This is a genomic window from Pseudomonas sp. SDO524_S393 (assembly GCF_054071875.1).
Genome location: NZ_JBSVVZ010000034.1, coordinates 1 through 55,791, shown reverse-complemented (window position 1 = coordinate 55,791; position 55,791 = coordinate 1). Strand labels below are relative to the sequence as shown.

Sequence of the window (55,791 nt, the reverse complement as noted above, 5' to 3'; positions counted from 1 at the left end):
GTTCCTGGCTTGCGCGCTGGCCCTGCTGAGCGCCTGCGATTCTTCCGATAAACCGGCTGCGCCCACCGCTCCCCCAGCGGCAGCGGTAACGCCCCAGCCGGCGAAGGCGGCGGTGGATGTGGCGGCGCTGAAGCAGCGTTATGCCGGGCGTGAGCTGAATGTGGTGGATGTGTCCGAGGTGCAGCTCGACGGCGCCAGCACCTTGTCGGTGAGTTTTTCCATTCCGCTGGACCCCGACCAGAAGTTCGCCGACAAGCTGCACCTGGTGGACAGCAAATCCGGCAAGGTCGATGGCGCCTGGGAAATCTCCGATAACCTGATGGAACTGCGCCTGCGCCACCTGGAGCCGCAGCGCAAGCTGGTGCTGACGGTGGACGCCGGTGTGAAGGCGATCAACGACAACAAACTCGCCGCCGAATACAGCGCCCGCGTGGAAACCCGTGACCTGCAAGCCACCGTCGGCTTCGCCAGCCGTGGCACCCTGCTGCCGACCCGCCTGGCCGAAGGCCTGCCGGTGATCGCGCTGAACGTCGACAAGATCGACGTCGAATTCTTCCGCATCAAGCCCGAATCCCTGCCGTCGTTCCTCGCGCAGTGGGGGCGCAACACCAGCCTGCAAAGTTACGAGTCCCGGGAGCTGCTGCCCCTGGCCGACCTGGTCTATGGCGGTCGTTTCGACCTGAACCCGGCGCGCAACACCCGCGAAACCCTGCTGCTGCCGATTGCCGGCCTCAAGCAATTGCAGCAGCCGGGGGTTTACCTGGCGGTGATGCGCGCTTCCGGCACCTACAACTATTCCCAGCCGGCCACCCTGTTTACCCTGAGTGACATCGGCCTGTCGGTGCACCGTTACGCCAATCGCCTGGACGTGTTTACCCAGGCATTGGAAGGCGGCAAGGCGCTGGATGGCGTCGACCTCGAAGTGCTCGACGCCGAGGGCCGCGTGCTGGGTCAGGGCAAGACCGAAAAAGGCGGTCACGCCGAATTGCCGCTGCCGAAAAAAGCCCAGGTGTTGCTGGCCAGGCAGGGTGAGCAGACCAGCCTGCTGCGCCTCGACAGCGCGGCGCTGGACCTGGCCGAGTTCGACATCGGCGGGCAACCTTCGCACCCGTTGCAATTCTTTGTGTTCGGCCCACGTGACCTGTATCGCCCGGGTGAAACCGTGCTGCTCAACGCGCTGCTGCGGGACAAGGACGGCCATGCGGTCAAACCGCAACCGGTGAGCGTCGAAGTGCGCCGTCCGGATGAACAGGTGAGTCGCAAGTTCGTGTGGGACGCGGATGCCTCCGGCCTCTATCAATATCAACTGCAGCTGGCCGGCGAAGCCCCGACCGGGCGCTGGCAACTGGTGTTCGACCTGGGTGACGGCAAGCCGCAGCTGTACGAATTTCTCGTCGAAGACTTCCTGCCCGAGCGCCTGGCGCTGGAACTCAAGGGCAGTGACACGCCGTTGAGCCCGGCGGACAACCCGGTCATCCAGGTCAACGGTCGCTATCTCTACGGCGCGCCGGCGTCGGGCAATCGGGTCAGCGGGCAATTTTATGTGCGCCCGTTGCGCGAGGCGGTCAAGGCGCTGCCGGGTTATCAGTTCGGCTCCGTCACCGAAGAAGAACTGAGCCAGGATTTCGAACTGGATGAAAGCGTGCTCGACGCCAAGGGCCAGGAAGCCCTGACCCTGGAAAGCCGCTGGGCGGACGCCAAGTCGCCGCTGCAACTGATCGTGCAAGCCAGCCTGCAAGAGTCGGGCGGGCGTCCGATCACCCGGCGCCTGGTGCAGCCGATCTGGCCGGCCGAGCAACTGCCGGGCCTGCGCGGGCTGTTTGACGGCAAGGAAACCAACGGCGATGGTCCGGCGGAATTCGAAGTGCTGCTGGCCAACCCGGCCGGGCAGAAACTGGCCGCACCGAATCTCAAAGTGCGCCTGGTGCGCGAGCGCCGCGACTATTACTGGAACTACTCCGACAGCGATGGCTGGAGCTACCACTTCAACGAGAAATTCCTCAACCTCGATGAGCAGACCCTGAACATCAAGGCCGGTGACACCGCCAAGGTCAGCTTCCAGGTGGAGTGGGGCCCGTATCGCGTCGAAGTGGAAGACCCGCAGACCGGACTGGTCAGCAGCCTGCGTTTCTGGGCCGGCTACCAGGCCCAGGACAACACCGAAGGCGGCGCGGTGCGGCCTGACCAGGTCAAGCTGGCGCTGGATAAACCGGCGTATGGCGACGGTGACACCGCCAACGTCACGGTCACGCCGCCGGCGGCTGGCAAAGGTTACTTGCTGGTGGAGTCGGCCGAAGGCCCGTTGTGGTGGCAGGAAATCGACGTACCTGCCGAGGGCAAAAGTTTTGCGGTGAAACTGGATCCGAAATGGTCGCGCCATGACCTGTATGTCAGCGCCCTGGTGATTCGCCCTGGCGAGCGCAAAGCCAATATCACTCCCAAACGCGCGGTGGGCCTGTTGCACCTGCCGCTGGACCGCACCCAGCGCAAACTCGGCGTGACCCTGACCGCGCCGGAAAAAATGCGGCCCAAACAACCATTGACGGTCAAAGTCGCGGCCAGGAATGTCGACGGCAGCGTGCCCAAGCAAGTGCATGTGCTGGTGGCGGCGGTGGACGTAGGCATCCTCAATATCACCGAGTACCCGACGCCCGACCCGTACGCCAGCCTGTTCGGGCGTAAGGCCTACGGCGTGGACCAGTTCGACATCTACGGTCAGTTGATCGAAGCCGGTCAGGGACGCCTGGCCAGCCTGGCCTTCGGTGGTGACGCGGCGCTGGCCAAGGGTGGCAAACGCCCGGACACCAGCGTGACCATCGTCGCCCTGCAAAGCGCGCCGGTGACCTTGAACGATCAAGGCGAAGGTGAAGTCAGCGTCAATATTCCCGACTTCAATGGTGAACTGCGCCTGATGGCCCAGGCCTGGAGCGATGACCGTTACGGCATGGCCGAAGCCAAGACGGTGATCGCCGCACCGCTGATCGCCGAACTGTCGGCGCCGCGTTTCCTGGCGGGTGGCGACCAGACCACCCTGGCGCTGGACCTGTCCAACCTGTCGGGCCAGGCGCAGAAACTGGAGGTACAGCTCACCGTCGAGGGCCAGCTGGAACTGGTCAACGGGGCCGCCCAGAGCGTCGAGCTGAAACAAGGCCAGCGCACCACCTTGCGCATCCCGGTGAAAGCCTGGGGTGGCTTGGGGCAGGGCAAGGTCAAGGTGACGGTCAACGGGTTGAACCTGCCGGGTGAGAACCTGCCGCCGTTCAGCCGTGAATGGACCCTGGGCGTGCGTCCGGCGTACCCAGCGTTGCTCAAGCATTACCGCGCTGTGCTCAAGGACCAGCCGTGGAGCCTGCCGTCGGGCACCCTGGATCAATTCGAGGCTTCGGGGCGCCAGGCGCTGTTGAGCCTGTCGAGCCGGCCACCGCTGAACCTCGGTGCGCAGATCACTGCGCTCAAGGCGTACCCCTACGGCTGTCTGGAGCAGACCGCCAGCGGCCTGTACCCGTCGCTTTATGCCGATGATGCGTTGCTCAAGCGCCTGGGCGTCAAGGGCGAGTCGGACGCCGAGCGCAAGCGCAAGATCGAGCTGGGCATCGAGCGCCTGCTGGGCATGCAGCGCTACAACGGCAGCTTTGGTTTGTGGGGCGCCGATGGCGAGGAAGAGTACTGGCTGACAGCCTATGTCACCGACTTCCTGTTGCGCGCTCGCGACCAAGGCTACGCGGTCCCGGCCGAGGCCTTGAAAAAAGCCAGTGAACGCCTGCTGCGCTATGTGCAGGAACGCAACCTGATCGAGGTGGATTACAGCGACAACGCCGAACACACCCGTTTTGCCGTGCAGGCCTACGCCGGCATGGTGCTGGCGCGCAGTCAGCAGGCACCGTTGGGCGCGCTGCGCAGCATCTTCGAGCGGCGCAGCGACGCCCGTTCAGGGTTGCCATTGGTGCAGTTGGCCATCGCGTTGCAGAAGATGGGCGACCAGCCGCGCGCGGATCAAGCCTTGCTCGCCGGCCTCGCCGCGCAGCGCAGTGCCAAGGACTGGCTGGCTGACTACGGCAGCCCGTTGCGGGATCAGGCGATGATCCAGGCGTTGCTGGAAGAAAACGACCTGGCCAAGGGCAAGCGTGAAGAGCGTCTGTTCACCTTGTCGGACCAATTGGCGGCCAGCCCGTACCTGTCGACTCAGGAGCGCAACGCGTTGTTCCTCGCCGGGCGTCTGGGGTTTGCCAAGCCGGACTCGAACTGGCAGGTATCGCTCACCGGCAGTGGCGGTGTGCAGGAACTCAATAGCCAGCAATCGACGCTGGAACTGGACGGCCCGCGCCTCTCCAGTGACCTGAGCCTGAGCAATCAGGGCGATGCGCCGGTGTATCAGCAACTGACGATTTCGGGGTATCCACAGGTGCCGCCGGCACCGGGTGGCGATAACCTGAGCATTCGTCGCGAATACCTGGGCATGAATGGCCAGCCGCTGAACCTGCACAACCTCAACAGCGGCGACCTGGTGCTGGTGCACCTGGCGGTCAGCGCCAAACAGCGCGTGCCGGATGCCCTGGTGGTGGATCTACTGCCTGCGGGCCTGGAGCTGGAAAACCAGAACCTGGCGCAAAGCGCCGCCAGCCTGGAAAACGCCAGCAGCCAGGTGAAGGAATGGCGTGAGTCGATGCAGAACGCGTCCCTCAAGCATCAGGAGTTCCGCGATGATCGTTACGTGGCGGCACTGAACCTGGACGGCTCGGGCACCACGCACCTGCTGTACCTGGCGCGGGCCGTGACGCCGGGCACTTACCGCGTGCCGCCGCCGCAGGTGGAGTCGATGTACCGGCCGAACTGGCAGGCGGTGGGCGAGACGCCGGCGGACCTGGTGATCAAGGGCCGCTAAAATCTCAATCTGAAATGCAGACCAAATGTGGGAGCAAGCCCCCTCCCACAGGGGGACTGCGGTGTTTCTGGACTATCAGTGCACCACCCAACTCAGCAACCACAATCCCAGCATCAGCCAGATGATGCCCATGATGATCGACGCTCGCATGAAGGCGCGTACCGCCGAGTACAGCAGCATCAGTCCGATGATCAGGGTAACGATGCTGATGATGGACGTGTCCATGCCCAGGGTGCGGGACAGGCCTTCGATAAAGTTGCCGCCGGCATGGGTCAAGGCGCCGAACAACCCGCTCAGCCCGTCGACGATAAAGCGGATGATGGAGCCGAGCGCCTGGCCCAACCATTCGAAGAAGCTTTCTACCTGCATGTGTGTGTCCTGATGAGAAGGTGGGCGTATCTGTGCCTTTGGTTGTTATTGCCGCAGGCTAGTTCCCTACCAGCATAGAGTTAAACATGGGTTTCTTTATTTACGGATGTACTCGGTCAAATGTGGGAGCAAGCCTGCTCCTACACATAGTGCGCTGGGCCTTGGGCATTGTGGTGTTGATCATTGCCCTGCTGTGGCTGGCGGATCGCATCTGGCCCCTGCCCCTGCCCAAGGACGACCTGGCGCGGGTGGTGCTGGCCGAGGATGGCACGCCGTTGTGGCGGTTTGCCGATGCCAATGGCGTGTGGCGTTACCCGGTGCAGACCACCGAGGTGTCACCGTATTACCTTGACGCGTTGCTCACCTATGAAGACCGGTGGTTCTACCAGCACCCCGGCGTGAACCCGCTGGCGTTGGCGCGGGCGACCTGGCAGAACCTCACAGGCGCCCGCGTGGTGTCGGGCGGCAGCACCCTGTCGATGCAAGTGGCGCGCTTGCTCGACCCCCACTCGCGCACCTTTCACGGCAAGTTGCGCCAGTTGTGGCGCACGGCGCAGCTGGAATGGCACCTGTCCAAAGAAGAGATTCTCAGCCTCTACCTGAACCGTGCACCGTTCGGCGGAACGTTGCAGGGGGTGGCGGCGGCCAGTTGGGCGTACCTGGGCAAGTCTCCGGCCCAACTGACCCACGCCGAAGCCGCCTTGCTCGCCGTACTGCCCCAGGCCCCCAGCCGCCTGCGTCCGGACCGCCACCCCCAACGCGCGCAGGAAGCCCGCGATAAAGTGCTGCGGCGTCTCGCCGAGTTCCAGGTGTGGCCACAAGCGGCGGTCGATGAAGCCCTGGAAGAGCCACTGTTGCTTGCCCCACGGCTGGAGCCCAGCCTGGCGCCGCTGCTCGCCCGCCGCCTGAACCGCCCCGACAGCCCGCCCTTGATCCGCACCACGCTGGACGCCAACCTGCAACGCCGCCTCGAAGACTTGCTGCTGGGCTGGCGCGCGCGTCTGCCGGAACACACGTCCGCCGCGATCCTGGTGGTGGAAGAAGAAACCATGGCGGTGCGCGCCTACCTGGGCTCGGTGGATATCAACGACGCCAGGCGCTTCGGGCATGTGGACATGATCAGCGCGCTGCGCTCGCCGGGCTCCACCTTGAAACCGTTTCTGTACGGCATGGCCTTGGACGAGGGGCTGATCCATTCCGAATCCCTGCTCCAGGACGTGCCGCGACGCTACGGCGATTACCGGCCTGGCAATTTCTCCATGGGCTTTACCGGCGCGGTGCCGGCGAGTACAGCGTTGTCCAGCTCGCTCAACCTGCCGGCGGTGCAATTGCTGGAGGCCTACGGGCCGAAGCGGTTCGCGGCGCAGATGCGCATCGGCGGTGTGCCTTTGGCGTTGCCGGCGTTGGCCGAGCCGAACCTGGCGCTGATCCTCGGTGGGGCCGGGAGTCGGTTGGAAGACCTGGTGAGTGGCTACAGCGCCTTTGCCCGCGATGGCAAGAGCGCGACGCTTAGGTTGCAGCCGGACGACGCGCTCAGGGAGCGCCCCATGCTTTCACCGGGCGCAGCCTGGATTGTGCGGCGCATCCTCAGTGGCCAGGCGCGGCCCGACCGTGACCCGCGTGCCGAACTGGTGCAACGCCCGGTACTGGCCTGGAAGACCGGCACCAGCTACGGCTTTCGTGATGCCTGGGCGATCGGCGTGGGGCCGCGCTACCTGATCGGCGTGTGGATCGGTCGCCCGGACGGCACGCCGGTACCGGGCCAGTTCGGCCTGGCGTCGGCGGCGCCGTTGATGTTGCAGGTGCACGACGTATTGACCAATCGCGACAGCCAGCGCGGCATCAGCGCACCGGTCAAGCCGGTGCCGGCCAACGTCGGCGTGGCCGCTATCTGTTGGCCGCTGGGCCAGCCCATGAGCCGCAGCGACCCCAACTGCCGCCGCCAGCGCTTTGCCTGGACCCTGGACAATACCACTCCGCCGACCTTGCAGGCGTTGGATCAACCGCTGAGCGTGGGTTTGATGGAAAACCTGTGGGTTAACGCCAAGGGCTTGCGAGTGGATGCTCATTGCCCGGGTGCAGAGCCCCGCAACATTGCCCTGTGGCCAGCGCCGCTGGAGCCGTGGCTGCCACGGATCGAACGCCGCGAAGCACGCATCCCGGCCGCGGACCCGGATTGCCCGCCGCCAGCACTGGCCGCGTCGTCGCCCTTGTCGATTGTCGGCGTGCGCGAAGGCGATCAACTGCGCCTGCCTGCCACGAGCCAGCAGGCGTTGCACCTGAAGCTATCCGCCTTGGGCGGCAGTGGCCGGCGCTGGTGGTTCCTCAATGGCGCACCGTTGGGGGACAGTGCGAATCAGGACTTTATCAATGCCAGTTTTGAAAGGTTGGGGCGGTATCAGTTGAGTGTGTTGGATGAGGCTGGGCAGACGGCCAGGCTTGAGTTCAGCGTCGTTGATTGAATCGCCTTCGCGGGCAAGCCCGCTCCCACATTTGGATTTGTGAATACCTTCAAGTGTGGGAGCGGGCTTGCCCGCGAAAGCGTCCTCAAGAACACCCGGAGATTCACTTGCCTTCAAGCCCAATCCCCCCGAAGCTACTCATCTTCAGGAGTCCCGCATGAACCTCGAACACCTCACCGAACGGCTGCACCGCATCCGTGATACCAACGACTGGAAGCAGTTCCACAGCCCGAAAAACCTGGCCATGGCCGCCAGTGTGGAAATGGCCGAGCTGGTGGAAATCTTCCAGTGGCTGACCGAAGACCAGTCCCGCCAGTTGCCCGCCGATAAGCTGGCCCATGCCGGCCAGGAAGTCGGCGATATCGTGCTGTACCTGCTGTTGCTCTGCAGTGAGCTGGGCCTGGACATGAATGAAGTGGTGCGCGCCAAACTGGCCGACAGCGAGCGGCGGTTCATCCATGAGTGACCGCCACTTCGACCAACTGGCCACGCGTTTCGCCGAAAAGATCTACGGCGGCGCCAAGGGCGCGATTCGCCTGGCCGTGCTCCAGGCCGACCTGACCGAAGCGTTGCCGCAACGTCCGTTGCGTGTGCTGGATATCGGCGCGGGGCTGGGCCACATGTCGCTGTGGCTGGCCGAGCAAGGTCATCAGGTGACCCTGGCCGAGCCTGCCGAGCCGATGCTCGAGGGCGCGCGCCAGCGTTTCGCCGAGGCCGGGCAGACCGCCACGTTTATCCATGCGCCCTGGCAGGACCTGCTGGGCCAGCTCACCGAACCTTACGATCTGGTGCTGTGCCATGCCGTATTGGAGTGGCTGGCCGAACCCCATGCCATCCTGCCGGTGTTGCACCAATTGACGGCGCCGGGGGGCTGGCTGTCGCTGGCGTTCTACAACCGCGATGCGCTGATCTACCGCAACCTGCTCAAGGGCCATTTCCGCAAGATGCGCAAGAATGACATGGCCGGCGAGAAACAAAGCCTCACACCGCAACAACCTCTGGACCCGCGTGAGCTGGCGGCGCAACTAGAGGGGCTTTGGCAGGTCGAACGCCAAAGTGGCGTGCGGGTGTTCCACGACTACATGCCGGTGGAGTTCCAGGCCCGCGCCGATTTGCAGGATCTGTTGGAGATGGAGCTCGCTCACCGTCGTCACCCAAGCTTTGCCGGACTTGGGCGTTATTTGCACTGGATTTGCCGTCCGGTTTAAGCGGCGAATCTTGCGGAGGTCGAAATGCGTCGTCTCGGTTTGATCCTGTTGTGCCTGGGCCTGGGCGCCTGTTCCAGCCCCAACCCTTACGTGGCGGCCTCGGCCCCCATGCCGCCGGCGCCTGCGCAGGCGGCGAAGACCTTCGATGCCAGCGCCTACCCGGCGCCGGTACGTGACTACGGTGCCTATCGCAATTGGGCCTGGCGCAACGGCCAGCTCCCGGCGGGCACGGCCTGGGCTGATTCGGCGCAGATCGCCGAGGCGGTCAGTGGCGCGCTGGACCAGCGCGGCCTGCGCCCCCTGCATGACAACCGTGCGCCCGACCTGTTCGTCAGCGCCGACGTGCATCTGGAAAAACGCCTCAAGCAGGTCCAGGACGATTACGGCTATGGCTACGGCGGCTACAACCGCTATGGCAACGGTTACGGCATGTACAACTCGGTACCGATCGTGCGCACCTATGAGGTGCAGGTGGTGGTGGTCCGGGTCAATCTGTTCGATGCCCGCACCGGGCAGCCGGTGTGGAGTGCCAGCGCGGAAACTGGCAGCCAGGGAAGCCTCAGTGAACGGGGAGACGCTTTGCGCCAGGCGGTGCAAAAGGCAATGACGGCGTACCCTCCCAGCTAGTCGCTATGCTCATTTAAAGCGCAGGTCGCTCTTTGGAGATCAACCATGTTTCGTCGTATCGCTACGCTCGCTTTTGTCGTGCTGCTGGGCGGTTGCCAGACCAGCCAGGTCAACCATGATTTCGATGCCAGCCGGGACTTTGGCGCCTACCGCAACTGGGCCTGGAAAGACCCGGCCCTGCAATACCGCCCCGATGACCCGCGTATCAAGAGTGACCTCACCGAACAACGCATCCGCCAGGCCGTGGGTGAGCAACTCGACCAACGCGGCCTGCGCCCTGCACCGGGCGGTAGCAGAGCGGACCTGAACGTGCAGGCCTACCTGATCGTCGAAGACCGCCAGCAACAAGTCACCACCAACTACGGCGGCGCCTGGGGCGGTCCGTGGAACGGTTACTGGGGCGCGCCGGTGTACAACGAGACGCGCAACATCACCTATAAGGTAGCCACCATCCAGATCGACCTGCTGGACGGCAAGGACGGCAAACTCGTCTGGCGCGGCAGCGATGAGCAGATGATGGCCAGCTCGCCGAACCCGCAGGACCGTGACAAAGCCATCCGCACCACGGTCAACCGTATTCTTTCCAGCTACCCGCCGCATTAAGGCGATCCCGGCTTTCTGTGGGGGCAACTGTCTTGACAGCCGCTCGGCTGACCATGCTGCCGCCATCGCTGCGAAGACGGCGGCACTGCTAAAACAGATGCCGCCTGACCCACCGCTTTCGCAGCCTCGCCGGGGCTCGACAACTCCCACAGGAGATTGGCGTTGGCTGGAAAAGCGCTGTCAGCAGGGCCATTGCGCCGGGCGCGTTCTTGCCAGCAATAGAGCTTTCACACGGATTTGTGGCGACTGGCCAGCGCATTTCTCAAGGCTTGACTACACTCCAAGCTAACTACGGAGAGTTAGCGCTAAGGAGTGCTCGATGTCTCCCCCACTTCGTTCCCGGCAGCGTGGCGCGATCGGCCTGATGGCGGCGTTGACGCTGGGGCTGGCGCTGGTTTTCCTGTTGCTGGTAATCGACAGTGGCCGGCTCTACCTGGAAAAACGCAAATTACAGGGCATTGCCGACATGGCCGCGCTGGAAGCGGTGCAGCGCAATGGTGACTGCCTGGCGGCGAACAACAACACGGCGACGGCCTATGCCGGGGCCAGCGCGCTGCGCAACGGTTTCACCATCCCTCCGGGCAATGCGCTGGATGTGCGTTGCGGCGTGCTGACCACCGCCGCTTCCAATCTGCGGGTGTTTTCTGCCGACTCCACCAAGACCGACGCCATTCAGGTGATCGCCTCGCGCCCGGTGTTGACCAGCGCCGCCGGCGGCGTGTGGTCGCTGATCAGTGGCGGTGGGTTCAGCCTGACCACGCTGTTGACCGCCAAGGCCGTGGCCGCGCCGAAGATCCTGCCGCCCCAGGCGCAATTGACGATCAAGTCCACGGTGTTGGTGGTCGACTCGAGCAAGTCGGACGCGTTGAATCTGCTCTTCGGCAAGCTGTTGGGCGGTAAGCTGACCCTCGACGTGGCTGGCTGGCAAGGCCTGGTCGACACCAATATCAACCTGTTGAGCTACCTGAATCAGCTGGCGCTGAACGTGGGCGTGCAGGCAGGTAACTACAACGAGTTGCTGGCCAAGAACCTCAAGTTGGGCCAACTGCTCGATGCCGCGATCACAGTGCTGCAACGTGGCTCGGGGACCGCTACCGTGGCCGCGTCGGGGCTGGCGGACATTAAAGTGTTGGTGAATAACCTCGATGTGACCCTGGGCAGCCTGCTGCAATTGCAGACCGGGGCGGTGTCCGCCGGGCTCAACACCACGTTGAATGTGTTCCAGCTGGCCGAAGCCTTTGTGCAATTGGCCAACAAGCAGAACGGTGTGGTCGCTGAAGTGCCGGTGAATATCCCGGGTTTGATCAACGCGAGCCTCAAGCTCAAGGTGATCGAGCCGCCGCAGTTGTCGGCCATCGGCGATCCGACCTACGCCAAGAACAAAACCGATCCGGCCACGCGCATTTACGTGCGCACCGCGCAAGTGCGGCTGGGTTTGACGGTGGGGCTGCCGATCCTGGATTCGCCGCTGGTGGACGTGGCGCTGAATGGTTTGCTCGGTCCGCTTTCAGATGTGCTGAATAACCTGCTGAGTCTGAACCTGGGTGGCACGATCACCTCGTTGTTGTGTGTGCTGGGCGGCTATTGCGAGCGCACGGACCTGCGGCTTCTGTCCTCGACGTCCAACCCGCCCGCTGCCCGCCTGGACCTGATCGTGGAGCTGGGCACCGCCGAGAGCTATGTGACCGGTTTCACCTGCGCCAGCGATGCGACCAAAACCCTCACCACCCAATCCAACGCCTCGGTGGTGACTATCAAGATTGGCCAGAGCCCCACCCTGATCGACTCATTGGCGTCCAGCCCGCCGCTGGATCCGATCCCGCCGCTTCCGGTGGTCGACATTGGCGCCATCACCTGCTTCCGGCCATTGCTGGGCCTGGGCCCGACCACTTGCGACCAGAATACTCGCAAGCCGTTCTACGGCGGCGGCATCGGCCTGAGCGTCAAGAGCAGTGTGGGTTCGACCACCACGGCCCTGGGCGCGCATACCTACAATCAGCCGCCGGAAATCCAGCAGCCGCCGCTTTACTATTCGGCGTCCACCACCAACCTGGTGGGCTCGCTGAAGTCGACGTTGCAGGGGATTCAGTTCCAGGTCTACAAGCCCACGGGTTTCAATTTGCTGGGCGCGTTGCTGCAAACCAGCGGTACGCTGTTGAACGACCTGAATGCCTCGCTGGGAAAAATCATCGGCGATGTATTGAGCCCGGTGGTCGATCCCCTAGTGAACGGATTGCTGTCGACCCTGGGCATCAACCTGAATCAGTTCGAGGTCGGCGCCAACCTCAGTTGCAGGCCCCACGGGCAGGCGGCGTTGGCGCTTTAAGCGTCCACCACCGGCAATTCCACGCAGAATTTTGCCCCCTGTTCGCTGTTGGCGACGCTCAGGCGTCCGCCCATGTTTTCCACGATTCCGTAGCTCACCGACAAGCCCAGGCCGGTGCCCACGCCGATGGGCTTGGTGGTGAAGAACGGCTCGAAGATCCGCTCCAGCAGACGCGGATCGATGCCGCCGCCGTTGTCTTCGACCCAGATGCGTACGTATCGGCTGTCATGCTCGGTGGACACCGCGATCCACGGGCGGAACCCAGGTTCCTTTTCACGTTTGCTCAGCAACGCATCGCGGGCATTGACCATCAGGTTGATCAGCACTTGTTCGAGTTGGTCGACATAGCCTTTGACCTGCACCGAAAAGTCCGCCGGCGTGAGACGCACCTCCACGCCCTTGCCGCGCAGCCCTTCACTGAGCAACGACAGGGTGCCCTCTACGGCCTGGGCCGGATCGAAGGGTTGTTGTTCGATCTCCGAGCGGCGGCCAAACACGCGCATGTGGTCGATCACTTTCGCCGCGCGTTGCACCTGGGCGTCAATGCGCTGGAGTTTTTCGGTGAGGTAGTCGACCTGCGCATCGCCGTTGCTCAGGCGCTTGAGCACATTGACGATGGCCATGCGCATCACGTTCAGCGGCTGGTTGATCTCATGGGCCAGGCCCGTGGCCATTTCGCCGAGGGTGGCCATCTTGGCGCTCTGGGTCAGTTGCTGCTGGGAACGGCGCACTTCGGTGTTGTCACGCCCCACCGCCTGCACTTCCAGCAGGGTGCCGTGTTCGTCGAATACGCCACGGTCCGACCACACCCACCAGGCGTGCTCGCGACCGGGCAGTTGCAGGCTGATTTCGGCGGTGCTGACCGGGAATTCCGGAGTCAGCTGGTGGATACGCTGCACGAACGCCTGGTGCTGTTCGGTCGACAGCCACTCCGCCAAATTCAGACCCGGCAGTTGTTCGGGCGAGCACTCCAGGTAATTGGCCAGCGGCGTGTTGCCGAATGTCAGTGTGAGGTCGGGGCGATAACGGCAGATCATGGCCGGCGAATCTTCCACCAGGATGCGGTAGCGTTCTTCGCTGCGCTTGATCTGCTCGGCGGCCAGGGTCGCTTCGGTGACATCCAGCCACAGACCGACCGCCTCCACCGGCAGGCCGAGGTCGTCGCGCAGTAGCTTGGCTTCGTCGAGCAGCCAGTGGTCGCGTCCCTGTTTGTCGCGCACGCGGTAGCGGCTGCGCACGCTGCCTTCGCGCAGCAATTGGCGGGTGCGCTCGAAGTAGAGGTCGCGGTCGTCGGGGTGGATCCAGTCGATGAGCGAGGCCGGGGTGCATTCGGCCAGCGTCCGACCCAGCAACGGCGTGAGGCTGTCGCTGAAAAACAGCGGTTGCAGCGTGCCTTCCACATAGCGTTGCACATAGATAATCGCCGGCGAGCTGGCGATCAGGTTGTCCAGCCGGGCATGGGCAGCGGCGGCCTGTTGCTGCTGGTTCTTGATGTCACTGATGTCGAGCATGAAGCCGATCAGGCGTCGGCTGCTCCCAGCGCCCAGCGCCTGGCCTTGAATGCGGTACCAGATCGGGTCCTGCGCCGCGTCCATGCGGTGCAGGCGCACGCTGGTCGACAGGGGTTTGCTCAAGGTCTGCAAGTCTTGCAGGCGGCTGGCGAGCTCCTCGCGATCGGCCGGATGGAATAGTGTCAGCCACGCCGTGAGGGGCATGCGCGGGGTGCTGTCCTCGGGCGTCAGGTGATGCAGCAACTGCGGGGCCAATTGGATGTCTTCGCTGTTGACAGGCAATTCCCACCAACCGGTGCCCAGCAGCTCTTGCAGCGCTTCGAGGCGATCGAGCTGTTGTTGATGGCGTTGTTCGCGCAGGCGGCTGAGCAGCGGCGCGGCGAGGGCGGCGGCCAGGTGCAGCCAGTCCCGTTCGCTGGACGGCTCGTCATCACGATAGAAACCGCACAGCAGCCAGGCGGCGACGCCATGACCGTCGCGGTAGGGCACGAGCAAACCTTCGGCATTGCCGAAAATGCCCAGCAGGCGTGGATGCTCGCTGTGACCTTGGCCTTGCGTCAGTTTCAGCACCGTCGTGCCGCCCAGGCTGTCCAGTGCGGTGCCCAGGGATTGCCCGTCATGCCATAACCGGGGCGCATCGTGGGCGCGGTACTGGCCCTGGATCACCCAGCCCTGGTCCTGATCGTCGAGTACGGCGATGGCGACGCAGGGTATCCGCCAGCGCTGTGCGATGCTGTGCAGGTTGTCGTGCAAGACCTCGGGCAGGCGCGCCAGGCTGCACACCCTCAGGTGTTCGCTGATGCGGGCGCTGAGCAGTTGGTTGTGTTCACGGCTCTCGGCGTGTTGTCGGTGGGCGACCAGGTCGCCGATATCCAGCAGTTGCAGCAACCAGCCATCGCCCTGGGGCTGGACCCAGCCACGGGTTTGCAGGAGGCGCCCGGCAAACCCGGTGAAGTCCAGGTCCAGGATTTGGCCCTGCCAATCGCTGGGTGTGCCTTCGATCACGACGGCACTGTGGGCGCACACGTACTCGAACAGCGGCACCGGCTGCTGCGAGGGCTGGGTCTTTGCCAGGCGATGACGCAGCGCTCCGTGGATTTGCAGCACCCGGCCGAGGTTATCCAGTTCGACGCATAGACCTGGATGCATGGGCATCAGCGTGGATGCATGGGGGCCAGCCGGTCGGCCGAGCAGGCGGTCGAAGAATTTTTCCCCCGAAGTCAAAATTGCAGGCTCGCTTGGGCGGTGAGTGTGGTGGGCAGGTTGGGCACGGTGCCGAAGCCGGGCAGGACGAGAAACGGCAGCACGTTCTTGAGGTTGTCGGAGGGATAGTTGATTTGCACGGTCAGCATGCCGGTGCCGGAGTAGGTCGCGGTGACATAGGCGGGCACGAATTTGAACCCGGGCGGCAGCCACTGCAACTGGGCCTGGGCTGCCGCAACGGCGCGAGCCTTGAGGGCGTCGGCGTAGCCGGGTGTCGCAGGGTCCAGCGCCACACCGCGCCTGACGCCTTCAGCGGTGGCCTGGTTGAACGATTGCAACAGCAGCAACGGCAGGCTGTAGCTGACCAACCCATAAAAAACCGCAAAAAAGATCATGAAGACCATCGCGAATTCCAGCGCGGCGGCACCTTTCTGCTTTCCGGGGAGGCCCTTTTTCATGACTGCGTCTACCCTGACAACCACTACTTGATATCAGCATAGAATCATTCGGCGAAAAGGGATGTTTTTTACGTGATTCATAGCCTTGTGCTGTTTGTGTGGTTGGCGCTGTGCGCCGTACAGGATGTGCGCCAGCGCCAGATCGCCAACCGTTTGACCCTGGGTGGTTTGCTGCTGGCCTTGGTTTACCTGTGCTGGAGCGGTACCACCTGGCTGGGGGCGACAGCCGCCGAAGGGGGGTGGGCATTCGCACTGTCGCTGCTGTTCACCTTGCCCGGTTATGCCCTGGGCCGTTTGGGAGCGGGGGATGTGAAATTGTTGGCGGCGCTGGCGCTGGCCACCGACAGCCATTATTTATTGGGCACCTTTGTCGGGGCAGGGCTGGCCAGTGTGGGCTGGCTGTTGCTGGCTCCCAGGGTGTGGCCCCTGATGAATCAAGGGGTTAAAGAGGTGTTGCAGCATTTCGAGCCCGTAGCGTCAAAGAAGCAGCCTTTTGCCCCCTTCCTGCTGGTCGGTTTCGGCCTGTCCTGGTGTTGGATCCCATTTGTCATCAGCTAGCCTAATGCTATGTACATAGTAGGAAAGTGCGTCTACGTTTATAGAGCGGTTGTAGGGAAAATGAGCGGTTGGAATGGATCGGTCGGTCTTTGGCTTGCCCAGGCATGGAGTCGCGCGTGAACAAGCTTACCTCTGAAGTGAAAGTGCTCGTCGTCGACGATCAGCCTCTGATCGTCGAAGAGCTGTGTGAATTTCTCGAAAGCAGCGGGTATCGCTGCATCCCTTGCCACTCCAGCGTGAAGGCGGTCGAGCGTTTTCGCGAAGACGCCGATATTGGCCTGGTGCTGTGCGATCTGCACATGCCGGAAATGGACGGCATCGAACTGGTCCAGACACTCCAGCGCCTGGCCGGCAAGCAACGCGCGTTCGAGGCGATCATGCTGACCGGCCGCGCGGACAAGCAGGACGTGATCAAGGCGCTGCGCGCGGGTATCGCGGACTACTACCAGAAACCGATCAATCTCGATGAGCTGCTCGAAGGCCTGAAGCGCCAGGAAGCGGCATTGCGCGAGCGCCGCAAAGACCTTGAACTGGGGCACCTGAACCAGAAGCTGCAATATCTCTCGGCGTCGATTGACGATCTTTACCACGACCTCGACAAAGTACGCAGCAGCCCTCAAGCGCCTGAAGCGTCCGGCGATGCGGAGGGCGACGCTGCCGACATCGAGATGCCGGTGATCTTCAAGCAGCTGTCACCGCGCCAATTGGACGTGGCCAGGCTGGTGGGCAAGGGCCAGACCAACTATCAGATTGCCTGCGAACTGGGTATCACCGAAAACACCGTGAAGCTGTACGTGTCCCAGGTGCTGCGCCTGACCCATATGCACAACCGCACCCAGTTGGCGCTGGCGCTGTCGCCCAGTAATGCCGCGATACGCCAGCGGGTGACGGCCCACTAATTGCTGCTACCGCCGCCTGTCGTATTACCGCCCTGTTTCTGATCGTAGTATTCAGGGATCGGGTATTTGTAGCTCTCGATCAACCGTTGCAGGGCCCCCTCGCGTTCAGCGGGGGTGGCCTTTTGCGGTTTGGAGGACGCCATTTGCCCGCTGACCTGTAGTTGCAACCAGTCCTCGGTGTGTTTTTGTTGCGGTGAAGAGGGCCCCGGTTCGATGGCCGTGGCGGTCAGTGGCAGCGTTGCCAACAGCAGATGAACGAGCGGTTTGAGTTTCATCTGAATGCTCTCTAAAGACTTACTGAACGGGCGCCTGAACGGTCTCGCCCACGGCGGCCACCTGGCGTTTCGCGGGGGTGGTGGTCTTGAGTTGCTGCGCCCGGGCCTGGGCCTGGGTGACCTGCTCCGGTTTCAAGCCCACGGTACTGACCACCTGCGCGGCCTGCCCCCAGTTGCCCTGATAGATCAGCAGGGTCACCAGGTTGAGCGCCGCCAGCGTGTTGCTCTGATTGAGCTCCATGGCGGTGAGGAACTCGAAACGCGCCTCTTCGAGACGCAATTGATTGAGGTAGACAACGCCCAGGTCGTTGCGGATCTTTTCGTCGGTGGGTGCCAGCCTGGCTGCCCGCTGCAAGTGCTCCACGGCCTGGCTGTTGTTGCCCTTGGCGACGGCCAGTTGCCCCAGGCCATGTTCGCCTTCCGCCGACAGGCAGGTGCCCAGCAACGAGCGATACAACGGCTCGGCCTCACTGCGCCCGAGCAGGCGGTAGACCTTGGCCTTGCGCAGACGTACCTGGGGCAGGTTGTCCGACAGGCTCTGCAGGTTGGCCAGGCTGGCGTGCAGCTTGCCGTCATTGGCCATGTCGTCCGCCAGGTTCAGCGACAGTTCCTGGTCGGACGCGGGCTTGGAGCAACTGCCGGGGGCGGTGAGCCCGGCCCAGGGCGTCTGGCCCATGTTTGTGCAGCCACTGAGTAGCAACAGGCCGCAGGCGGCGATCAGTCCTTTCATCGTTGCTCCTTTCAAGGCCCCATGGCCTTCGAGATGGCGATAAAGCCAGGGCCGGCCAATACGATCAGTAATGCCGGGAACAGAAAAACCATCATCACCACGGACATTTTGGCCGACATCTTGGAAATGTATTCCTGCATGCGGGTCAGGCGCCGATCGTCCAGCAGTTGCTTGAGCGCCTGCAATGACTTCATCGCGCCGCCGCCCTGATGCAGCAGTTGTTGCAGGATCGAACAGGTGTCGCTGAACTCGTCGACACTGAGCATCTGGCTGGCCTTGCTCAGTTCCTCTCCCAGCTCCAGGCCGGAGTCGACACGTGCGAGCACGATCTGGAGCTCCGAGGTCAGCACCGGCAGCAGTTTCTGCGCTTCCTGAGCCATGACCCGCAGGGTCTGTTCAACGGCCATGCCCGACTCGAAGAGGATGCGCAGCAGCGGAATGAAGGTCGATACCTCCACGGCGATCTGTTCCTGGCGCCGCTTGGCGAGGGACGCCAGCACCCGCTTGGGCAACAGGTAGCCGACGGCCAGGCCGAGGAGAGGCGCGAACCAGGCCGAGTCGGTTCCGGCGAAAAACATGCTTTGTGCCAGCAGCGTCAGGGCCAGCAACAGCAGCGGCGCACCGACCTGGCAAGCCGCGAACAGCGAGCGCTGGCTGGCTTTTCTCCAGCCGATGCGGTTGAGCAGGGTTTGGGTTTCGTTGTCGAGGCTGATGGTGCGTTGGCCGATCCGGGTATTGCCCAGCTGGCGCAGCCAATGGCCGATCCTGTCTTCACGCGAAGTTTCGCCCTGGAGCCGCAAAGTGACCAAGCGCTGCTGGCGCCGCTGGGCCAGAATGTTGCTCAACAGCAGCGCCAAGGCGGCGAGGAACAGCACGGCGCTGATCAGCAAGGCCATGTCAGACGCTCCTCAGCATGCGCCACAGCGCCAGGCAGCCGAAGACCTGCATGGCGAACGCGCCGATCAACATCAATTGGCCGCCGCTGTCGGCCCACATGCCCACCAGGTAAGTGGGGTTGGTCAGTAGAAAATAGCCGGCCACACTGACCGGCAACAACGCCAGGACCACCGCCGTCACACGGGTCTCGCCGGTCATGGCGCGTAATTGGCGCGCGCCCTGGTCGCGCTCGCGGATCATTTTGATCAGGTTCTCCAGCAGTTCGCTGGCATTGCCGCCGTAGCGGTGGTTGACCTTCAGCCCCAGGGCAAACAGGCGCAGCTCATCCTGCTCATAAAACTCGGCGTAGTCATGGGCGGCTTCCGGCAGGCTGACCCCCAGCAACACATTGCGCTTGATACGCCCCATGGATTTTTTCAGCGGATCGTCGCTGGCATCGATACCGCCGAGGACCGCATCGGCCAGCGTGCGCCCGGACTTCAGGCTGCGTACCGCGTGGTCGAGCAACTGCGGCAGTTGTTCGATCATGCGGTGCAGGCGGCGTTGGTAGCGCCAGGCGATGTAGCCGCGCAGCACCAGCGGCGGGGTCACGATCATCACCAGCAGGCCCAGCCAGTCGCCCGCCAGAAAGCCCAGCAGCGCGCCCAGGCTCCAGAACGTCAGCCACAGCCCCAGGCGCTCCGTGGGCCGGCCCAGGCCGGCACGGATAAACATGCGCTCGAGCTTGCTCACCACGGCCTTGTCGTTCATGGCCTGGGGTTGGCCCTGGCCCAGACGCTCCATCACACGGTCGGTCTGCACCTGGCGCAAGCCGTTGCGCATCAGGCGCACGGCCAGCACCAGCAGGACCAAGGCGATCAGCGCGAGCAGGATCGGAGCGATCATCACGACCTCCTACAGCGGCAGGTGGCTTTCGCGGCGCAGTTTTTCGCCGGCGGGGTTGATGGCTTCGCGCAGGAAACCGAAACCGGTGCGCTTGTCGTGGCGGAACAGGGTGTTGGTGACATACACGTCATCGCGCACGCCCACCACCTCCACCACTTCACTCACACAGCGACGACCGTCGGGCAGGCGCGTGAGTTGAATCACCACGTCCAGCGCCGCGCAGATCATCTGGCGCAGGGTTTTTTCCGCGACCACGCGGCCAGTCAGCCCCACCAGTGTCTCCAGACGCAACAACGCGTCCTGGGCGTTGTTGGCGTGCACGGTACTCATTGAACCGTCGTGGCCGGTGTTCATGGCGGTGAGCACATCCAGCACTTCCACGCCACGGATCTCGCCGAGGATGATGCGGTCCGGGCGCATCCGCAGGGCGTTGCGGATCAGGTCGCTGGCCTTGACCTCGCCATGGCCTTCGGCATTGGGCGGACGGGTTTCCAGGCGCACCACGTGCGGGTGGCCGAGTTGCAGTTCGGCCACGTCCTCGATGGTCACCAACCGTTCATGGGGGTTGATCAACTGGCTGAGAATGTTCAGCAGCGTGGTTTTACCGGTGCCGGTACCGCCGCTGATCAGCACGTTGCAGCGCTTGCCGACGGCCTCCTGGAAGAACTCGAAAATCGCCTGGTCGATGGTCTGCATGGCCACCAGGTCGCTGCTTTTGAGCATGTCCTTGCGAAACTTCCGAATCGACAGGCACGGACCATCCAGGGCAATCGGCGGGATGATTGCGTTGACCCGGCTGCCGTCGGGCAAGCGCGCATCGACCATCGGTGATGATTCGTCGAGGCGCCGCCCCAGGGGCGCGAGGATGCGTTGCATCACGCGCTCCACATGGTGATCGTCGATGAACCGCAGGTCGCTCTGGTGCAGCAAGCCGTCGCGCTCGATGAACACCCGGTGCGGACCGTTGACCAGGATCTCGGTGACCGAGGTATCACGCAGCAGGACTTCGAGCGGGCCGAAACCGGTCAGTTCGTCGACGATCTCTTCGGCCAGGCGCTCCATCTCGTAGCGGGAGATCGCCAGGTGCATGCGCGTGATGTATTCGGCGACCTTATCGATCACAAATTGCGCGAGGGATTGGCGCGTGCCCTCCAGCAGGTTTTTCCCGGACTCTTCGATGGCGTCGATGATGTAGCGGTGCAGCACCAGTTTCAGGCCGTCATGGTCGGTATTGCCGACTGCGCCGCGACTGGGCACGCCGAAGAGTTTTTCGGTGCTCATTTGGTGCCCCAGAGGCGGGTGAGCCAGTTGGCCGGCGGCGCTTCAAGGCCTTCGGAGCGTTTTGCCAGGCGCTCGCCGAGGGTGCGCAAACCTTGAGTCAGTGGCTCGCGGGGTGCCAGGGTGAACAGGGACTGGCCCTGGTTCTTGGCGTTCAGGCGGATCTCCGCGCTCAGGGGCAGCACCGCAATCACTTCCAGGCCAAAGGTTCTGCCCAGGGCCTCGGCCTCGGGTGCGGCACCTTTGATGTAGCGGTCGACCAGCAGCCGCCCGTGCTCCAGTTTCATGCCTTTTTCGCGCCAGCGGTTGAGCACCGCGAGGTTGCGTCGGCAGTCCAGCACGCTTTGGTCGGTGCACCACAACAGCTTGTCGCAATGGCTGACGAAGGTGCGCAGCGCTTCACTGTCCGGTTGGCCGGTGAGGTTGACGACGATGTGCTGGAAGTGTTGGCGCAGCGCACTGAGGAGCATGTACAGCTCGGCGGCGCTGGTCTGTTCCAGGGGCTCGTCGCTGTCGGTGTAGGCGAGGATGCGCAGGCCGTCTTCGGCCGAAGTGAATGCGCTGTTGATCAGCGTGGCGTCGAGGCGGCGCAAATGACGCAAGGCGTCACCGAAGTGAAACGAGCTTTCCAGGCCCAGCAGCGCCAGGCTGTCACCCCGGGGCAGGCCCAGGTCGAGTACCAGGGTCTGTTGCCCGCTCTTCTGCACCACATGGGCCATATGGCTGGCCAGCAGGGCGCCGTCGGTGCCGCACTGGGTGCCGTACAACACGGTGAGGCCGCCCAGGTGCGTCGTCTGATGGGGCATCGCCGGCAGGCGCTTGCTCAGGCGGCGCACCAGGCCGGCCACTTCGCTGGAGCGCGAGCCGTAGGCGACGAAATCCCTGGCTCCGGCGCGCATGGCGTTGAGTACCAGTTGGTTGTCCATGCCATCGCCCAGGGCAACGATGGCGAGCATGGGTTTGGCTTCCAGGGCACCTTCGATCAAGGCGCACTGGTTGGTGACGTTTTCACGGTCCAGGCCGATGAACACCAGGTTGGCGAAGGTCACATCGACCAGCGCCAGCAGCTCGTCAAGGCTGCCACCGCCGGCGCTGACCACCTGGCCCAGGGGCGCCAGGGCACCCTGGAGCCATTCCAGGTCCGTGCTGTTGCGGGTAATTGCCAGGAAGGTCTGGCTCAGGCTCTCGCTCATTGGGACAACCCCGTGCGGCGGTCGAAATTGCCGTTCTCCAGGAAGAACAGGCGGTACCAGTTCGGGTCGTAGCTGCGCAGTTTTTCGCCGGGCAAGGACGGCAACTGCGCATCGGCAGCCAGCGGCTGGACCAGGTGCGGGGTGACGATCATCAGCAGCTCTTTTTCCTCGCGGCTGATATTGGAGTCCCGGAAAAACGCGCCCAGCACCGGAATGTCACCCAGGCCGGGAAACTTGTTGATGGTGGAGCGGTTGTTGCTGCTGATCAGGCCGCTGACCACGAAGCTTTCGCCATCGGCCAGGGACACGCTGGTGTCGGTGCGGCGCACGGTGAGGGCCGGCACCTGGATGCCCTGGATCTGCACACCGTTGCTGTAATCCAGCTCGCTGACTTCCGGTGCGACCTTGAGGGTGATGCGGTTGCGATCGACCACGGTCGGGGTCAGGGTCAAGCGAATGCCGAACTCCTTGTATTCGATGGAGATGGTGTCGCTGCCGGCGCTGGGCACGGGGATCGGCACTTCGCCGCCGGCCAGGAAGGTCGCGCTCTGGCCGCTAAGTGCCACCAGGCTGGGGCGCGCGAGGGTGTAGGCGAAGCCGCTGCTTTCCAGGGCGTTGATCATGGCCGACACCCGACCACCGCCAAAGCCGATATTGAAATTGGACTGGCTGACCGGCAGCGCCAGGGTATTGGGGCTGGGCACCGAAAGATTGGGGCTGCCGATCAGGAAATTCTTGCCGATCCCCAGAATCGACGTGCTCGCCTCCTTGAGTTTGGTGCGGCTGACTTCCACGAAGCGGATATCCGTCTGCACCTGGCTGGGCAGCAACGGGTCGTCCGAAGGGGGCTGTGACAGGTTGGTCAACGCCGACGTGGCCTTGCCCTTGACGAACACCATGCTCTGGCGCGGTGTGCTGGAGCAGGCGGTCCAGATCATCAGGCTGGTGGCGCCGGGCGCGATGCCGGTCAGCAGGAAGGACTGGTTGCTGTTGACCTGGACGTCGGCGATTTTCGGGTCGCCCACCGCCAGCCGGGTAATGGCCACCGGCGATTGCATGGCGTGTTGCAGCCCTTCGCCCACTTCGAGCGCGGCGGGCAATTGGCCCAGGCTGGCACAGTTGCCGGACGCGGCGTGCACGACGCCGGCGGGCAGGGTCAGGGTAACGAGGGCCCAGAACACTCGTGAAGAAAACCGCGTGGAACGACTGCTCATTCAAGGCATCCTTAGCGCTATCAGGGCGTTTGTTGAGTAACCTGGTTGCCGCGTATCACCTCGACACCCGAACGACGAGGCGCACCGCCGCCGTGGGCTGCCGGGCTGAAATTGCTGATGGGAGGGGCCGTGAGGGCCAGCTGGTTGAACTGGTAGAGGTCGCGCTTGGCGGTCTCCAGATTGGCCGGTGCGTCGCTGCCGCCCGCCCAGTACTGGCTCAGCCGTTGTTCGTCGGCACTGCGCACGGCCAGGCGCAACGCGCCGGATTGGGCGGCGAGCATCAGGCGGCTCATCAATTGTTCGGGAACCGCGAGCAACACGGTGCGCGCGCTGGCGCGGCTCTGTTGTTGCCGGGCCTTTTCTTCCGGGGTGGTCGCGACCGGGGAGCCGGGCTTGCCGTCGTTGGTCAGCCCCAACTGGTCACCGACGCCGAGCAGGCGCAGCGCAGGGATCACGGTTTGCGCCGAGGGCTGCGGGTTGCCGTTTTCCTGGCGCAGGTAAAGCAGCACATCCACGTAGTCGCCCGGGTTCAACTGCCCGCCGGCGCCGGTGACTTCATCGACGGCGACGGCCAGCGCGCGCTCGTCGGGGCGGATCATCCGGGAGACATTGCCGCCGGCCGAGAAGCTTTCTTCAGTCAGCCAAGTGCCCGCTTCAAGGGCACGCCAAGGCGTGCGGCCAATCGCTTGCTCCAGAGTGGTGAGGCTGCCGGCGGGAGCGGTGCGCAGCTTTTCCAGGGTCAGGTCGGCGGCGGTAAGCGCAACGAAGGGCGGCACGTCGTGGGCCAGTACCACCACGGATTTGCGGGTTGGGTCTTCAGCGGGAGCCACGGGGACCGTGACCACAGGTGCGGCGACGGTGGGAGCGACCGGTTCCGGACGGCTCAATACAAGGCCCCAATACCCGGCAATCAACGCACCCACCAATAGCAACCCGGCGAGAATCATGCTGATGCGACTGCTCATAAAGGCTCTCCCTTTCCTACCGCTGAACCTGCCGGCTGGTCCATCCAGTCACTTCGCAAACCGTTCATGCTAAAGATCTAACTATTTCGCTATTTGAAGGTAGTTCAGCTAGGACAAAATGCCATTACTGCGGAGAAAAATTCTGTATCGAGTTTAAAACACAGGTCTTTTGACGCCATGAATTTGGCTACTACTTTGTGATTAGTCGCTTATTACAGTTGTTGGGAGTGCATTTGCCGACAATGCTCTAATGGCAAAGCGAAATCATGCTGCAACACCGCTACATCGGCGCTCTCAGCGCAAAGGAGAAGTCAAATGTTCCTTGATGCCATTCGCAGGGTATTTATCAAAATCCAGATTCTGTCTTACGGAAGAGAGGGCGCGTCCGGTATCGAATATGCAATTGTCGCGGCAATGTGCGCGGCGGTTATCGGGTTGTTCATGACACCGATCAGTACCAAGGTAAAAGCGATCTTCCAATCCATTCAAACGGGCATCGGTACGTAAGGAAGTTGCAAGGCGCTTTCTAACTTTATTGGAGCCCGCTATGTTCGCCACAGAACGCATTCGCAAAGTGTGGGTGAAAGTGCAGATTGCATTCAGCGCCAGGGAAGGCGCCTCAGGGATCGAGTACGCCATCGTGGCGGCGATGTGTGCGGCGGTGATCGGGATCTTCATGTCGCCGATCAGCCAGCGCGTCAAGGCGCTGTTCGACGTGATTCAGGCGAGCATCAGCTCCACTTGATCAATGCCGCGACACGACTAACCTGAATACATTCTTAGTGTCGGGATCTTTTCCATGAGCGCCTCTTTGTCCACTCGGCAACAAATCCTGTTAGTGGATGATGAAGAGGACGCGCTGATCGAGCTCGCCGAATCCCTCGAAAACGAGGGGTTCGTGTGCTTTACCGCCACCTCCGTCACCTTCGCCCTGCAGGAGCTGACTCTGCACCCGGACATTGCCCTGGTCATCACCGACCTGCGCATGCCCGAGGAAAGTGGCATCTCCCTGATCAAGCGCCTGCGCGAACACACCTCGCGCCATCACCTGCCGGTGATCGTCATGTCGGGCCATGCCGAGATGGACGACGTGAGCGACATGCTGCGCTTGCAGGTGCTCGACCTGTTTCGCAAACCCATCTACCTGGCGCGATTGATCGACACGTTGAACAACCTGTTTCCTCTCCCCAAATCCCGTTCTTGACTGCCGAGGGTTGGCGGGGCTGCGAAAGCGGTGGGGCAGGTGGCATCTGTGTAGGCAGTACCGCAGTTTTCGCAGCGATGCGGCGACCCGACAAGCCAGCTCCCACAGTGGATCTCTATCGTTGGTGAGAAAGTGCCCGGCGCGATGACCCTGCTGACAGAGGATTTCCCAGCCACCGACAATCCCCTGTGGGAGTTGTCGAGCCCCGGCGAGGCTACGAAGGCGGTGGGTCAGGCGGCCTCTTTGTTGGCAGTGCCGCCGTCTTCGCAGGGGATCTCTTTGGTTGGCAAGAAAGTGCCCGGCACAATCACAGCTGGTAACTGAAGCTCAACGTATACCGAGGCCGCCGATCGTAGCTGTCGAGGGCGACGTCCGACATCGGTTTGGCCGCTTCCAGCGCGATGTTGTAGTACTTGGCGTCGCCAAACCGCAGGCCCACCGCCGCCGAGGACAGGTCACTGCTCTTGATCGGCAAGTCGTTGAACCAAGTCCTGGAGCGGTCGAACACGATGTAGGGTTGCAGGATGCGCACCCATTCGCCGTCACGGTTGTAGCTGTAGTTGATCTCGTAGGCCGCGCCCCAGCCCTTGTCGCCGGAACCCTGATCGTCGGGGTAGCCGCGCCCGAAATTCTGCCCGCCGAAGGTGGCGCGCTCGCTGTCGGGCAGGGTCGCGTCGCTCCAGTAGAACGCCCCGGACAGCACGCCCTGGAAATTACCGAAAAGTTTGTTGCTCTGCACGCCGGACAGGCGCAGGCGGAAGAAGTCGAGGTCGGGCTTGAGCCCTTCGAAGTCAGTGCGCGCCTTGGCGCCCAGGCCGTTGATGCCTTGGTACAGCCCGGCGCTGAGGATGCGCAGCTGGTCGGTGTCGGCCTTGCGCCAGTCAGCCTCGAAGGCCAGGGCACGCAGGTTGGTTTCCAGTTCCAGGCGCTGGGGGAAACCCACCAGTTTGTAGGCTGTGGTCTGGTCGACCGCATAGAAGCGGGTGCCCAGGGTCAGGGACTCGGTAGGCGAGGCGATCACCGGATGGCTCACGCCAATCGAGTAGCGGTCGATTTTCTGGTGTGGCTTGAGTTCGAAGCCGCTGCCCAGTTGCACGTTGGTACGCGGGTCGGCGCGGTAGCGTTCGCCTGACAGCACCAACTGGGTGCCTTCGGCATTGACGAACTGGCTGTAGGCCGCGCGGTAGTAGTGTTCCTTATCGTGGCCCGGTGGAACCAGCCCGGTGAAACTCAGCAATTCCCCCATGGCGGTCTGTGAGTTGCTGGTGCCGGTGAGCAGGGCTTGCAGCCCGTTACGACTGGCCTGGTTCAGGCTCATGCTGGTGGTGAAGGGCTTGCGGCTGGCGGTGATCTGCATGCGAGTGCCGCCGTCGGTGGTGCTCGGCGGAGGCACCTGAGCCTGCAGGGTTACGCCAGGAATCCCACCCATCAGGGTGGTGTAGCGTTCGAAAGTCTTGCGCGTGAGCGGGCGTTCGGCCTTGAGCTTTTCGGCGAGCTTGTCGACGTAGGCCGAGACCGGGCCGATATCGCCCTGCAATTGGTAGTCGCGGATATAGCCCTCCACCAGCACCACCTGCACCAGCCCGTTTTCAAAACTCTGTTGCGGCAGAAAGGCGTAGGACAGCAGATAACCGTCTTGCTGATAGCGGCGAGTGATGCTGCGCGTGGCTTCGATCAACTGCGCCAGGTTGGTCTCATGGCCAATCAGCGGTTCGAACACCTGGGCCACGTCCTCGAGCGGGTAGACCGTGCCGCCATCGATCTGCAGCTTGCGGATGGTCACCTTGGTGTCCATCAGCAAGGGCTCCCCGGCGGTAGGCGCGGGTGTGGGTACCTGGGTTTGCGGGGTGACGGGACGGTAGGCGTCGGCGGGCAGGTTGGGCACGGGCAGGTTGCGGATGGTGTCGTTGCTGTTGAGAAAGCTGGGCAGGGTATCGGCGTGGGCGTAAGTACTGAGGGTAAGCAACAACAACGGCGTCAAAGCGCGCATAGGACACTCCATGGTCAAATTCGCAGCAGCATTTTGCAGATTCCGCCCGGCTCTCGCGGCGCGGTTCGGAGACTCGCTGGGGCACTCGGTGGCCCATAAAAAAGACGAGAGACTTATTGGGGTCTCTCGTCTCAACCAAGCGTAGGCGCTGTAGGTGAGGCCGTCTAATCGGCCAGGTGCAATTCTATTTTTTGCCGGTCAGGCCGTTGAGCAGCCCGCCCAGTCCACCACTTGCATTGGCGCCCGCTCCGGCACCGGCCGAACCATTGGCGCCCAGGCTCAAACCGCCACCGAGCAGGCCGCCAGTGCTGCCGGTACCGCCGGTGACCAGCCCGCCGATGGACGCCACGGTGCCACCGACCGCGCTGACGGTGCCGCCCAGGGCATTGGTGACCGGGTTGGCGTTGGCACCGCTGATGGCGCCACCCAGGTTGCTCACGGCGCCGCCTACGTTAGTCACCAGGCCGTTGACCGGTGCGCCGAGGCCTGTGGCGTTGCCGACGTTTTGGGTCAGGCTGGTGACGCCGCTGGTCACAGGATTCAGCGCGTTGCCCAGGGTGCTGGTGATTGCGCCCACCGGTGCGCCGGCGGCGGTGTTCGGGGTGCCGCTGCCGCCGAGCAGGGTGCCCAGCGACGCCACGGTGCCGCCGACCTTGCCACCGGCGACGCCAGTGGCGCTGACGACGCCGTTGGTGCTGCCGGCATCCAGGCCGTTGCTGGCCCCGGCAATCACGCCTCCGATAAGCTCCGGCAGGCCCAGGTTAGGGGTGCCGCCGTTGCCGCCGTTACCACCATTGCCGTTGCCATTGCCGCCGTTGTTGTCTGCGTTCGGGTCGACATAGCCGCTGGCTTTGCCGACTGCAGTGCCCACGCCATTGAGCACGTCACCCACGGCACCGGTCACCGGGTTGCCGTTGCCGCCCGCATCCGCGACTTTGTCGCCCAGGCCGTCGACGGTATCACCGACTTTTTTCAGCAGGCCGCCCACAGGTGTATCGAGGCCGGTGGCGGTGCCGACTTTACCGGTGGTGTTTTCCACCAGCGACACCACAGGCACCAGGACTTTGGAACCGACGGTGTTGGTTACCGAACCCAGCGGGCCGGTGGTGCTGGCGGTGCTCAAGGTATCTCCGAGCATGGTCACGGCGTTGCCGACTTTGTCGACCACTCCGCCCACCACCGGTGCAGTGCCGGCGACTACAGGGACTTTGCCCAGCAGCGTCGCCACATTGCCGCCGGTGACGCTGACGCCATCGCCCAGGTCCGCGACGCCGTTGCCTACGCCCGCCACGGTTTTGCCGAGGGCATTGCTGTCGGTGCCCAGGGAGCCCAGGCCATCCGACAGGCCATTGCCGATGCTGCCGACCGCGTTGCCGGCCGCGTCCACCAGGCCGCCCACAGTGGGGCCGGCAATCGGCAGGCTGCCGAGGGTGGTGCCCAGGCTTTTCACTGTGCCGCCGAGATTGCTGACGATGCCGCCTGCAGTGTCGACCACTTGTGCGGTCACCAGAGGCGTAGTACTGCCGCCGGGGTCGGTGCCCGGATCAGTGCCGCCACCGCCTGTGCCCGAAGAAGAAGCCGAACCACCGCTGTGATGCCCGCCACCACCGCTGCTGCAACCGCCCAGCGTCATTGCTATTGCCAGGGCCAGCGCGGTACTTGCTTTCCAAAACACGACTTGAGTTTTCATGATTGAGTTCCTTGCACCTGTACAACCTTGGGTTGTTTTCAAACGTTCGTTATTTCTTGGATAGCGATACGTTTGTCCGTGTATTCATCACAGACCCGGGTGCGCGTTCTCACAATGCTCAACTTGGTATTAACGATTTATATACGGACGCCCGACACGGACTTAGTGGCTAATGCCAAAGGTATAAGGAGAGGATGTATCAAGATATATAGTTTATGAAAATCAGTGGCTTGAATAAAAAAGCGGACGTCTGGAGGTCCGCTATAACTTAGGGTGTATATATACAATTAATCTTGGTTTTTCAGGCGATTGGCTGCCACTTGCCTAGCATATGGTCAATGTCGCCGGTGCCGCTCAAGCGTAATTCGCCGCTGGAACCGGCGGCACTGGTGAATAACACAACTTCACCCGGCAGGCGCACGGGCTTCTTGAACTCGACCGCTATTTCAATATTGGCGGCGGGCAGGTGTTCGCCCAGCGCGGCGAGGGTGTGTGCCTTGTTCCACAGGCCATGGGCAATGGCTTGGGGGAAACCGAACAGCCTGGCGGTGAGGGCGCTCAGGTGGATCGGGTTGTAGTCGCCGGAGACCCGGGCATAACGCCGGCCGATATCGGCGGGTGCTTTCCAGCGCGCCAGTTCGCTGAGCGGGGCGGGGGCCGGCTGCGCATCGTCGGCCGCTTCGCCGGGCAGTTTCACGCCCCGGCACAGCATGCGGCTTTCGGCTTCCCATAAAACACCGAGTGCATCCTGCGCTGTGGTCACCAACTCGAAGGTGGCGCCCTTGGGATGTGGTTTGAGGTGCTGCGTATGCACGCTGAGGGACAGCTCGCTGACACCGCCCAGCGGGCGATGAATGCGGATGCGATTGCTCAGGTGCACCAACCCCAGCAATGGGAAGGGAAAACGTTTGTCGGTGAGCAACCGCAGTTGCAGGCCGAACGCGAGGATATGGGGATAAGTCGCCGGCAGGATCGGGCTGTCGGCAAAGCCGCACACCTTGCGATAGGCCGCCACGGCCTTGGGGTCGATGTTTGCCCGGCAACGCAAGCCCAGGTCAGGCAGGGTGTCGCCGGTGATCTTGCGCTTGAGTGCCGCGCGCATGTACAGCGGCAGCAGCGAGGGCGTCGTATCCAATGTTTGCCACTGCATCGTCAGGCCCCCAACAGACTTTGGCCGCACACCCGCAGCGCCTGGCCGCTGACCGCGCCACTGCCCGGCTGGCCGAGCCAGGCCACCGCCTCGGCCACATCTTGCGGTACGCCGCCCTGGCCCAGCGAACTCATGCGTCGCCCGGCTTCACGCAAGGCGAACGGAATGTGCGCGGTCATCTGGGTTTCGATAAAACCGGGCGCCACCGCGTTGATGCTGATACCGCGTTCTTTCAACTGCGGCGCCCAGGCCTGGGCGAGGCCGATCAACCCGGCCTTGCTCGCGGCGTAGTTGGTCTGCCCGCGATTGCCAGCGATGCCGCTGATGGAGGCCAGCAGCACCACGCGCGCGTGGTCGTGCAGGGTGCCGCTGTCGAGCAGCGCCCGGGTCAGCACCTGAGGGGCGTTGAGGTTGACCGCCAGCACGGCGTCCCAGTATTCGGGGGTCATGTTGGCCAGGGTCTTGTCGCGGGTAATCCCGGCGTTGTGCACCAGGATGTCGAGCCCGTCGGGCAGGTGTTCGATCAACTGGCCGGCGGCGTCTTCAGCACAGATATCCAGGGCGATGGTGCGGGCGCCCAGGCGCGCGGCGAGGGCGTCGAGGTCAGTCTTGGCCTGGGGCACGTCGAGCAAAATTACCTCGGCGCCGTCACGGGCCAGGGTTTCGGCGATGGCGGCACCAATGCCTCGGGCGGCGCCGGTGACCAGCGCCTTGCGCCCGGCCAGCGGGCGGGTCCAATCCTCGACGGGTGTGGCGCAGGCTTCGAGGCGAAGCACTTGGCCAGAGATATAGGCGCTTTTGGGCGACAGGAAAAACCGCAGCGCCCCTTCCAACTGGTCTTCGGCGCCTTCGCCGACATACAGCAGTTGGAGCACGCCGCCGTTGCGCAGTTCTTTGGCCAGCGAGCGGCTGAAGCCTTCCAGGGCTCGCTGGGCGCTGGCGGCGAAGGGATCGTCGAGGCTTTCCGGCGCGCGGCCAAGGATCACCAGGTGCGCGCTGTTGGCGAGGTTTTTCAGCAGGGGCTGGAAGAACTCGCGCAGTTGCTTGAGCTGATCGGTGTGCTGCAACCCGCTGGCGTCGAACACCACCGCCTTGAGTTTGGGGCCGTGGCCGGGGATCCAGGTCGAGGTCTCGGTGCCGTAGGTGTAAGTGGCATCGGTGAGCTTGTGGGCAAATGCCTGCACGTGGGGTATCAGCCCGCCGCCGCCGAGCAGCAGCGCGCCTTCCACCGGGCGCAGGCGACCGGCTTGCCAGCGTTCCAGGCGTACCGGCGACGGCAGGCCAAGGGCGGCGACCAGGCGATGGCCGAGGCTTGAGTTGGCGAAGTCGATATAACGGTCAGACATGGAACGCTCTCCGAAAGCTGGGGTTCAAAAGGGTTGACCACCCCGGGGCGGCAGTCGTTCGATCAGTCTAGGCTGGATGATTCCACCTACAACCATCAGGGAGCTTTCCATGACTCAATTACGCCGTGTCGCGATCATTGGCGGCAATCGCATCCCCTTCGCGCGCTCCAATGGCCCGTATGCCACGGCGAGTAACCAGGCGATGCTCACCGCGGCGCTGGAGGGCCTGATCGAGCGCTATGACCTGCACGGTCTGCGCCTGGGCGAGGTGGCCGCCGGCGCGGTGCTCAAGCATTCGCGCGACTTCAACCTCACCCGTGAATGCGTGCTGGGCTCGCGTCTGTCGCCGCAAACCCCGGCGTACGATATTCAACAAGCCTGCGGCACGGGCCTTGAGGCTGCGTTGCTGGTGGCCAACAAGATCGCGCTGGGCCAGATCGAATGTGGGATTGCCGGCGGGGTGGACACGACGTCCGACGCGCCCATCGGCGTCAATGAGGGGTTGCGCAAGCTGCTGTTGCAGGCCAATCGCAGCAAGTCCATGGCGGATAAACTAAAAGTCTTGTTACAACTTCGCCCTCGTCATCTCAAACCCGAGCTGCCGCGCAACGGTGAGCCGCGTACCGGATTGTCCATGGGCGAGCATTGCGAGTTGATGGCGCAGACCTGGCAGATTCCCCGCGCGGAGCAGGACCAGTTGGCCCTGGACAGTCATCGGAACCTGGCCGCTGCCTACGCGGAGGGTTGGCACAACGATTTGCTCACGCCGTTCCTGGGCCTGACCCGCGACAACAACCTGCGCGCCGACCTGACCCTGGAAAAACTCGCGAGCCTCAAGCCGGTGTTCGAGCGCAGCGAAAAGGGCACGCTCACCGCCGGCAACTCGACGCCGCTCACCGATGGCGCCTCCCTGGTGTTGCTGGGCAGTGAAGCATGGGCAAAAGAGCGCGGCTTGCCGATCCTGGCCTACCTGCGTGACGGCGAGGCGGCGGCGGTGGATTTCGTCAATGGCGCCGAAGGCCTGCTGATGGCGCCGGTGTATGCGGTGCCGCGCTTGCTGGCGCGCAATGGCCTGACGCTGCAGGATTTCGATTACTACGAAATCCACGAAGCGTTCGCTGCCCAAGTGTTGTGCACACTCAAGGCCTGGGAGGATGCGGATTACTGCAAGACGCGCCTGGGGCTTGACGCACCGTTGGGCGCCATCGACCGCAGCCGGCTGAACGTCAAAGGCAGCTCCCTGGCGGCCGGGCATCCGTTTGCGGCCACCGGTGGGCGTATCGTCGCCAACCTGGCCAAGTTGCTGGATGCGGCCGGCAAGGGCCGTGGGCTGATTTCCATCTGTGCGGCGGGCGGGCAGGGTGTCACCGCCATCATCGAGCGCTGATTGCCGCGCAAACTGGCACAGTGGATGCATTCTTGAGAAGTCAAAGGTCGGTAGCCTCTCCCACCGGCGAGTGGATTGCCGTATAAGGAATGCCAGACGCGTATTTGGTAATAAAGGACCCACAATAAAAGCTGATGAAGACTCCTAAACGCATTGAACCCCTGATCGAGGACGGTCTGGTCGACGAAGTGCTGCGCCCACTCATGAGTGGTAAAGAAGCAGCTGTTTATGTGGTGCGCTGCGGCAACGAATTACGTTGCGCCAAGGTTTACAAGGAGGCGAACAAACGAAGTTTTCGTCAGGCGTCCGAATACCAGGAGGGCCGCAAGGTCCGCAACAGTCGTCAGGCCCGGGCCATGGCCAAGGGCTCCAAGTACGGCAAGAAAGAAGCCGAAGATGCCTGGCAGAACGCCGAAGTGGCGGCGTTGTTCCGTCTGGCCGGTGCAGGCGTTCGCGTGCCTCAGCCGTTCGACTTCCTCGAAGGCGTACTGTTGATGGAACTGGTGGCCGATGAGTACGGCGACGCCGCGCCACGCCTGAATGACGTGGTGCTGGAGCCCGAGCAGGCACGTGAGTACCACGCCTTTCTGATTTCCCAGATCGTGCTGATGCTGTGTACCGGCCTGGTGCACGGTGACCTGTCGGAGTTCAACGTGCTGCTCGCACCGACGGGCCCGGTGATCATCGACCTGCCCCAGGCCGTGGACGCGGCGGGTAACAACCATGCGTTCACCATGCTGGAGCGGGACGTGGGCAACATGGCGGCCTATTTCGGGCGCTTTGCCCCGGAATTGAAGAGGACCCGCTACGCCAAGGAAATGTGGGCCCTGTACGAAGCCGGCACCTTGCACCCGGGCAGCGTGTTGACCGGCGAGTTCGACGAGCCTGAAGAACTGGCGGATGTTCACGGCGTGATGCGTGAGATCGAAGCGGCACGGCTGGATGAAGCCCGCCGCCAGGCGATTCGGGCTGCTGACGAGGCCCCTCCGGGCAAAGGCTCCGACGAGCCACCGCCACCGCCGTGGATGCAGTGATCTCAAGGCAAATGAAGATCTGAAAATGTGGGAGCGTCGAACCGCCGCTCCCACATCTGGTTTTGTGTTTATCCAGTCAGGCGCAACAGTTACCTGAAGCCAACTCCTTGAGAATCGGGCAATCCGGTCGATGATCGCCGTGGCAATGCTCTGCCAGGTCCTGCAACGTATCGCGCAGTTGCCCAAGCTCCAGGATCTTCTGGTTCAGTGCTTCGATGTGCTGGCGTGCCAGGGCTTTCACATCGGCGCTGGCCCGCTGGCGGTCTTGCCACAGGGTCAGCAGTTTGCCGACTTCCTCCAATGAAAACCCCAGGTCCCGCGAGCGTTTGATGAACGCCAGGGTGTGCAGGTCGTCACTGCCGTACACGCGGTAGCCGCTGTCGGTACGGTGGGCGGCCTTGAGCAGGCCGATGGACTCGTAGTAACGGATCATCTTTGCGCTCAGCCCACTCTGGCGGGCGGCTTGGCCGATGTTCATGGGCGTTGATCCTCCGGGTTCTCGGGTTTCCAGGTTTTGAGCAGTAACGCATTGCTCACCACGCTGACGCTGGACAAGGCCATGGCCGCGCCCGCCAGTACAGGGTTGAGCAGGCCGAACGCGGCCAGGGGAATACCGATCAGGTTATACACAAAGGCCCAGAACAGGTTCTGGCGAATTTTTGCGTAGGTCTTGTGGCTGATCTCCAGGGCGGCGGGTACCAGGCGCGGATCGCCGCGCATCAAGGTAATGCCCGCCGCGTGCATGGCCACGTCGGTGCCACCGCCCATGGCGATGCCGATATCGGCGGCGGCGAGTGCCGGGGCGTCGTTGATGCCATCGCCGACCATGGCCACCACGCCGGTCTTTTTCAGCTCGGCAACCGTGGCGGCCTTGTCGGCGGGCAGCACTTCGGCATGCACACTGTCGATGCCCAGGGCGTGCGCCACCACGCGGGCGCTGCCGCGGTTGTCACCGGTCAGCAGGTGACTGTCGATGTGCCGGGCCTTGAGTTGCTGCACCGCCTGCAAGGCGCCGGGCTTGAGGGTGTCGCCAAAGGCGAACAACCCCAGCACACGCGGTTGGGCGCCTTGTTCGATCAGCCAGGACAAGGTGCGGCCTTCGGCCTCCCAGGCGTGGGCGTCAGCGGCCAGCTCGCCCGCGTTCAAGCCGTTTTCCTCCAGCAGGCGACGGTTGCCCAGGGCCAGTGCGCGGCCCTCGAGGGTGCCGGCGATGCCGCGCCCGGTGAGGGACTGGCTGGCGCTGACATCACCCACGCTCAGCCCTCGCTCTTGGCAGGCCTCCAGCACCGCCTTGGCCAGCGGGTGTTCGCTGCCGCGTTGCAGGGCGCCGGCCTGTTGCAGCAGCAGTGCCTCGTTGCCGTCCACGGCGGCCAGATGTGCGATCTTTGGCGCGCCGGAGGTGAGGGTGCCGGTCTTGTCGAACACCACGGTGCTCACGGCATGGGCTCGTTCCAGGGCTTCGGCGTCTTTAATCAAAATGCCATAGCGCGCGGCAACGCCTGTGCCAGCCATGATCGCGGTCGGCGTGGCCAGGCCCAGGGCGCAGGGACAGGCGATCACCAGCACCGCGACCGCATTGATGATCGCCGTCTCGAGCGGTGCGCCGTACAGCCACCAGCCCACCAGCGTCATCAAGGCCAGCACCAGCACGGCCGGCACGAAGACCTGGCTGACTTGGTCCACCAGTTTCTGGATAGGGGCCTTGGCCGCCTGGGCGTCTTCCACCAGGCGAATGATGCGCGCCAGTACGCTTTCGGCGCCGAGCGCCTGGGTACGCACCAGCAAACGGCCCTCACCGTTGATGGCGCCGCCGGTCACGGTGTCGCCGGGTTGCTTGGGTACCGGCAGGCTTTCGCCGCTGATCAAGGCTTCGTCGGCGTGGCTCTGGCCGTCGATCACTTCACCGTCCACTGGGAAGCGTTCACCGGGTTTGACCAGCACCTGATCACCCAGCCGCAATGCGTTGATGGCGACGTCTTCCTCGCGCCCTTCCACCACGCGTATCGCGCGCTCCGGACGCAGGGCTTCGAGGGCCCGGATGGCGCTGGCGGTCTGGCGTTTGGCGCGGCTTTCCAGGTACTTGCCGAGCATGACCAGGGTGATCACCACCGCCGAGGCTTCGAAGTACAGGTGTGGCATGCTGCCGGCGGAGGCTGTGAGCCATTCGTACAGGCTCAGGCCATAACCGGCACTGGTGCCGATGGCTACCAGCAGGTCCATATTGCCGGCACCGGCCCGCACGGCTTTCCACGCGGCGATATAGAAACGCGCGCCAAGGATGAATTGCACGGGGGTGGCCAAGGCGAATTGCAGCCACGCGGGCAACATCCAGTGCAGGCCGAAAGGTTCCACCAGCATCGGCAGCACCAGCGGCAGGGCCAGCAGGATAGCCAGCAGGAGTGCCCAACGTTCACGGTGAAGGCGTTGCGCCTGATCGGCCAGGGTCGTGGTTTCGGGCTGCGGCAGGGTGGCGGTGTAGCCGGCCTTGTCCACGGCGGCGATCAGGATGCCGGGGTCCATCGGGCCCTGCACTTCGACGTGGGCGCGTTCGTTGGCCAGGTTGACGCTGACACTCTGTACCCCCGGCACCTTGCCCAGCGCGCGCTCGACGCGGCCGGCACAGCTGGCGCAGGTCATGCCGCTGATAGGCAGGTCAAAGGTGGTGGATCCGTTCATTGGGGCAGTCCTCCAGGAGAAGTTGCGCCTAGGATCAACCTTGACCTGTGGGGAAGGTCAAGCCCTCAGTCTTCCACGCGGCACTCCCACGCAGGGCGTGGGAACGATCTCCATCTTCAGAGGGGATCAGTATTCGAGGGCGGCAGCTTTCAGGTACATGCCATCCGGCCCCTGGGCGATGCGCAGCTTGCGCACGTCACCGGCCTTGAGGGTGATGGTCTGCGCCGGTGGCGCGAGCATGCCCGGCTGGCAGCCCGGGGTCTGGCCCGGCAGCAGCTTCAGGCGCAGGGACAGGTTGCCCGCCGGCAGGTTGAACGAGGTGGCCTGTTCCTGGAACAGACGGCCCGCCAGTTGATCATTGAGGTACAGGCCGATCTCGCAATTGGTCGGCACCTCCAGACGTTCCCGGGAAATGATCAGCACCGCATAGTCTTCGGCCGCGCTGGCCGGTGGCACGGCGGCAAACAAGCCCATCAGGCCGACAAGGGCAAAAAACGACCCGCGCATGGCGAACGCTCCGTGGTGGATGGCTAAGAGGATTGAAGCTTGGCCGACGTCGCGCCCGAATACCAGCCCGGCAGATGTTTTCAGAACTTGACCTTGCCATGGTGACAAGGTCGACACTGCGCTCAACCTTCATCAAAGGAGCCATGTCATGCAAGTGTTCAACGTGGAAGGAATGACCTGCGGCCATTGTGTTCGGGCGGTGACCCAGGCGGTACAGGGCGCGGACCAGGCGGCGGAGGTGAAAGTGGACCTCGCCGCGAAACAGGTCAGTGTGCAAAGCCAGCTGAGCCGGGAGGTGATTGCCGGTTTGATCCGTGAAGAAGGCTACGAGGTCGTCTGATTTTTGATAGTTAGCCAGCTATCTTAATGTTCAAGGCACTCAAGCCCGGCTAGACTGTCGGGCTGCCGACTTTCTTGGGTGCCTGATGAACCTGCGCATAATCCTGATCCTGGGCGCCTTGAGCGCCTTCGCGCCGCTGGCGATCGACTTTTACCTGCCGGGCTTTCCGGCGATGGCCACGGCGTTCGCCACTGACGAAAAACATATCCAACTGACCCTGGCGGTGTATTTCGCCGGGCTGGCCATCGGCCAACTGGTCTATGGCCCGCTGGCCGACCGCTTCGGTCGCCGCGTGCCCCTGCTCAGCGGTGTCACGCTGTTTACCCTGGCATCGTTTGCCTGCGCTTACGCTCCGTCATTGGAATGGCTGGTGGGCGCACGTTTCGTGCAGGCCCTGGGCGGTTGCGCGGGTATGGTGATTTCCCGCGCGGTGGTCAGTGACAAATGCGATGCCGTGGGTTCGGCCAAGGTGTACTCGCAACTGATGCTGGTGACGGGCCTGGCGCCGATCCTCGCCCCCCTGGCGGGTGGCGTGATGGTCGGGGTGTGGGGCTGGCAGTCGATTTTCCTGGCGTTGTCGGTGTTCAGCGTCATGGCGGCCATTGCCGTGGCACTGGGGTTGCCGGAAACCTTGCCGGCCAACCAGCCGCGTCAGCCGTTGTCCGGGTCGTTGCGCCGCTACATCGGGCTGCTGTCGGACCGGGTCTACCTCGGCTATGCCCTCACCGGTGGCATTTCGATTGCCGGGATGTTCGCCTACATCGCCGGTTCGCCGTTCGTCTTCATCAAGCTGTACGGAGTAGCCCCCGAGCACTACGGCTGGCTGTTCGGCTCGAATGCCGCCGGCTTCATTCTGGTGGCCCAGCTCAATGCGCGGTTGTTGTCCAGGCGTGGCCCGGCGTTTCTGTTGTCGCGCACGGTGTGGGTCTATGTGCTGGCGGCGCTGACGTTGCTGGGGATCACGGCGTTGCGTCCCGCTGCGTTGTGGCCGTTGCTGGTGCCGCTGTTTATCTGCATCGCCAGCCTGGGGTGCATCCTGCCCAATACCTCGGCCTGCGCCATGAGCGGGCAGGGCGCGCGGGCCGGCAGTGCCTCGGCGCTGCTGGGCTGTATTCAGTTCGGCGTGGCGGCGGGGGCTGCGTCATTGGTCGGGGTGCTGCACGATGGCACCGCGATGCCGATGGCCATGGTCATCAGTTTGTGCGGGGTGTTGGCGGTGACGATTGCGGTGTCGACCCAGCGCCTGCAACGGGCGAGGGCCGCGCAGGCGCAGGTCTGAAGGGCGTATCAGCCAGCAGCGGCGCGCTGCTGGCCAAGGGGAAAGTGGTGGGGGGCCTGGATGCGGGCTTGCAGGGTGTCGGCGAAGGCGCGGGCCTCGGCCTCACTGCGGAAGGTGAAGGCGTTCTGGTCGAGACGGACCTGCCATTTGTTGCCGGGGGTTTTTGCTAACGCTTTTATCAGGATCTTCATTGCTGACTTCCTCACGTAAAAGAATCGTGGCAAAGGCCGCCAATATAAACCCGAATACGCTCACAAATATGACAAAGATCAACTCTCGGACTAGCGGTGCCGTCCATCACTGCGATGAATAACGGACGGCACCCAGCCCAGGTTTTCAGAATCCTTCCAGCACGATCTTGCCCTTGGCCTTGCCGCTTTCCAGCAGCGCGTGGGCCCGGCGCAGGTTGGCCGCGTTGATCACGCCGAAGTGCTCGCCCACCGTGGTTTTCAGGGTGCCGGCGTCGATCAGTTGCGCCACGCGGTTGAGCAAGTTGTGCTGCTCGATCATGTCCGGGGTTTCGAACATCGACCGGGTGTACATGAACTCCCAGTGCAGCGACAGGCTCTTGCGCTTGAGCTTGCCGACATCCAATGCCTTGGGGTCATCGATCAGCGCCAGCTTGCCCTGGGGTTGCAGGGCCTCGACCAACTGGTCCAGGTGATGATCGGTCTGGGTCAGGCTGGCGACGTGGGTCACTTGGGCCTGGCCCGCAGCTTTCAGGGCCTCGCTCAACGGTTGGCTGTGATCGATCACCAGGTCGGCGCCCAGTGCTTTCGCCCACTCCTGGGTTTCAGGGCGCGAGGCGGTGCCGATGACTTTCAAGGCAGTGAGTTGGCGCGCCAGTTGGGTCAGGATCGAACCCACGCCACCGGCGGCACCGACGATCAGCAGGCTCTGGCCTTCATCCTTTTTGCCCTCACGCACTTGCAGGCGCTCGAACAGCAGCTCCCAGGCGGTGATGGCGGTCAACGGCAGCGCGGCGGCTTCGGCAAAGCCCAGGCTCTTGGGCATATGGCCGACGATGCGTTCGTCCACGGTGTGCAGTTCGCTGTTGCCGCCCGGGCGGACCAGGGAACCGGCGTAGAACACCTTGTCGCCGGCCTTGAACAGCGTCACTTCGCTGCCGACCGCCTTGACCACACCCGCCACGTCCCAGCCCAGCACCTTGGCGGCGCCGTTTTCCGGGGCGACGTTCTGGCGGACTTTGGTGTCGACCGGATTGACCGAGATGGCTTTGACTTCCACCAGCAGGTCGCGCGGACCGGCGACGGGTTCAGGCAATTCGATGTCTTGCAGGGCGTTTGGATCGTTGATCGGCAAGGATGCGTAGTAGGCAATGGCTTTCATGGTGGCTCCGGAAAAGGGGGGATGATCAGGCAAGAAATTTCAGGCGCTTGAGGTCGAAGTGTTCGATCACGTCGGCGGCCTTGGCGCGGAAGCTCTGGATGTGGGCGCTCTGGTCGTGGTCGGCCAGCGCTGCGTCATCGCTCCAGCGTTCGAGCATGTAGAAGGTCTCGGGGTGTTGCAGGTCCTGGTGCAGGTCGTATTGCTCGCAACCGGCTTCCAGGCGGGTGGGTTCCAGCAGGCCGCGCAGCAAGGTTTCCAGGGTGGCCTGTTGGCCAGGTTTGGCGATCAGTGTGGCGATGACGTTAAAGGCAGTGGACATATTCAACTCCAGACACGTGATGAACGGGATGGACAGATGATTGGCTATTTCCCGTGAAGATAAAAGCGGCTAAAACAGCAGTCTGTTTCAATAAAATTTTGATAGTTGGACGATATGCATGCTGCGTTTTGATGATTTGCAGTTGTTTGTGCGCGCAGCCGACCTGGGCAGTCTTTCGGCAGCGGCGCGGGTGATGGACCTGTCGCCGGCGGTGGCCAGCGCAGCCCTCAAGCGCATCGAGCAACAGCTGGGTACGCGTTTGCTGGCGCGCTCCACCCGCAGCCTGCGCCTGACCGCCGAAGGCGAGGGCTTCCTGGAATATGCCCGTGCTGCGCTGGGTTCGCTGGAAGAGGGACGGCGGTTGCTGGCCAGTGGGCAGGACCATGTCAGCGGCGTGTTGCAACTGTCGGCGCCGTCGGATTTCGGCCGCAACCAATTACTGCCGTGGCTGGACGAGTTTCAGCATGAATACCCGCAACTCACTGTGCGCCTGTTGCTGGGCGACCGCATTGCCGATCTGTTTCGTCAGCCGGTGGACATTGCGCTGCGTTACGGCGAGCCCGAGGACTCCAGCCTGATCGCACTGCCCATCGCCCCGGACAATGTGCGAGTGTTGTGCGCGGCGCCCAGCTATCTCGCGCGGCATGGCGAACCCCGGCACCTGGAACAACTGGCCCAGCACAATTGCCTGCTTTATATGCTCGGCAGTCGGGTGCACGACCATTGGACCTTTCACGATGGCAAGCGCGAAGTGAGCCTGACCGTCTCCGGCGATCGTTTCAGCGACGATGCCGATGTGGTGCGTCGCTGGGCGGTAGCGGGTGTGGGCATTGCCTACAAGTCCTGGCTGGATGTAAGTACCGACGTGCTGGCCGGGCGCTTGCGCTTGATCCTGCCGGAGCTACGCGGCGAGCGAACGCCGCTGAACCTGCTGTGTGCCCACCGTGCGCAGTTGAGTAAACCGATCAACCTGCTGCGGGAAATGCTCGTGTCCCGTTGTGCGACATTAACGGCGCAGTGGCCGGAGCGATTGAGTACTGCGCAATAACCTCCGCTACATCCAGAAATTTCACTCAGATCCCGTCCCTGTTTACGCTGTCAGACGCCGCGGAACTGGCGGCGTGCGCCCCTATACTTTGGCGCCAACCGCAGCAGACAAACGATTCAACAGGGAGTGAATACATGGAAGAAGCACCTTGCATCAGCCAGATCGCCAGCTTGCTCGCCGAACCCAAGCGCACCGCCATGCTCTGGGCCTTGATGGACGGCTCGATCAAATCCTCACACGAGCTGGCGAAGCTCGCCGGGTTGTCACCGACGAGCGCCAATGCCCACCTGGCGCGCCTGACCGGCAGCGGCCTGCTGAAGGTTGAAGCCCGGCGGGGCCAGCGTTTGTTCCGGGTGGCAGCGGAGGATGTCAGTGCCGCCGTCGATGCCTTGGCCTGTACCACCATGGCCAGTGCTCGGCGATGTTCACCCCATGCTGCGCCGCAGGCGCTGGTCGCCCCCCTGTCGTTGCGACAGGCGCGGTTGTGCAACGGGCACCTGGGGGGCGAACTGGCGGCCGGCCTGTATCAACGCATGATGGCGGCGGGCTGGATCGAGCGCTCCGAGCAGCGCCTCGGTATCACCGCCAAGGGGGCGCACTCCCTGGCGGAGCTTGGCCTGTTTATCCACGCGCTGGCTTCGCCGCAGGTGTGTGAGTGTTTCGACTGGAGCCAGCAGCAACCGCATCTGGGCGGTGCACTGGGCGCCGGCTTGCTGCAGTTGTTCATGCAGTCGAACTGGATCAGCGGGGTCAACGATTCCCGGGCATTGCGGGTCAACGACACCGGGCTGGCGGAAATTGCCCGTCTGGCGGCGCCTGAGCCGCCCAGTCTCCCGGTGCGTCGTTCAGAGTTGCAGTCAGGTCGCATCCAGCAATAGCTCGGCCCAATGATGCCGCACACTCGCCGAGGGGATTTCCACACAGGGGGTGCGGCATGGGTAGTCATAGCTATAGTGCAGCGGAACGATTGGAACGGTTGCCCATCAGCGGTTATCACCGCGTCATTTTCATCATCATTGCCCTGGCGTTTTTCTTCGACTCCATGGACCTGGCGATGATGACGTTCCTGCTTGGCTCGATCAAAACCGAATTCGGCCTGAGCACGGCCCAGGCCGGGTTACTGGCCAGTTCGAGCTTTTTCGGCATGGTGGTCGGGGCGTCGCTGTCCGGGATGCTGGCCGACCGCTTTGGCCGCAAGCCGGTGTTCCAGTGGAGCATTGTGCTGTGGGGGCTCGCCAGTTACCTGTGCTCCACGGCGCAGACGGTGGAGACGCTGACGCTGTTCCGCATTTTGCTGGGCATCGGCATGGGCATGGAGTTTCCCATCGCGCAGTCGATGTTGTCGGAGCTGATTCCCGCACAACGGCGCGGGCGCTATATCGCATTGATGGATGGCTTCTGGCCGCTGGGGTTTGTAGCGGCGGGCGTGTTGTCGTATTTCCTGCTGCCGGTGATTGGTTGGCGGGACATCTTCCTGGTGCTGGCGATACCGGCAGTGTTTGTGTTGGCGATCCGCTTTTTCATTCCGGAGTCGCCGCGCTGGCTCGAACAGGCCGGGCGGCATGACGCGGCGGACAAGGTGTTGCGCGGCATCGAACAGAAAGTGCGCGACTCGCTAGGGCAGACCGACTTGCCGACGCCGATTCGCCTGCCACGAATCGACAGTGTTCCGGGCACGTTTTTCTCGGCATTCCAGCAGTTGTGGTCGGCGCAGTACCGCCAGCGCACGTTGATGATCTGGAGTGTGTGGTTCTTCGCCCTGCTGGGTTTCTACGGGCTGACGTCCTGGCTGAGCGCACTGTTGCAGCAATCGGGGTTTGCCGTGACCCAGTCGGTGTATTACACGGTGATCATTTCCCTGGGCGGCATTCCCGGTTTTCTGATGGCGGCCTGGTTGGTTGAGCGCTGGGGGCGCAAGCCGGTGTGCGTGGTGACATTGCTCGGGGGCGGGGTGATGGCGTTTCTGTACGGGCAGAGCGCGGTGTTTGGCGGCAACGTGGGCCTGCTGATCACCTCAGGCCTGTTGATGCAGTTTTTTCTGTTTGGCATGTGGGCGGTGCTTTACACCTATACGCCGGAGTTGTACCCCACCTCGGCCCGGGCCACGGGCTCCGGGTTTGCCTCGGCAATTGGCCGGGTCGGTTCGTTGCTGGGTCCGCTGGTGACCGGGTTGGTGTTTCCGGTGACCGGGCAGGGCGGCGTGTTTGCGCTGGGCGCGCTGTGTTTCGCAGTGGCGGCGCTGGTGGTGTGGGTGTTCGGGATGGAGACGAAGGGCAAGACCCTGGAAGAATTGACCCAGGCTTGAAGGCAATGGCGTCAGTGTGGGAGCGGGCTTGCTCGCGAAAGCGGTGAGTCAGTCGAAATATCTTTGGCTGACACTCCGTTATCGCAGGCAAGCCAGCTCCCACATTTTTTGCTCGTGCTTTCCCCGTTATGGCTTCACGAGCCGCGCATCCAGGCTGTTTTGCGCCAGGCGTCTGGCCTGGTCCTGGGTCATGCCCAGGGCTGTGTGCAGCGCGTGGAAGTTCTCGGTGACGTAACCGCCGAAGTACGCCGGGTCATCCGAGTTCACCGTGACTTTCACACCCCGTTCGAGCATGTCGAGGATGTTGTGCTGAGCCATGTCGTCGAATACGCAAAGTTTGGTGTTGGACAGTGGGCATACGGTCAGCGGGATCTGCTCGTCGATGATGCGTTGCATCAAGCGCTCGTCCTCGATAGCGCGCACGCCGTGGTCGATACGCTGGATCTTCAGCAGGTCGATGGCTTCCCAGATGTACTCGGGCGGGCCTTCTTCACCGGCATGGGCCACGGTAAGGAAGCCTTCGTGGCGTGCACGGTCGAATACGCGCTGGAACTTGCTCGGCGGGTGACCCATCTCCGAACTGTCCAGGCCCACGGCCACGAAGGCATCGCGGAACGGCAGCGCCTGGTCCAGGGTTTTTTCGGCTTCGGCTTCGCTCAGGTGACGCAGGAAGCTGAGGATCAGGCCGCTGGTGATGCCCAGTTGCTGCTCGCCATCTTTGAGGGCTGCCGCGATGCCGTTGAGCACCACTTCGAAAGGGATGCCCCGGTCGGTGTGGGTCTGTGGGTCGAAGAAGGGTTCGGTGTGGATCACGTTCTGCGCCTTGCAGCGCAGCAGGTAGGCCCAGGTCAGGTCGTAGAAATCCTGGGAGGTGCGCAACACATCGGCGCCCTGGTAGTACAGGTCGAGGAACTCTTGCAGGTTATTGAAGGCGTAGGCCTTGCGCAGGGTTTCGACGTCATTCCAAGGCAGCGCAATTTTGTTGCGCTCGGCCAGGGCGAACAGCAACTCCGGCTCCAGCGAGCCTTCCAGGTGCAGGTGCAGTTCTGCCTTGGGCAGGGCGTTGAGCCAATCGTACATTTTCTAAATTCTCATCAGGTGCAATGGCGGCATTCTACAGGCCATGGCTGAAATATTCGGCAAAACCTGACCAGCAGGATTGTTTTCGTTGCATTCGCGCAAGGGCGGTGTGAACTAAGGTGTAACGAAACGTTAGCGGCGTGACGCAGTCTGTACCCCATCAATGACTGATCTGCCGTTTGGGAAGACCCGGAATGCTCACATCCCTCAAGCAAGAAAAATACCTGCTGCTGGCGTTGCTCGCCGCCGTCGCGGCGTACCCGCTGGAGCACTGGATGTTGCACAGCGGGCAGATGATCGCCTTGCTCGCGGGCATGGTGCTGATCGGTTTCATCGTCGTGGCCTCGATGCGGGTTGCGCACCACGCCGAGCAACTGGCGGAAAAGGTCGGCGACCCGTACGGCACGATGATTCTGACCCTGGCCGCCGTGCTGGTGGAAGTGGTGATCCTGGCGATCATGATGAGCAACGAACCCTCGCCGACCCTGGTGCGCGACACCATCTATTCGGCGGTGATGCTCGATATCAACGGCATCCTCGGTCTTGCCGCCCTGATGGGTGGTATCAAGCATGGCGAACAGTCCTACAACGATGACTCGGCACGCAGCTACAGCGTGATGATTCTCACGGCCATGGGCGTGTCGATGGTGGTGCCGGAATTTATCCCCGAGGCCGACTGGAAAATTTACTCGGCCTTCACCATTGGCGCGATGGTGGTGTTGTACACCCTGTTCCTGCGCATGCAGGTGGGCCCGCACAGTTATTTTTTCAGCTACAGCTACCCGGAAAAGCGTCGCAAGCAACAACCAGAAGCAGAGGCACCGCCGATCAACCTGGCGTTTTCCATCGGCACACTGGTGTTTGGCGTGATTGTGATCGGCGCGCTGGCCGAGGTGATGTCCAAAACCTTGGACCTGGGCCTGGAAGGTACAGGCGCTCCGCCGGTGATCACGGCGATTGTGGTCGCGGCGATTTCAGCGGCGCCGGAGATTCTGACGGCGCTGCGCGCTGCATTGGCCAACCGCATGCAGTCGGTGGTGAACATTGCGCTGGGGGCTTCGCTGTCGACGGTGATCCTGACCGTGCCGGTGATGGAGGCCATGGCGCTCTACACTGGCCAGCCGTTTCAGATGGCGATGACGCCGGTGCAAACCGTGATGGTGTTTATCACGCTGATCGTCAGCGCGATCAACCTCAACGATGGCGAAACCAACGCCATCGAAGGGATGACCCATTTTGTGTTGTTTGCGACCTTTATCATGCTGTCGCTGTTGGGGTTGTAAGCACCGCAGACCCTGGTATGGAGATCGGGTTTGTGTGGGAGCTGGCTTGCCTGCGATAGCATCATTGCGGTTTGGCTGGTGGACCGAGGTGCCTGCATCGCAGGCAAGCCAGCTCCCACATTTGGATGTGTGTAGGGCTTAGGTTCCGGCGATCAGTTGGCGGGCGGCCTGGCTGTGATCGGCGATCAAGCCTTTGAGGTCCAGGCCTTCGACCTGGCCGTCGATCACGCGCCATTTACCGGCCACCATCACCCGGTCCGCACGGTCGGCGCCGCAGAGCAGCAGTGCCGAGATCGGGTCGTGGCTGCCGGAGAAACGCAGCTCATCCAGTTTGAACAGCGCCAGATCAGCCTGCTTGCCAACGGCCAGCTCACCGATGTCTGTACGGCCCAACAATTGCGCCGAACCTTTGGTTGCCCAACCGAGCACGCCTTCGGGGGTGATTTTTTCGGCGCCGTAGCGCAAGCGTTGGATATACAGCGCTTGGCGAGCTTCTAGGATCATGTTCGACGCGTCGTTGGATGCCGAGCCATCCACGCCCAGGCCGATGGGCGCGCCGGCGGCGAGCAGGTCCAGGGTCGGGCAGATGCCGGAGGCCAGGCGCATGTTCGAGCTTGGGCAATGGCAAATACCCGTGCCGGCCGCGCCAAGGCGTGCAATTTCATCGGGGTTGAAGTGAATGCCGTGGGCCAGCCAGGTGCGTGGGCCGAGCCAGCCGACGCTGTCGAGGTAATCCACGGTGCGCAGGCCGAAGCGTTGCAGGCAGAAGTCTTCTTCGTCGAGGGTTTCCGCCAGGTGGGTGTGCAGGCGCACGTCGAGGCTGTTGGCCAGCTCGGCGCTGGCTTCCATGATTTCCGGGGTGACGGAAAACGGTGAGCAGGGCGCCAGGGCAATCTGGACCTGTGCACCGTCACTACGCTGGTGGTATTCGCGGATCAGGCGTTGGCTGTCTTCCAGGATCACCTGTCCCTCCTGCACGGTTTGCTGCGGTGGTAGCCCGCCATCGGCTTCGCCCAGGCTCATGGAACCCCGGGTGAGCATGGCGCGCATGCCCAGTTCGCGCACGCTTTGCACTTGTACGTCGATGGCGTTTTCCAGCCCGTCGGGGAACAGGTAGTGGTGATCGGCTGCCGTGGTGCAGCCCGAGAGCAGCAGTTCGGCCAGGGCGACTTTGGAGGCCAGCGCGAGTTTTTCCGGGGTCAGGCGAGCCCACACCGGATACAGGGTTTTCAGCCACGGGAACAGCGGCTGATTGACCACCGGCGCCCAGGCGCGGGTCAGGGTTTGATAGAAGTGGTGGTGGGTGTTGATCAGCCCGGGCAGGACGACATGCTCGCGCGCGTCGAACACTTGGCTGCAAGGCTGCGCAGGTGCTTGGCCTTGGGCCAGCACTTCGCTGATCACACCGTCTTGCAGCACCAGGCCGCCCCGGGCATCGAGGCCATTGGCAGTGAAAATCGCGAGGGGGTTTTTTAACCAGATACGGGTCGCAGGCATGGGCCGGCTCCTCTGAATGATGGGTTCAGGTTTGCCAGCTCAGTGTTGCCCTGTCTGCTGATCCAGGGTCGCCGGGGAGGGCGAGGGGGCAGTCTACGCGGGGACCGTTATCGCCGGCAATCGCTCGATAACGGTCCCCGACGGTTTACCAGGCGATGGTGTCGCCCTTGTAGTCGATAAAGTGATGGCCGCCTTTGCCGGTGTAGGCATTTACCTGGTCCACCAGGCCGCGCACGCTGGTGTCGACATCGATCTGTGCGTTTTCACCGCCCATGTCGGTCTTGACCCAGCCCGGGTGCATCGACAGTACGGTGAGTTTGTGGTCGCCCAGTTGGGTGATGAAGCTGTTGGTCATGGAGTTGAGCGCGGCCTTGCTGGCCTTGTAAAGCGCCAGGTCCGAGCCGTCTGGAAGTGCCACGCTGCCCAGCACCGAGCTCATGAAGGCGAGCACGCCGCTGTCTTTGCGGATCTGCCCGACAAAGCGCTGGGCCAGGTTGATCGGCGCCACAGCGTTGGTGAAGAACAATTGGCCGACTTCCGCCAGGGTGGCGTGGCCCGGCTCCTGATTGGCCGGGCCCTTGACGCCGGCGTTGACGAACAGCAGGTCAAAGGTGCGGTCCTTGAGGCGCTGGTTCAGGGCGATCACGGCTTGCTGATCGTCCATGTCGAGTTTCTCGATCTGTACCGGGCCGAGGGCTTTGAGGGCATCGGCGTTGTTCGGGTCGCGCACGGTCGCGGTCACGTTCCAGCCGTCCTGGAGCAGTTGCTTGACCAGGCCAAGGCCCAGCCCACGAGAGGCGCCGATGATCAATGCAGTTTTTGGCGTAGGCATGAAAGGCTTCCTTTAAGCATCACGGTTCAGGGAGTTCAGCGTTGTAGCAGGATACGCCCACGGCTGAGGTCGGCGAGTTGAAGTTGCAGGGGGTCGATCTGCGCTTCGCCCACCGCGAGCTGCAATTCGACACCGTTGGCGGTAAAGGTTTCTTCGACCACCAGCCCGCCCAATTCGGCAACACGCAGTTTCACCAGGTTCAGTTCGGCAAAACCGCAGGCGCAACTCAGGGGGACACGGCTGATCAATTCGATGCGCTCGGCCGCTTGCAGGCATTTATTGGCCCCGCCGCCGTACGCACGGGCCAGGCCGCCGGTGCCCAACTGGATGCCGCCGTACCAGCGGATCACCAGCACCGCGACCTGATCGAACCCCTGCGCCTCGATGGCTGCCAGGATTGGCCGGCCAGCGGTACCGCCGGGTTCGCCGTCGTCGTTGCTGCGGTATTGATCCGCGAGCTTCCAGGCCCAGCAGTTATGGGTGGCGTTCAGGTCGCTGTGTTGCTCGATGAACGCTTGGGCGTCCTGCGGGCTGGTGATCGGCGCGGCGAAGGTGATGAAGCGGCTTTTGCGTATTTCTTCGCGAAACTCGCAAAGGCCGGTCAGTGTGAAAGGCATAAGTCGCTTCGTTTACAGGGCTGGCTTGATGCCGCAGCCCTTGAGAATGATGTGGATCAGGTTGGTGCCGGCGTCTTCCATATCTTGCTTGGTCAACTTGGTGCGCCCGGTGACGCGACAGATTTGGGTGGCGAAGTCGGCGTAGTGCTGGGTGCTGCCCCACAGCAGGAAGATCAGGTGCACGGGGTCGACGGGGTCCATCTTGCCCGCGTTGATCCAGGCCTGGAACACCGCGGCCCGGCCGCTGAACCAGGCGCGGTAGTCTTGGCTGAAATATTCGGTGAGGCACTCGCCGCCGCTGATGATCTCCATGGCGAAGATCCGCGAGGCTTGCGGTTGGCGTCGCGAGAATTCCATCTTGGTGCGGATGTAGCGGGTAAGGGCGGTGGCCGGGTCATCCTCGGCGGTCAGTGCGTTGAAGGTGCTGTCCCACAGTTCGAGGATATTGCTGAGCACCGCGATATACAGGCCCAGCTTGTTGGTGAAGTAGTAGTGCAGGTTGGCTTTGGGCAGCCCGGCACTGGCCGCGATGGTGTTCATGCTCGTGCCTTTGTAGCCATGGCGTGCGAACTCGTCTTCGGCCGCCTGGAGAATCGCTTGTTCGTTCTTTTGCCGAATGCGGCTGGCGGGCTTACCGGCGTGGTTGCTGTGGGCAGGAACTTCGAGGCTCATGGAGGTTTCCGTGCTGATCGATGGAGACGACGTGTGCACTGATAACCCACCCTCAAGCCTCAGACAAGTCCTGATGCAATAAAACCGTCAAAGCGGTTCCAGGGTGTCGCTTTCCGGTGCGTGCTTTGCGGCCTCTGAAGGAGCGTTGCTCTCCGGCAGCAACAGGCACAACACGATGGCCGTCAGCCCTCCGCTGGTGATGGCCGAGTCAAACAGTTTCTGCACCAGCGTCGGCATCAGGTGCAGCAGGTTCGGTTGGGCGGCAATCCCCAGGCCGACGCCCAATGAGGTGGCGATGATCAGCATGCTGCGCCGGTCCAGCGGCGCCTGGGCGAGGATGCGCACACCCGCGGCGGCGACGCTGCCGAACATCACCAGGGTGGCGCCGCCCAATACCGGTTTGGGGATTTGCTGCAGCACGGCGCCAATCAACGGAAACAGCCCGAGGCAAAACAGCAGTAAGCCGATATATAAGCCGACGTATCGGCTGGCCACACCGGTCAGTTGGATGACGCCGTTGTTCTGGGCAAAGGTGGTATTGGGGAAGGCGCTGAAGGTGGCGGCGATCATGCAACTGACACCGTCACCCAATACACCGCCTTTGAGCCTGCCTATATAAGCGGGGCCGCTGATGGGCTGCCGGGCGATCATGCAATTGGCGGTGAGGTCGCCGACGGTTTCGATGCTGCTGATCAGATAAATCAACGCGATCGGCAGGAAAGCACTCCAGTCGAAATTGAAGCCAAAGCGAAACGGGATCGGCAGGCTGACCAGAGGCAATCCGGGCAACGCCTGGGGGACGAGTTTGCCGCTGAACCAGGCGGCCAGGCTGCCGAATGCGAGGCCAATGATGATGGCCGAGAGACGCACCCACGGTGTGTTCGAACGGTTGAGCAGGATGATCGTCAACACCACGAACAGGCCCAGCGCCAGGTTGGCGGGGGCTCCGAAGTCCGGCGCGTTGAAGCCCCCGCCCAGGTCGGTAATGCCGACCTTGATCAAACTGATACCGATCAGGGTGATCACAATTCCGGTGACCAGTGGCGTGATAACCCGGCGCAGTTGCCCGATGAAACGACTCAAGACTATTTGTACGACAGCGCCGAAAAAGCACACACCGAAGATCATCGCCATGATGTCCTCCGGGCTGCCGCCCCGTTGTTTCACCAAAAAGCCTGCCGACAATACGGCGCCCAGGAACGCAAAGCTGGTGCCTTGCAGGCAGATCATTCCGGCACCGATACCGAATGGCCTGCGTGCCTGGATGAAGGTGCCGACGCCGGAGACCATCAGCGCCATGCTGATCAAGTAGGGCAAGTGTGCGGTGAGGCCCAGGGTCGAGCCGATGATCAGGGGTGGCGTGATAATGCCGACGAAGGCGGCCAGCACATGTTGCAGTGCTGCAAGGATCGCGGCGGTGGGTTTCGGGCGGTCGTTGAGGCCGTAGATGAGGTCGTTGGGGCTGGAGGATTCTGGAGGCATGGTGGGTTAGCTCAAGGTCTGTGTCCTTGTGTGTCTGCAAAAAGCTGTCCAGGTACTCAGCTTTTTGTATGAGGCCCGAATTAGCGCGTTGCCGCCAGGCTGTCCAGAAAGCTTTCCAGCACCAAATGGGGGCGACGGCCCTTGCGCGTGACCGATGCGAGGCTCAAATCGTAAAAGCGTGTAGTCGGTTTCAGCGCGCGCAGTCGTCCTTGTTGTACCCAAAGGCTGGCGTAGTGGTCGGGAAGGTAGCCAATGTAGCGACCGGTGAGGATCAGGAAGGCCATGCCTTCGCGGTCCGAGGCGCTGGCGGTGCAGTTGAGTGGCTGATAATGCGCCTGGATCTCGGCGGGCAGGCGGAATGTGGGAGCAATGGCGTCCTGACGGTCGATGCGGGCGTCATCCAATTGCTTGTCGTCGGCGTAGAACAGCGGGTGGCCGACTGCGCAGTAGAGCAGCGAGCGTTCGCTGTACAGCGGTTGGTACTCCAGGCCGGAGAGGGCGCTGGCCTGGGGCACGACGCCGACATGCAGGCGACCATCGAGCACGCCTTGCTCCACCTCGTTGGGCGAGATCATGCGGATCTGTATCCGCACGTCCGGGCCACGTTCCTTGAGTTGCGCCAAGGCATGGGTGATGCGCATGTGGGGCAAGGTGACGAGGTTGTCGGTGAGGCCAATGATCAGTTCACCGCGCAAGTGTTGATGGAGGCCGTTGACCTCGGTGCGAAAACTTTCCAGGGCGCTGAGCAGTTGCAGGGCTGACTGGTAGACCTCGCGACCTTCCTCAGTGAGGGAGAAACCGGCGCGCCCGCGTTGGCAAAGCCTGAGCCCGAGGCGCTGTTCGAGATCGCTCATCTGCTGGCTGATGGCGGAGCGGCCAATGCCGAGCACGGTTTCGGCGGCTGAAAAGCCGCCGCACTCCACCACGCTGCGAAAGATGCGCAGCAGGCGGATATCGAAGTCGCTGACTTGGGCGAGGGGATCGGGTCGACGGCTGCTCATAGTTTAGTGGCGGTCTGACTGAAGGTTAGAAGAGTTGAATTTCACCGACTTTATCGTCGTGGCAACTTAGCTGCAACAACGCTTTTCAATCCCGACGCTGCCTTTTGCCCTGCGAGGTTTTGCTGATGAACATGCCCGAAAACGCCCCATCGTCCCTGGCCAGCCAACTGAAGCTGGACGCGCACTGGATGCCCTACACCGCCAACCGCAACTTCCAGCGTGACCCGCGTTTGATCGTGGCCGCCGAAGGCAGCTGGCTGACGGACGACAAGGGGCGCAAGGTGTACGACTCGTTGTCGGGCTTGTGGACGTGCGGCGCCGGGCATACGCGCAAGGAGATCCAGGAAGCGGTCGCCAAGCAATTGGGCACTCTGGATTACTCGCCAGGCTTCCAATATGGCCATCCATTGTCCTTCCAACTGGCGGAAAAGATCACTGATCTGACCCCGGGTAATCTGAACCACGTGTTCTTCACCGATTCCGGCTCCGAATGTGCCGATACCGCGGTGAAGATGGTGCGTGCCTACTGGCGCCTGAAAGGCCAGGCCACCAAGACCAAGATGATTGGCCGTGCCCGTGGTTATCACGGGGTGAACATCGCGGGTACCAGCCTGGGCGGCGTCAATGGCAACCGCAAGATTTTTGGTCAGGCGCTGATGGATGTGGACCATCTGCCCCACACCTTGCTCGCAAGCAATGCGTTTTCCCGTGGCATGCCGGAGCAGGGCGGTATCGCGCTGGCCGATGAGCTGCTCAAGCTGATCGAGCTGCATGATGCGTCGAACATCGCCGCTGTCTTTGTCGAGCCGATGGCGGGCTCCGCGGGAGTGCTGGTGCCGCCTCAGGGCTACCTCAAGCGCCTGCGCGAGATTTGTGACCAGCACAACATCCTGCTGGTGTTCGACGAAGTGATCACCGGTTTCGGTCGTACCGGTTCGATGTTCGGTGCCGACAGCTTCGGTGTGACCCCGGACTTGATGTGCATCGCCAAGCAAGTCACCAACGGTGCGATCCCGATGGGCGCGGTGATTGCGAGCAGCGAGATCTATCAGACCTTCATGAATCAGGCGACGCCGGAGTACGCGGTGGAGTTTCCCCACGGCTACACCTACTCGGCGCACCCGGTTGCGTGCGCAGCGGGCCTGGCGGCGCTGGACCTGTTGCAGAAGGAAAACCTGGTGCAGAGCGTGGCCGAAATCGCACCGCACTTCGAGAATGCGCTGCATGGGTTGAAGGGCAGCAAGAATGTGATCGACATTCGCAACTATGGCCTGGCCGGTGCGATCCAGATTGCCCCGCGTGACGGTGATGCCATCGTGCGCCCGTTCGAGGCCGGCATGGCGTTGTGGAAAGCCGGTTTCTATGTGCGTTTTGGTGGCGACACCCTGCAGTTCGGACCAACCTTCAACAGTAAGGCGCAGGACCTGGATCGCTTGTTCGATGCGGTCGGCGAAGTACTGAACAAGATCGACTGATTTCTCCTTCTATATAGAACAACTTTTCAGGAGCCCTGCATGAGCCTTATCCAGCATTTGATCAATGGTGAGTTGGTCAGTGATTCCGGTCGGACTGCCGACGTGTACAACCCGTCGACCGGTCAGGTGATTCACCAGGTGCCGTTGGCCAGCCGTGAAACCATTCAAGGCGCGATCGACGCCGCCAAGGCGGCCTTCCCGGCATGGCGCAACACCCCGGCGGCGAAGCGTGCCCAAGTGATGTTTCGTTTCAAGCAATTGCTGGAGCAGAATGAGGCGCGCATCTCGCAACTGATCAGCGAGGAGCACGGCAAGACCCTTGAGGACGCGGCTGGTGAACTGAAGCGTGGGATCGAGAACGTGGAGTACGCGTGCTCGGCGCCGGAGATTCTGAAGGGCGAGTACAGCCGTAACGTAGGACCGAACATCGATGCCTGGTCGGACTTCCAGCCGCTGGGCGTGGTGGCCGGCATTACCCCGTTCAACTTCCCGGCGATGGTGCCGTTGTGGATGTACCCGCTGGCGATCGTCTGCGGTAACTGTTTCATCCTGAAACCGTCGGAGCGTGACCCAAGTTCGACGCTGCTGATTGCGCAATTGTTGCAGGAAGCCGGTTTGCCTAAAGGCGTGTTGAGCGTGGTCCACGGCGACAAAGGCGCGGTGGATGCACTGATCGAGGCGCCGGAAGTGAAGGCGTTGAGTTTCGTGGGGTCGACGCCGATTGCCGAGTACATTTATGCGGAAGCGACCAAGCGTGGCAAACGTGTGCAGGCATTGGGCGGGGCGAAGAACCACGCGGTGCTGATGCCGGATGCGGACCTGGATAACGCGGTGAGCGCGCTGATGGGCGCGGCGTACGGTTCCTGTGGCGAGCGCTGCATGGCGATTTCGGTGGCCGTGTGCGTGGGAGATCAGGTGGCGGATGCACTGATCGCCAAGCTGGTGCCGCAGATCAAGGCGCTGAAGATTGGCGCGGGTACTTCCTGCGGGCTGGACATGGGGCCGTTGGTTACGGGGCAGGCGCGTGACAAGGTCAGTGGCTATATCGAAGACGGTGTGGCCTCCGGTGCGCAGTTGGTGGTTGATGGCCGTGGCCTGAGCATCGCTGGGAATGAAGACGGCTTCTTCCTGGGCGGCAGCTTGTTTGATCGCGTGACGCCTGAGATGCGCATCTATAAAGAAGAAATCTTCGGGCCGGTATTGTGCGTGGTCCGGGTGAATAGCCTGGAAGCGGCGATGCAACTGATCAACGATCATGAGTACGGGAACGGTACGTGTATCTTCACCCGTGACGGTGAAGCGGCGCGGCTGTTCTGTGATGAGATCGAAGTGGGCATGGTTGGGGTGAACGTGCCGCTGCCAGTGCCTGTGGCCTATCACAGCTTTGGTGGTTGGAAGCGTTCGCTGTTTGGTGATCTGCATGCTTATGGGCCGGATGGGGTGCGTTTCTATACCCGTCGCAAGGCTATTACTCAGCGCTGGCCGCAGCGAGCGAGTCATGAGGCGTCGCAGTTTGCGTTTCCTAGCCTTTAAAGTGGAATGAGAAAAGGCCGGCCCTTGGGGTCGGCCTTTGCGTTTCTGGCGTGTTTTTGACCGATATGACAGAAATGTGAAGAAAGGTGTTGACGGCGAATTTTATCTGTCTATAATTCGCCCCACTTCCGGCGCAGTCGAAACGGAAAAC

Annotated in this window: 50 protein-coding genes (1 of these 50 only partly in view); 22 read left to right on the top strand and 28 right to left on the bottom strand. The window is 62.8% G+C overall.

The window, feature by feature from the left end; translation table 11 throughout:
• Positions 1-4,882 carry the 3' portion of an alpha-2-macroglobulin family protein gene (locus ACW9IB_RS16545; protein ID WP_457414508.1) on the top strand. 17 nt of this gene lie to the left of the window's left edge, so 4,882 of the gene's 4,899 nt are visible here — the last part of the coding sequence; its start codon lies off the left edge, out of view; it ends in the stop codon at positions 4,880-4,882.
• Positions 4,883-4,957: 75 nt separating this feature from the next.
• Here the strand turns inward: ACW9IB_RS16545 and ACW9IB_RS16540 are convergent, their stop codons facing one another.
• On the bottom strand, positions 4,958-5,251 hold the full coding sequence (locus ACW9IB_RS16540) for a hypothetical protein (protein ID WP_457369198.1): 294 nt from the start codon (positions 5,249-5,251) through the stop codon (positions 4,958-4,960).
• A gap of 149 nt (positions 5,252-5,400) precedes the next feature.
• On the opposite strand from ACW9IB_RS16540, the gene pbpC reads away from it, so the two are divergent.
• From pbpC to ACW9IB_RS16510, 6 genes are all read left to right on the top strand, one after another.
• Positions 5,401-7,713, top strand: coding sequence for a peptidoglycan glycosyltransferase PbpC (gene pbpC / locus ACW9IB_RS16535; RefSeq protein ID WP_457414507.1), 2,313 nt, complete (start codon positions 5,401-5,403; stop codon positions 7,711-7,713).
• Between the two features lie 157 nt (positions 7,714-7,870).
• Entirely contained in the window at positions 7,871-8,179 is a 309-nt protein-coding gene (locus ACW9IB_RS16530; RefSeq protein WP_034095697.1) for a MazG-like family protein, read from the top strand.
• Positions 8,172-8,921 carry a methyltransferase gene (locus ACW9IB_RS16525; protein WP_457368392.1) on the top strand — a complete coding sequence of 250 codons (750 nt, stop codon included), beginning with the start codon at positions 8,172-8,174 and terminating at the stop codon, positions 8,919-8,921. The genes ACW9IB_RS16530 and ACW9IB_RS16525 overlap by 8 nt, the downstream gene beginning before the upstream one ends.
• 24 nt (positions 8,922-8,945) lie before the next feature.
• Positions 8,946-9,548: a DUF4136 domain-containing protein gene (locus ACW9IB_RS16520; RefSeq protein ID WP_457368391.1), complete on the top strand. Its 603-nt coding sequence runs from the start codon at positions 8,946-8,948 to the stop codon at positions 9,546-9,548.
• 45 nt (positions 9,549-9,593) lie between these two features.
• Positions 9,594-10,151, top strand: a complete 558-nt coding sequence (locus ACW9IB_RS16515; RefSeq protein WP_457414505.1) for a DUF4136 domain-containing protein — start codon at positions 9,594-9,596, stop codon at positions 10,149-10,151.
• 319 nt (positions 10,152-10,470) lie between these two features.
• The gene (locus ACW9IB_RS16510) at positions 10,471-12,477 is read left to right on the top strand and encodes a pilus assembly protein TadG-related protein (protein WP_457414503.1); all 2,007 of its coding nucleotides are present in this window, start codon (positions 10,471-10,473) and stop codon (positions 12,475-12,477) included.
• Here ACW9IB_RS16510 and ACW9IB_RS16505 read toward each other — a convergent pair.
• Together ACW9IB_RS16505 and ACW9IB_RS16500 are read right to left on the bottom strand one after the other, a co-directional pair.
• Positions 12,474-15,212, bottom strand: a complete 2,739-nt coding sequence (locus ACW9IB_RS16505) for a PAS domain-containing sensor histidine kinase (protein WP_457414502.1) — start codon at positions 15,210-15,212, stop codon at positions 12,474-12,476. The two genes, ACW9IB_RS16510 and ACW9IB_RS16505, sit on opposite strands and share 4 nt — an antisense overlap.
• Positions 15,209-15,649 (bottom strand): TadE family protein, encoded by a 441-nt coding sequence (locus ACW9IB_RS16500; protein WP_457368387.1) that lies wholly within the window; start codon positions 15,647-15,649, stop codon positions 15,209-15,211. The genes ACW9IB_RS16505 and ACW9IB_RS16500 overlap by 4 nt, the downstream gene beginning before the upstream one ends.
• Positions 15,650-15,721: 72 nt before the next feature.
• On the opposite strand from ACW9IB_RS16500, the gene ACW9IB_RS16495 reads away from it, so the two are divergent.
• Entirely contained in the window at positions 15,722-16,207 is a 486-nt protein-coding gene (locus ACW9IB_RS16495; RefSeq protein ID WP_457414499.1) for a prepilin peptidase, read from the top strand.
• Positions 16,208-16,323: 116 nt separating this feature from the next.
• On the top strand, positions 16,324-17,106 hold the full coding sequence (locus ACW9IB_RS16490) for a response regulator (protein ID WP_457368385.1): 783 nt from the start codon (positions 16,324-16,326) through the stop codon (positions 17,104-17,106).
• Here the strand turns inward: ACW9IB_RS16490 and ACW9IB_RS16485 are convergent.
• The 8 genes from ACW9IB_RS16485 to cpaB are packed head-to-tail and all read right to left on the bottom strand — an operon-like array spanning position 17,103 to position 24,543.
• Positions 17,103-17,381 carry a DUF3613 domain-containing protein gene (locus ACW9IB_RS16485; protein ID WP_457414498.1) on the bottom strand — a complete coding sequence of 93 codons (279 nt, stop codon included), beginning with the start codon at positions 17,379-17,381 and terminating at the stop codon, positions 17,103-17,105. The genes ACW9IB_RS16490 and ACW9IB_RS16485 overlap by 4 nt on opposite strands.
• 19 nt (positions 17,382-17,400) lie before the next feature.
• Positions 17,401-18,111, bottom strand: coding sequence for a tetratricopeptide repeat protein (locus tag ACW9IB_RS16480; protein WP_457368383.1), 711 nt, complete (start codon positions 18,109-18,111; stop codon positions 17,401-17,403).
• 11 nt (positions 18,112-18,122) lie between these two features.
• Complete coding sequence (locus tag ACW9IB_RS16475; protein ID WP_457414496.1) at positions 18,123-19,007, bottom strand: type II secretion system F family protein; 885 nt, start codon at positions 19,005-19,007, stop codon at positions 18,123-18,125.
• Between the two features lies 1 nt (position 19,008).
• A complete protein-coding gene (locus tag ACW9IB_RS16470) occupies positions 19,009-19,893 on the bottom strand; it encodes a type II secretion system F family protein (protein WP_457414494.1) in 885 nt (294 codons plus the stop codon).
• 9 nt (positions 19,894-19,902) lie between these two features.
• Complete coding sequence (locus ACW9IB_RS16465; protein WP_457414493.1) at positions 19,903-21,174, bottom strand: CpaF family protein; 1,272 nt, start codon at positions 21,172-21,174, stop codon at positions 19,903-19,905.
• A complete protein-coding gene (locus tag ACW9IB_RS16460) occupies positions 21,171-22,364 on the bottom strand; it encodes a pilus assembly protein (protein ID WP_457368379.1) in 1,194 nt (397 codons plus the stop codon). Before ACW9IB_RS16460 ends, ACW9IB_RS16465 begins: the two co-directional genes overlap by 4 nt.
• Complete coding sequence (locus ACW9IB_RS16455; RefSeq protein WP_457368378.1) at positions 22,361-23,578, bottom strand: type II and III secretion system protein family protein; 1,218 nt, start codon at positions 23,576-23,578, stop codon at positions 22,361-22,363. Before ACW9IB_RS16455 ends, ACW9IB_RS16460 begins: the two co-directional genes overlap by 4 nt.
• A gap of 20 nt (positions 23,579-23,598) precedes the next feature.
• Entirely contained in the window at positions 23,599-24,543 is a 945-nt protein-coding gene (cpaB, locus tag ACW9IB_RS16450; protein WP_457414492.1) for a Flp pilus assembly protein CpaB, read from the bottom strand.
• Positions 24,544-24,858: 315 nt separating this feature from the next.
• On the opposite strand from cpaB, the gene ACW9IB_RS16445 reads away from it, so the two are divergent.
• Genes ACW9IB_RS16445 through ACW9IB_RS16435 form a run of 3 tightly spaced genes read left to right on the top strand, consistent with a single transcriptional unit; the run spans position 24,859 to position 25,747 of the window.
• Entirely contained in the window at positions 24,859-25,050 is a 192-nt protein-coding gene (locus ACW9IB_RS16445; protein ID WP_457368376.1) for a Flp family type IVb pilin, read from the top strand.
• A 40-nt stretch (positions 25,051-25,090) separates the two neighbouring features.
• Positions 25,091-25,288, top strand: coding sequence for a Flp family type IVb pilin (locus tag ACW9IB_RS16440; protein ID WP_457414490.1), 198 nt, complete (start codon positions 25,091-25,093; stop codon positions 25,286-25,288).
• A gap of 54 nt (positions 25,289-25,342) precedes the next feature.
• Positions 25,343-25,747: a response regulator gene (locus ACW9IB_RS16435; RefSeq protein WP_457368374.1), complete on the top strand. Its 405-nt coding sequence runs from the start codon at positions 25,343-25,345 to the stop codon at positions 25,745-25,747.
• A 307-nt stretch (positions 25,748-26,054) separates the two neighbouring features.
• On the opposite strand, the gene ACW9IB_RS16430 is transcribed toward ACW9IB_RS16435, so the two are convergent.
• The 4 genes from ACW9IB_RS16430 to ACW9IB_RS16415 all read right to left on the bottom strand — a co-directional run bounded on the left by ACW9IB_RS16430 (position 26,055) and on the right by ACW9IB_RS16415 (position 31,923).
• Entirely contained in the window at positions 26,055-27,737 is a 1,683-nt protein-coding gene (locus tag ACW9IB_RS16430; RefSeq protein ID WP_457368373.1) for a ShlB/FhaC/HecB family hemolysin secretion/activation protein, read from the bottom strand.
• Between the two features lie 184 nt (positions 27,738-27,921).
• Positions 27,922-29,427, bottom strand: coding sequence for a collagen-like triple helix repeat-containing protein (locus ACW9IB_RS16425; RefSeq protein ID WP_457414489.1), 1,506 nt, complete (start codon positions 29,425-29,427; stop codon positions 27,922-27,924).
• 301 nt (positions 29,428-29,728) lie between these two features.
• The gene (locus tag ACW9IB_RS16420; protein WP_457414487.1) at positions 29,729-30,577 is read right to left on the bottom strand and encodes a MaoC family dehydratase; all 849 of its coding nucleotides are present in this window, start codon (positions 30,575-30,577) and stop codon (positions 29,729-29,731) included.
• Positions 30,578-30,579: 2 nt separating this feature from the next.
• Positions 30,580-31,923, bottom strand: coding sequence for a 3-oxoacyl-ACP reductase (locus tag ACW9IB_RS16415; RefSeq protein ID WP_457414484.1), 1,344 nt, complete (start codon positions 31,921-31,923; stop codon positions 30,580-30,582).
• A 109-nt stretch (positions 31,924-32,032) separates the two neighbouring features.
• Between ACW9IB_RS16415 and ACW9IB_RS16410 the strand changes: the two genes are divergently transcribed.
• On the top strand, positions 32,033-33,310 hold the full coding sequence (locus ACW9IB_RS16410; RefSeq protein ID WP_457414482.1) for an acetyl-CoA C-acetyltransferase: 1,278 nt from the start codon (positions 32,033-32,035) through the stop codon (positions 33,308-33,310).
• Positions 33,311-33,444: 134 nt separating this feature from the next.
• Positions 33,445-34,344 carry a PA4780 family RIO1-like protein kinase gene (locus ACW9IB_RS16405; RefSeq protein WP_457368368.1) on the top strand — a complete coding sequence of 300 codons (900 nt, stop codon included), beginning with the start codon at positions 33,445-33,447 and terminating at the stop codon, positions 34,342-34,344.
• Between the two features lie 76 nt (positions 34,345-34,420).
• On the opposite strand, the gene cueR is transcribed toward ACW9IB_RS16405, so the two are convergent.
• The 3 genes from cueR to ACW9IB_RS16390 all read right to left on the bottom strand — a co-directional run bounded on the left by cueR (position 34,421) and on the right by ACW9IB_RS16390 (position 37,527).
• Positions 34,421-34,822 carry a Cu(I)-responsive transcriptional regulator gene (gene cueR / locus ACW9IB_RS16400; RefSeq protein WP_457368367.1) on the bottom strand — a complete coding sequence of 134 codons (402 nt, stop codon included), beginning with the start codon at positions 34,820-34,822 and terminating at the stop codon, positions 34,421-34,423.
• The gene (locus tag ACW9IB_RS16395; protein WP_457414480.1) at positions 34,819-37,020 is read right to left on the bottom strand and encodes a heavy metal translocating P-type ATPase; all 2,202 of its coding nucleotides are present in this window, start codon (positions 37,018-37,020) and stop codon (positions 34,819-34,821) included. Before ACW9IB_RS16395 ends, cueR begins: the two co-directional genes overlap by 4 nt.
• Positions 37,021-37,146: 126 nt before the next feature.
• Positions 37,147-37,527 carry a hypothetical protein gene (locus tag ACW9IB_RS16390; RefSeq protein ID WP_457414478.1) on the bottom strand — a complete coding sequence of 127 codons (381 nt, stop codon included), beginning with the start codon at positions 37,525-37,527 and terminating at the stop codon, positions 37,147-37,149.
• Between the two features lie 148 nt (positions 37,528-37,675).
• Between ACW9IB_RS16390 and ACW9IB_RS16385 the strand changes: the two genes are divergently transcribed.
• Together ACW9IB_RS16385 and ACW9IB_RS16380 are read left to right on the top strand one after the other, a co-directional pair.
• A complete protein-coding gene (locus ACW9IB_RS16385; RefSeq protein WP_457368364.1) occupies positions 37,676-37,867 on the top strand; it encodes a heavy-metal-associated domain-containing protein in 192 nt (63 codons plus the stop codon).
• 85 nt (positions 37,868-37,952) lie between these two features.
• Complete coding sequence (locus tag ACW9IB_RS16380; RefSeq protein ID WP_457368363.1) at positions 37,953-39,146, top strand: multidrug effflux MFS transporter; 1,194 nt, start codon at positions 37,953-37,955, stop codon at positions 39,144-39,146.
• Between the two features lie 8 nt (positions 39,147-39,154).
• Here the strand turns inward: ACW9IB_RS16380 and ACW9IB_RS16375 are convergent, their stop codons facing one another.
• The 3 genes from ACW9IB_RS16375 to ACW9IB_RS16365 all read right to left on the bottom strand — a co-directional run bounded on the left by ACW9IB_RS16375 (position 39,155) and on the right by ACW9IB_RS16365 (position 40,815).
• Entirely contained in the window at positions 39,155-39,337 is a 183-nt protein-coding gene (locus ACW9IB_RS16375; protein ID WP_457368362.1) for a hypothetical protein, read from the bottom strand.
• Between the two features lie 145 nt (positions 39,338-39,482).
• Complete coding sequence (locus ACW9IB_RS16370; protein ID WP_457414477.1) at positions 39,483-40,496, bottom strand: zinc-binding alcohol dehydrogenase family protein; 1,014 nt, start codon at positions 40,494-40,496, stop codon at positions 39,483-39,485.
• Between the two features lie 25 nt (positions 40,497-40,521).
• Positions 40,522-40,815 carry a putative quinol monooxygenase gene (locus tag ACW9IB_RS16365; protein ID WP_065874251.1) on the bottom strand — a complete coding sequence of 98 codons (294 nt, stop codon included), beginning with the start codon at positions 40,813-40,815 and terminating at the stop codon, positions 40,522-40,524.
• Between the two features lie 118 nt (positions 40,816-40,933).
• Here ACW9IB_RS16365 and ACW9IB_RS16360 point away from each other — a divergent pair, with 118 nt between their 5' ends.
• The 3 genes from ACW9IB_RS16360 (at position 40,934) to ACW9IB_RS16350 (ending at position 44,168) form a co-directional block, all read left to right on the top strand.
• Entirely contained in the window at positions 40,934-41,863 is a 930-nt protein-coding gene (locus tag ACW9IB_RS16360; protein WP_457414475.1) for a LysR family transcriptional regulator, read from the top strand.
• Positions 41,864-41,997: 134 nt separating this feature from the next.
• Positions 41,998-42,741: an ArsR/SmtB family transcription factor gene (locus ACW9IB_RS16355; RefSeq protein ID WP_457414473.1), complete on the top strand. Its 744-nt coding sequence runs from the start codon at positions 41,998-42,000 to the stop codon at positions 42,739-42,741.
• Positions 42,742-42,797: 56 nt separating this feature from the next.
• A complete protein-coding gene (locus tag ACW9IB_RS16350; protein ID WP_457368358.1) occupies positions 42,798-44,168 on the top strand; it encodes an MFS transporter in 1,371 nt (456 codons plus the stop codon).
• 126 nt (positions 44,169-44,294) lie between these two features.
• On the opposite strand, the gene ACW9IB_RS16345 is transcribed toward ACW9IB_RS16350, so the two are convergent.
• Entirely contained in the window at positions 44,295-45,248 is a 954-nt protein-coding gene (locus ACW9IB_RS16345) for an adenosine deaminase (protein ID WP_457368357.1), read from the bottom strand.
• A gap of 194 nt (positions 45,249-45,442) precedes the next feature.
• Between ACW9IB_RS16345 and ACW9IB_RS16340 the strand changes: the two genes are divergently transcribed.
• A complete protein-coding gene (locus ACW9IB_RS16340) occupies positions 45,443-46,531 on the top strand; it encodes a calcium:proton antiporter (RefSeq protein ID WP_457368356.1) in 1,089 nt (362 codons plus the stop codon).
• A 138-nt stretch (positions 46,532-46,669) separates the two neighbouring features.
• Here ACW9IB_RS16340 and ACW9IB_RS16335 read toward each other — a convergent pair whose 3' ends face one another.
• The 6 genes from ACW9IB_RS16335 to ACW9IB_RS16310 form a co-directional block, all read right to left on the bottom strand.
• Positions 46,670-48,028: an 8-oxoguanine deaminase gene (locus ACW9IB_RS16335; protein ID WP_457414471.1), complete on the bottom strand. Its 1,359-nt coding sequence runs from the start codon at positions 48,026-48,028 to the stop codon at positions 46,670-46,672.
• Positions 48,029-48,173: 145 nt separating this feature from the next.
• Positions 48,174-48,860 carry an SDR family oxidoreductase gene (locus tag ACW9IB_RS16330; protein WP_457414470.1) on the bottom strand — a complete coding sequence of 229 codons (687 nt, stop codon included), beginning with the start codon at positions 48,858-48,860 and terminating at the stop codon, positions 48,174-48,176.
• A 35-nt stretch (positions 48,861-48,895) separates the two neighbouring features.
• Positions 48,896-49,477 (bottom strand): IMPACT family protein, encoded by a 582-nt coding sequence (locus ACW9IB_RS16325; protein ID WP_457414468.1) that lies wholly within the window; start codon positions 49,475-49,477, stop codon positions 48,896-48,898.
• Positions 49,478-49,489: 12 nt separating this feature from the next.
• Positions 49,490-50,149: a TetR family transcriptional regulator C-terminal domain-containing protein gene (locus ACW9IB_RS16320; protein WP_457368352.1), complete on the bottom strand. Its 660-nt coding sequence runs from the start codon at positions 50,147-50,149 to the stop codon at positions 49,490-49,492.
• Between the two features lie 87 nt (positions 50,150-50,236).
• The gene (locus ACW9IB_RS16315; RefSeq protein WP_457414466.1) at positions 50,237-51,631 is read right to left on the bottom strand and encodes a uracil-xanthine permease family protein; all 1,395 of its coding nucleotides are present in this window, start codon (positions 51,629-51,631) and stop codon (positions 50,237-50,239) included.
• Positions 51,632-51,711: 80 nt separating this feature from the next.
• Positions 51,712-52,632 carry a LysR family transcriptional regulator gene (locus ACW9IB_RS16310; protein ID WP_457414465.1) on the bottom strand — a complete coding sequence of 307 codons (921 nt, stop codon included), beginning with the start codon at positions 52,630-52,632 and terminating at the stop codon, positions 51,712-51,714.
• 125 nt (positions 52,633-52,757) lie between these two features.
• Here ACW9IB_RS16310 and ACW9IB_RS16305 point away from each other — a divergent pair, with 125 nt between their 5' ends.
• Both ACW9IB_RS16305 and ACW9IB_RS16300 read left to right on the top strand, forming a co-directional pair.
• Positions 52,758-54,107, top strand: a complete 1,350-nt coding sequence (locus ACW9IB_RS16305; RefSeq protein ID WP_457368349.1) for an aminotransferase class III-fold pyridoxal phosphate-dependent enzyme — start codon at positions 52,758-52,760, stop codon at positions 54,105-54,107.
• A 39-nt stretch (positions 54,108-54,146) separates the two neighbouring features.
• On the top strand, positions 54,147-55,640 hold the full coding sequence (locus ACW9IB_RS16300; protein WP_457368348.1) for a CoA-acylating methylmalonate-semialdehyde dehydrogenase: 1,494 nt from the start codon (positions 54,147-54,149) through the stop codon (positions 55,638-55,640).
• Positions 55,641-55,791 lie beyond the last annotated feature (151 nt).

Excerpts from the sequence above, each read along its gene's own strand:
- ACW9IB_RS16540 (WP_457369198.1), bottom strand. The coding sequence starts at position 5,251 with ATGCAGGTAGAAAGCTTCTTCGAATGGTTGGGCCAGGCGCTCGGCTCC.
- ACW9IB_RS16530 (WP_034095697.1), top strand. The coding sequence starts at position 7,871 with ATGAACCTCGAACACCTCACCGAACGGCTGCACCGCATCCGTGATACC.
- ACW9IB_RS16525 (WP_457368392.1), top strand. The coding sequence starts at position 8,172 with ATGAGTGACCGCCACTTCGACCAACTGGCCACGCGTTTCGCCGAAAAG.
- ACW9IB_RS16520 (WP_457368391.1), top strand. The coding sequence starts at position 8,946 with ATGCGTCGTCTCGGTTTGATCCTGTTGTGCCTGGGCCTGGGCGCCTGT.
- ACW9IB_RS16515 (WP_457414505.1), top strand. The coding sequence starts at position 9,594 with ATGTTTCGTCGTATCGCTACGCTCGCTTTTGTCGTGCTGCTGGGCGGT.
- ACW9IB_RS16510 (WP_457414503.1), top strand. The coding sequence starts at position 10,471 with ATGTCTCCCCCACTTCGTTCCCGGCAGCGTGGCGCGATCGGCCTGATG.
- ACW9IB_RS16500 (WP_457368387.1), bottom strand. The coding sequence starts at position 15,649 with ATGAAAAAGGGCCTCCCCGGAAAGCAGAAAGGTGCCGCCGCGCTGGAA.
- ACW9IB_RS16485 (WP_457414498.1), bottom strand. The coding sequence starts at position 17,381 with ATGAAACTCAAACCGCTCGTTCATCTGCTGTTGGCAACGCTGCCACTG.
- ACW9IB_RS16480 (WP_457368383.1), bottom strand. The coding sequence starts at position 18,111 with ATGAAAGGACTGATCGCCGCCTGCGGCCTGTTGCTACTCAGTGGCTGC.
- ACW9IB_RS16475 (WP_457414496.1), bottom strand. The coding sequence starts at position 19,007 with ATGGCCTTGCTGATCAGCGCCGTGCTGTTCCTCGCCGCCTTGGCGCTG.
- ACW9IB_RS16470 (WP_457414494.1), bottom strand. The coding sequence starts at position 19,893 with ATGATCGCTCCGATCCTGCTCGCGCTGATCGCCTTGGTCCTGCTGGTG.
- ACW9IB_RS16465 (WP_457414493.1), bottom strand. The coding sequence starts at position 21,174 with ATGAGCACCGAAAAACTCTTCGGCGTGCCCAGTCGCGGCGCAGTCGGC.
- ACW9IB_RS16460 (WP_457368379.1), bottom strand. The coding sequence starts at position 22,364 with ATGAGCGAGAGCCTGAGCCAGACCTTCCTGGCAATTACCCGCAACAGC.
- ACW9IB_RS16455 (WP_457368378.1), bottom strand. The coding sequence starts at position 23,578 with ATGAGCAGTCGTTCCACGCGGTTTTCTTCACGAGTGTTCTGGGCCCTC.
- cpaB (WP_457414492.1), bottom strand. The coding sequence starts at position 24,543 with ATGAGCAGTCGCATCAGCATGATTCTCGCCGGGTTGCTATTGGTGGGT.
- ACW9IB_RS16445 (WP_457368376.1), top strand. The coding sequence starts at position 24,859 with ATGTTCCTTGATGCCATTCGCAGGGTATTTATCAAAATCCAGATTCTG.
- ACW9IB_RS16440 (WP_457414490.1), top strand. The coding sequence starts at position 25,091 with ATGTTCGCCACAGAACGCATTCGCAAAGTGTGGGTGAAAGTGCAGATT.
- ACW9IB_RS16435 (WP_457368374.1), top strand. The coding sequence starts at position 25,343 with ATGAGCGCCTCTTTGTCCACTCGGCAACAAATCCTGTTAGTGGATGAT.
- ACW9IB_RS16430 (WP_457368373.1), bottom strand. The coding sequence starts at position 27,737 with ATGCGCGCTTTGACGCCGTTGTTGTTGCTTACCCTCAGTACTTACGCC.
- ACW9IB_RS16425 (WP_457414489.1), bottom strand. The coding sequence starts at position 29,427 with ATGAAAACTCAAGTCGTGTTTTGGAAAGCAAGTACCGCGCTGGCCCTG.
- ACW9IB_RS16420 (WP_457414487.1), bottom strand. The coding sequence starts at position 30,577 with ATGCAGTGGCAAACATTGGATACGACGCCCTCGCTGCTGCCGCTGTAC.
- ACW9IB_RS16415 (WP_457414484.1), bottom strand. The coding sequence starts at position 31,923 with ATGTCTGACCGTTATATCGACTTCGCCAACTCAAGCCTCGGCCATCGC.
- ACW9IB_RS16410 (WP_457414482.1), top strand. The coding sequence starts at position 32,033 with ATGACTCAATTACGCCGTGTCGCGATCATTGGCGGCAATCGCATCCCC.
- ACW9IB_RS16405 (WP_457368368.1), top strand. The coding sequence starts at position 33,445 with ATGAAGACTCCTAAACGCATTGAACCCCTGATCGAGGACGGTCTGGTC.
- cueR (WP_457368367.1), bottom strand. The coding sequence starts at position 34,822 with ATGAACATCGGCCAAGCCGCCCGCCAGAGTGGGCTGAGCGCAAAGATG.
- ACW9IB_RS16395 (WP_457414480.1), bottom strand. The coding sequence starts at position 37,020 with ATGAACGGATCCACCACCTTTGACCTGCCTATCAGCGGCATGACCTGC.
- ACW9IB_RS16390 (WP_457414478.1), bottom strand. The coding sequence starts at position 37,527 with ATGCGCGGGTCGTTTTTTGCCCTTGTCGGCCTGATGGGCTTGTTTGCC.
- ACW9IB_RS16385 (WP_457368364.1), top strand. The coding sequence starts at position 37,676 with ATGCAAGTGTTCAACGTGGAAGGAATGACCTGCGGCCATTGTGTTCGG.
- ACW9IB_RS16380 (WP_457368363.1), top strand. The coding sequence starts at position 37,953 with ATGAACCTGCGCATAATCCTGATCCTGGGCGCCTTGAGCGCCTTCGCG.
- ACW9IB_RS16375 (WP_457368362.1), bottom strand. The coding sequence starts at position 39,337 with ATGAAGATCCTGATAAAAGCGTTAGCAAAAACCCCCGGCAACAAATGG.
- ACW9IB_RS16370 (WP_457414477.1), bottom strand. The coding sequence starts at position 40,496 with ATGAAAGCCATTGCCTACTACGCATCCTTGCCGATCAACGATCCAAAC.
- ACW9IB_RS16365 (WP_065874251.1), bottom strand. The coding sequence starts at position 40,815 with ATGTCCACTGCCTTTAACGTCATCGCCACACTGATCGCCAAACCTGGC.
- ACW9IB_RS16360 (WP_457414475.1), top strand. The coding sequence starts at position 40,934 with ATGCTGCGTTTTGATGATTTGCAGTTGTTTGTGCGCGCAGCCGACCTG.
- ACW9IB_RS16355 (WP_457414473.1), top strand. The coding sequence starts at position 41,998 with ATGGAAGAAGCACCTTGCATCAGCCAGATCGCCAGCTTGCTCGCCGAA.
- ACW9IB_RS16350 (WP_457368358.1), top strand. The coding sequence starts at position 42,798 with ATGGGTAGTCATAGCTATAGTGCAGCGGAACGATTGGAACGGTTGCCC.
- ACW9IB_RS16345 (WP_457368357.1), bottom strand. The coding sequence starts at position 45,248 with ATGTACGATTGGCTCAACGCCCTGCCCAAGGCAGAACTGCACCTGCAC.
- ACW9IB_RS16340 (WP_457368356.1), top strand. The coding sequence starts at position 45,443 with ATGCTCACATCCCTCAAGCAAGAAAAATACCTGCTGCTGGCGTTGCTC.
- ACW9IB_RS16335 (WP_457414471.1), bottom strand. The coding sequence starts at position 48,028 with ATGCCTGCGACCCGTATCTGGTTAAAAAACCCCCTCGCGATTTTCACT.
- ACW9IB_RS16330 (WP_457414470.1), bottom strand. The coding sequence starts at position 48,860 with ATGCCTACGCCAAAAACTGCATTGATCATCGGCGCCTCTCGTGGGCTG.
- ACW9IB_RS16325 (WP_457414468.1), bottom strand. The coding sequence starts at position 49,477 with ATGCCTTTCACACTGACCGGCCTTTGCGAGTTTCGCGAAGAAATACGC.
- ACW9IB_RS16320 (WP_457368352.1), bottom strand. The coding sequence starts at position 50,149 with ATGAGCCTCGAAGTTCCTGCCCACAGCAACCACGCCGGTAAGCCCGCC.
- ACW9IB_RS16315 (WP_457414466.1), bottom strand. The coding sequence starts at position 51,631 with ATGCCTCCAGAATCCTCCAGCCCCAACGACCTCATCTACGGCCTCAAC.
- ACW9IB_RS16310 (WP_457414465.1), bottom strand. The coding sequence starts at position 52,632 with ATGAGCAGCCGTCGACCCGATCCCCTCGCCCAAGTCAGCGACTTCGAT.
- ACW9IB_RS16305 (WP_457368349.1), top strand. The coding sequence starts at position 52,758 with ATGAACATGCCCGAAAACGCCCCATCGTCCCTGGCCAGCCAACTGAAG.
- ACW9IB_RS16300 (WP_457368348.1), top strand. The coding sequence starts at position 54,147 with ATGAGCCTTATCCAGCATTTGATCAATGGTGAGTTGGTCAGTGATTCC.